Source organism: Rahnella sp. AN3-3W3, from assembly GCF_003263545.1.
GTDB lineage: Bacteria > Pseudomonadota > Gammaproteobacteria > Enterobacterales > Enterobacteriaceae > Rahnella > Rahnella variigena.
In genome coordinates this window covers 57,672-115,342 of record NZ_JYDG01000054.1, presented here as the reverse complement: position 1 = coordinate 115,342, position 57,671 = coordinate 57,672, and the positions used below count along the sequence as shown (strand labels likewise).

The window sequence follows — 57,671 nt, the reverse complement described above, 5'->3', positions numbered from 1 at the left end:
TTTTTTCGTCGCCAGTCTGCTGATAATACTGATAGATACCGTAAAGCCCGATGCCGTGCGTCCATTCCCAGCCCGCCCAGCCTTTGGTATCAATTACGCGGCCATCGTCGAGGCGTAACAAGAATTCACCGGTTTTATCTTCGATATTCACCAGATTGTCAGTCACGTTGTGGATCAGCGATTTCAGTTCGTTGCGTGAAATGAAATGTTCCGGCTGTCGCAGCAAAGCACTGTGTTTAACTTCAAAAACTTTCATGGGGTTCTCCTGTGAATTCAAAATTTATAAACGTCCCTGGACCGGCATTTCAGCAGTATTTTCGCGGGTCAGCTTTTCGGGTGGCGGATTATTGCGATGCAGATAACCGATGTTGTTATTGCCCCACAGAGATTCGTATTTCATCCCTGTCAGCATTTCGACCGTTGCGCGGTCTTCCGGTGTAATTTGTTCCGGCACGATGCGGTTGGCATCACGCATTTTTTGCGTTTCGCGGGTCAGCACGCCGTGCGTTTTCTGATTCAGGCGGAAGAATAAAGAGATCATGAAACCCATGCTGAGCATCAGCAATGACCCGATCACCAGTACACCAAGAATCGTATGACCGACCGCCGGTACCTGCTGGCTTTGCCCGGAAACAAATCCGGCGAGTTGCAGGATGATCCCCACCAGCATGACCGCGCCCGCCTGAGACGCTTTGCGGGTCAGCGTCATCACCCCGGCAAAAATCCCTTCGCGGCGCTGACCGGTAATGGTTTCATCGACATCAGCAATATAGGTATAGATATTCCACGGCACGTAGTTGATCCCGCCGCGTCCCAGACCGGCCAGCGCGGAAATCAGCAACAGTAATGACATCGAATCATTCATGCCGGTGAAATACAGCACACCGTAGGAAATGGTCGCCAGCCCGAACAGCGTAACGGCCAGACGATAAGACGGCGCAGGGCCGAAGCGGATACACAACGGGATCATGCCGATCACCGCCACGAATTGCAGAATCGCCATCATGCCCATCAGATTGGAAGCAATCGCTGCGCTCTGCATCAGCACGAACACCACGTAATAGGTGAACACGGCGTTAAACACATCCTGCGCGATATACCCGCCAAGGTACAAACCCAGATGCTGGCGGAAAATTTTGATACGTAACGTGGAAGATAATTCGACTTTCAGGCGTTTCAGGCTTTGTGCCAGCGTCAGTTGCTGACGCTCGCGTTCAATTTTCTTCGTGGCTTCCGATTTGAGTTCTTCCGGACGTTCCCAGGTAAAGAAATAGACCAACGTCAGGACGAAGGCGCAAATCACCGCAAAGACCAGACTCGAGTAGAAGAAGGAAATGGCGTTATCTTTGCCGAAATGCTGCAACAAAATGCCCGGCAGGAACGCCGCCAGAATCGCAGAAAGCTGCGCCAGCGCGATACGTGCGCCAGAGAATTTGGTCTTCTGTTTAAAGTCATCAGTCATTTCCGGTACCAGTGTTTCATATGGCACAAGAATCATGGTGTAGACGATATCGAACAGCAGATAAGTCAGCAGGTAGTAGACGTATCCCATGTCGCCCACCCACATAAAGCTGTAGCTGAACACACAGGGGATACCGAGCAAAATAAAGAACTTACGCCGGCCAAACCGTTTGCCTAGCCAGGTGTTACCGAAGTTATCAGTGAGATACCCCATCAGCGGGCTCAGTACCGCATCGGCGACGCGCGCAGTAGCAAAAATAAAGGTCGCTTCGATGGGCGAAAGGCCGCAAAAGGTGGTGTAGAAATAAAGCAGCCATGCTGCCGTCAGGGCGGTGGTGCCTGCCCCCAGAAAATCGCCAGAACCGTAGGCGATGTAATTAAAGAATCCAATTTTACGTGTTTTCATTGCCGTGTTGCCTCTGTTAAATCACCTATAGGCGTAGGCTGAATGCGAACGAAAATGTATCGTCCGGCCATGATTCAAATTAACGAGGAGCAGGAATGAAAACCTTTTGGTTTTTGCCACTCAAAGCCACTTTATGGCAATGAAATGAAGAAGTGGGCGATCAATCTCTAAATATTGAACATGGGTTTGATATTAATGAAATGACAGTTCATTAAATGAATGAGGGGGATGAATAAATAAAAAAGGCAATCCACAGATTGCCCTTTATACATGGCGGGGAAAAGTCTTACTGTAACGTGGATTTTCGCTTTTTCAGCTTCAGGCCTATCCAGAACACCAGCGCGACACTGATCAGCGACGGCAGGAAATTAGAACCCAGTTCAGGGTATTCCGCCCGGACAATGGTGCTGTACAGCACCAAGCCCAGCAGGAAACAGGCTGCCGCCAGAACCGGTAATCCTTTCGGCATTTCGCCACGGTGGTAGCGAACGTGCAGGCAGTACACCGCTAACACCAGAGAAATAATCGGGAAGATCGAAAACGTTACGACAGAACTGAATAACGCATCGAAAGTGCCATTAATCGACAGCCCGGCAATCAGAGCCAAAACCAGAGTGCCATTATCCTGGTTCGGTTGTTCGGTCATCTTCTTTACCTCGGGTCTTATTATTGATGGGAGTCACAGCCGTACGTTCCTGTTGACGGCGATACCAGTAATACGCGCCTTTGGAAATCATCCGCAACTGCAACACCAGCCGTTCTTCCAGCTGACGGCGTTGAGCGATATCCACATCCAGCGCTTCCGCACCGGCGTTGAAAACGATGATCACCATGGCTTCAGCCTGCGCTTCGGTAAAACTGCGCGGCATATGGTTTTCGAGTTGCAGATAGTCGGCAAGTTCCGCAATAAAATGCTGAATTTCACGGGCGACGGCGGCACGGAATGCCGAAGACGTGCCGGAACGTTCACGCAGCAGCAAACGGAATGCGTTGGGATTATTACCAATGAATTCCATAAAGGTGGAGACAGACGTGCGGATCACGCTGCCGCCTTTGGCAATACGCTGACGTGCCTGGCGCATCAGCTGGCGCAGCATCAGGCCGCTTTCATCCACCATGGTCAGGCCCAGCTCATCCACATCGCGAAAATGCCGGTAAAAGGATGTGGGTGCAATACCTGCCTCGCGGGAAACTTCACGCAAACTCAGACTGGCAAAGCTGCGCTCGGCGCTGAGCTGGCTAAAAGCCGCCTCAATCAGCGTGCGACGCGTGCGCTCTTTTTGTTGTGCTCTTACGCCCATAACCTTCATCCGGATAGTATTCTTCTTTTTGATTATTCGCCCGTTACCGATTCACTATACCAAAATTTTTGGCGGGCGGAGTCAAAGATACCACAGCATAAAGTGGGTCAGAATGTTGCTGCTTTACCATTAAATGACAACCGCTTGTGGGGTAAACAGGTGTAATATGTTACTTTCTCGTTGTGATTTTGTATAAAAATAGGTTTCGAACTATGCCACAGCACTCACATTTTGATGCCATTATCATTGGCTCAGGCCCTGGCGGAGAAGGCGCCGCGATGGGACTGGTTAAACAAGGCGCCCGGGTTGCTGTCATCGAACGCTATAACAACGTCGGTGGCGGATGTACTCACTGGGGCACCATCCCTTCCAAAGCACTGCGCCACGCCGTCAGCAGAATCATCGAATTTAACCAGAACCCGCTCTACAGCGATAACTCACGCACCATGAGTTCAAGCTTCCCGGACATTCTGCGTCACGCCGATTCGGTTATTAATCAGCAGACCCGTATGCGTCAGGGTTTCTATGAAAGAAACCAGTGCCAGTTGTTCTCCGGCGATGCCAGCTTTGTCGATGCCAATACCGTAAGCATCCGTTATGCCGACAACACACACGAACAAATCACCGCTGACAATATCGTGATTGCCTGCGGTTCGCGTCCTTACCGCCCTGCTAATGTCGATTTTGGTCACCCGCGCATTTATGACAGCGACCTGATCCTCGAACTGAGCCATGAACCGCGCCATGTGATTATTTACGGTGCGGGTGTGATCGGCTGCGAATATGCGTCGATTTTCCGTGGTCTTAACGTCAAAGTGGACTTAATTAACACCCGTGACCGCCTGCTGTCTTTCCTCGATCAGGAAATGTCAGACGCCCTTTCTTATCACTTCTGGAACAACGGTGTGGTTATCCGCCACAACGAAGAATTCGAGATGATCGAAGGCGTGGAAGACGGTGTGATCATGCACCTCAAATCCGGTAAAAAAGTGAAAGCCGACGCGCTGTTGTACGCCAACGGACGCACCGGTAACACCGATCAGCTGGGTCTGGAGAATATTGGTCTTGAAGCGGACAGCCGCGGTCTGCTGAAAGTGAACAGCATGTACCAGACGGCGCTGTCGCATATTTATGCGGTCGGCGATGTGATTGGTTACCCAAGTCTGGCATCCGCCGCTTATGATCAGGGCCGTATTGCCGCGCAGGCAATGATTCAGGGAGAAGCCAAAGTCCACCTGATCGAAAACATTCCGACCGGTATCTACACCATCCCTGAAATCAGTTCCGTCGGTAAAACCGAGCAGGAACTGACAGCGATGAAAGTGCCATACGAAGTGGGTCGCGCGCAGTTCAAACATCTGGCACGCGCACAAATTGCCGGAATGAACGTGGGCAGTCTGAAGCTCCTGTTCCACCGTGATACCAAAGAAATTCTGGGGATCCACTGCTTTGGTGAACGCGCTGCCGAGATTATTCACATCGGCCAGGCCATCATGGAACAGAAAGGTGAAGGGAATACTATCGAGTATTTCGTTAATACCACCTTCAACTATCCGACCATGGCAGAGGCCTATCGCGTTGCGGCACTGAACGGATTAAACCGCCTGTTTTAAGACTGCGGTTCGGTCCATATAAGGCTGCATGTGCTCTTTGATGGCTTCGGCCAGTTGTTCGTAACGCCCGCGCAGTGGCGAACCGGGACGATATACCAGCGCGATGGTGCGTCGCGGTTCCGGTTTGTCACAGGTCAGGTACGTCACTCCGTCACGGCTGCGCTCATTAGGCACGGCAAGCGATGGAAGCAAGGTGATCCCGCTCCCCGCCGCCACCATATTACGCAGTGTTTCCAGACTGGTTGCGCGGAAATGGGTATCTTCATCTGCGCCCGCCTGGAAACAGAAACCGAGTGCCTGATCGCGCAGACAGTGCCCGTCTTCCAGCATCAGCAGTTTCTCACCGGCCAGATCGGCCATCGCCACGCGATCGCGTGATGCCCACGGATGATCGTCATAGATCGCCAGTTTCATCGGCTCATCAAACAGCGGCACTTCAATAAACGCTTCGCTTTCTTTCACCAGCGCCAGAATCGCGCAATCGAGCTTTCCGCTGTCGAGCTGCGCCAGCAACTGATGGGTTTGCGCTTCATGCAGATACATTTCCAGTTTAGGAAACGTCTTGTGCAGTGAAGGAATAATTTGCGGCAACAGATAAGGTCCGACGGTTGGGATGAGTCCGATGTGCATCGGCCCGGACATCGCTTCACCCTGCTGACTCGCCATCTCTTTAAGTACTTTCACTTCACGCAGCACTGTGCGCGCCTGATCGACCAGCAGTAAACCCGCTTGGGTAAACAGCACCTTACGGCTGGTTCTTTCCAGCAACATCACACCCAGCTCGTCTTCCAGTTTGCGGATCTGTCCGCTTAACGTTGGCTGGCTGACATGGCATGAGTCTGCGGCGCGACGAAAATGGCGGAACTCTGCCAGTGCCACCAGATACTCTAAATCACGGATGTTCATTTTTTCCTCCAGTCCCTAAAAGGCAATGCGATAGCCGGTAACGATAGATAAGATAGCAATCAACGATTATATCTATCAACCTTTATCGTTAATAATGCCTTCCAACGAAACGGCAATGCCGAAAATACTTTCTATTTGATTGATTAATTAAGAGGTTATTCATGTTTGCAAGCCAGGAAGGGAAACACGTACCGCAAGTTACTTTTCACACCCGTCAGGGCGACCAGTGGGTAGATCTCAGCAGCGATGAGCTGTTTAAAAATAAAACAGTGATTGTTTTTTCACTGCCGGGCGCATTTACCCCGACCTGTTCTTCGAGCCATCTGCCACGTTACAACGAACTGGCACCGGTGTTTAAAAGCCACGGCGTTGACAGCATTCTGTGCGTTTCCGTGAATGACACCTTCGTGATGAACGCGTGGAAAGCTGAACAGAACGCGTCCAACATCACTTTCATCCCGGACGGCAACGGTGAATTCACCAAAGGGATGGACATGCTGGTCGAAAAAGCCGATTTAGGTTTCGGCCCGCGCTCATGGCGTTATTCCATGCTGGTGCGTAACGGCGTGGTCGAGAAAATGTTCGTCGAGCCAAACAAACCGGGCGACCCGTTTGAAGTGTCTGATGCCGACACCATGCTGAAATACCTGGCACCTGAATTTAAAGTGCAGGAATCCGTGTCTGTGTTCACCAAACCGGGCTGTCCTTTCTGTGCGAAAGCCAAACAAATGTTGCAGGAGCGCGGCATTCAGTACGAAGAAATTGTATTAGGTAAAGATGCAACGACTGTCAGTTTGCGTGCCGTGACGGGCCGGGCGACAGTGCCGCAAGTCTTTATCGGTGGACGCCACATCGGGGGAAGTGACGACCTGGAGGTTTACCTCCATTCAGAAACAGAAGACCTGTGTGAAGTCGCACAATAATCTTCGATAAGAAACAGCTGTAAGAAGTAAGACAAGAAATCCCTGCATTACCAACAAAAAGAAGCAAAGTAAGACTACGTGAACGTTGGCGGATCTCTGATCCGCCTTTTTTTATTTTACGCTAAACGTGCTTTCGCATCGGCAATCGCCTGGGCGACCTGCTGCGGAGAAACACCCCCTTTGGCGGCACGTTTGTCGAGACAGGATTGCAGCTCGAGAATGGCGTAAACGTCATCGCCAATCACAGAGCTAAATTTCTGCAAATCCGCCACCGGCAATTCTTCCAGCGCTTTGCCTTGATTAATGGCTTCGACAACCGCTTCACCGACAATATGGTGCGCTTCACGGAACGGCACGCCTTTGGCAACCAGATAATCGGCCAGCTCGGTAGAGTTGGCGTAACCTTGCTGCGCGGCCTCTTTCGCACGCGGGCGTTTCACCTGAATACCATCCAGCACCAGGGACGCCATGTTCAGGCAATCCATCCAGGTGTCGAGCGCGTCGAACAACCCTTCTTTGTCTTCCTGCATGTCTTTGTTATACGCCAGCGGCAGGCCTTTCATGGTCATCATCATGCCGGTCAGTGCGCCCTGCACACGACCACATTTGCCACGGATCAGCTCCAGCGCGTCCGGGTTTTTCTTCTGCGGCATCAGGGAAGAACCGGAAGTCACGCGGTCGGACAAATCGATAAACGCCGCTTCACCGGTGTTGAAGAAGATCAGGTCTTCGGCAAAACGGGAAAGGTGAACCATGCTGATAGCCGCGTTAGACAGCAGTTCAAGCACGTGGTCGCGGTCAGACACGCTGTCGAGGCTGTTACGGGTCGCTGAAGCAAAACCTAACCAGCCTGCCAGCTGTTCGCGGTCCATCGGATAGGCAGTACCAGCCAGTGCGCCACAACCCAGCGGGCTGACGTCCAGACGAGTCAGGGTATCTTTCAGGCGGCTTTCATCACGCGCCAGCATTTCGACATACGCCATGCACCAGTGCGCAAAAGTAACCGGCTGAGCACGTTGCAGGTGGGTATAACCCGGCATCACGGCGTCCTGATTGGCTTCAGCCGTCGCGACCAGCGCCTGCTGCAAGTGATGTAATGCCTCGCCCAGTTCAACCACCTGCGCTTTACACCACAGTTTGATGTCGGTCGCGACCTGATCGTTACGGCTGCGGCCGGTATGCAGTTTTTTACCGAGGTTGCCCACTTTGTCGATAAGCTTGCCTTCGACCCAGCTGTGAATGTCTTCAGCGTCGCTGGCTAAAATAGCGCGGGGATTGGCACGGACTTCTTCCAGCAATACGGTCAGGGCTTCTTCCAGCTGGATTTGCTCATCGGCTGTTAATACGTTCACAGTCACCAGCGCTTTGGACCAGGCCACGGAACCTACGATGTCCTGCTCTGCCAGCCGGTAATCGAAACGCAGTGAGTCATTGAGTTCTTTAAACCGCTGATCCGCTGCCTGAGTAAAACGTCCGCCCCAAAGTGCCATTTTCCTGCTCCTGAATTTATTATGCAAAAGGGCGCACTATGCTGCGCCCTTGAAAAGGGTATACCGAATGCGCCGCCGGTGCGTTACGCCAGTATGCGTGTGCCGATGGCGACACCGTTAAAGAGTGCCGGTAATTGTTCGGCGTGACGCCAGCTGGCGATATCCACCGGACGTCCGAGAGAACGCGCAGCGTCCAGCGCGGCGTTAACTTTGACGATCATACCGTCAGTGATGATGCCCTGATCGATAAGCTGTTCAGCTTTCTCTGCACTCATTTCCGGAATGCGCTGGCCTTTGCCATCGAGAATACCGCTGACATCCGACAACAGGATCAGATCTGCGCCCAGCGTGGCCGCCAGCGCCGTCGCGGCCTGATCCGCGTTAACATTCATCAGCTCGCCAGCAGCAGTGATGCCGATAGAGCTGACAATCGGCAGATAACCTGCGCCGGTCAGCGTGTTGATCAGCGCCGGATTACCCGCTTCGGCTTTGCCGACAAAGCCCAGTGATTCATCCAGCTGTGTCACGCTGACCGTGCCGCCATCTGCCAGAGACAGGCCTACCGCATTGATGTGGTTTTTGACCGCCCACGCCAGCAGGGTTTTATTAGCACTGCCCGCCAGCGCGCCGGTGATGATATCAATCTGATCAGCCGGAGTAACACGCAGACCGGCCTTTTTCACCACAGGCAGATTCAGCTTTTTCATCAGCTCATCAACCAGGCAGCCGCCACCGTGAACAATGACCAGCGGGCGGTGATATTCCTGACGATAAGCCACTACCGCCATGAACAGGCGCTCAAGCGCTTCTTCATTGTCCAGCAACACACCACCTAATTTGATGACTAACGGATTCATAGCTGTTCGCGCCCCGACCGGTTGAGAATGTTAATTAATAACAATAGGTTTCATTTAATCTAGCATCCCTGCGCGTCTGAATAAACGCTCAGGGACGGTTGTTTTTGTCTGCTGAAAATCAGAGAGATCGTTAAAGCAGCGATTGCGTTTCAGGGAAGCCGAAACGGATATTCATGCACTGAACCGCCTGTGCAGACGCGCCTTTCAGCACATTATCTTCCGTCGCTACCACAATCAGATGTTCGCCTTTCACCGCAAAACCAATGTCGCAGAACGGCAGCCCGACCACGTCTTTCAGTGCCGGAACACCTTTGGTGTACAAACGCACCAGCGGTTTATCGTGATAAGCGTTATGGAAAGCTTCCGCCACATCCTGCTCCGTCACACCCGCATTCAGACGGCAGGTGATGGTCGCCAGAATACCGCGCGGGAAGTTGCCCAGATGCGGAGTAAAAATCACCGGCACGCCAAGGTGTTCAGCGATTTCCGGCTGATGACGGTGACTGAAGAGTTTGTACGGCTGAAGGCTGACTTCGCAGAAGCTGTTGCCGAGCGTGGCTTTACGCCCTGCGCCGCTGACGCCGCTGGTGGCGTTAATGACCGGCCACTGGCTGTCATTGAGCAGACCATTTTCGATAAGCGGTTTCAGCGCCAGCTGTGAAGCGGTCGGGTAGCAACCCGGCACGGCAATCAGCTGCGCGTCTTTTAATTTGTCAGCCTGCCATTCCGCCAGGCCGTACACAGCTTTGTCGAGCAAATCGAGATGCTGATGCTCGAAGCCGTAGAATTCGGTGTAAAACTCAGGTTTGCTGACGCGGAAGGCACCGGAGAGATCAAACACCACACAGCCCGCCGCCAGAAACTGCGGCGCGAGGTCATGGCTGACTTCGTGCGCGGTCGCCAGAAATACCACATCGACACCTTTCGCTGCTTCCGCCACGTCAGTGAGTGGCAAAACAGGCAAATCGACGATGCCTTTTAATTGAGGATGCAAATCAGAAAGCAATTTTCCTGCATCTGCACTTTGCGCTGAAACCGTTAAACCGGTTATGTTCATATGTGGGTGGCGATTCAGGTAAGCAGCGAGTTCGGCTCCGGCATAACCTGTAGCACCAACAATCAGCGTATTCAACATAGGGCTTATTCACCTTCTCAATTTTTGGGTAGGGGCCGGATGAATTTTTTTCCGGTTTCCTTACGCGCTGGCTTATTGTATTTTTATTCACAATTATTGCATGAATATGAATACTACCCTAACTAAAGGCTGTCAACAGTGAAGATGAAATTACCTCCTTTTATTGAGCTCTACCGGGCGTTAATCGCAACCCCTTCCATCAGCGCAACCGATGCGGCATTGGACCAGAGCAATGAGACGTTAATCAATTTACTGGCAGGCTGGTTCGGTGATTTAGGCTTCAAAGTCGAAGTGCAACCCGTTCCAGGAACGCGCCATAAATTCAATATGTTAGCCAGTACCGGCGAAGGCGCAGGCGGCTTACTGCTGGCCGGTCACACTGACACCGTTCCGTTTGATGACGGCCGCTGGACACGCGATCCTTTCACCCTCACCGAGCATGAAAATAAGCTCTATGGTTTGGGCACTGCCGACATGAAAGGTTTCTTCGCCTTTATCCTCGATTCCCTGCGTGATGTTGACCTGACCAAACTGACTAAACCGCTGTATATTTTGGCGACCGCCGATGAAGAAACCACCATGGCCGGTGCCAGCTATTTCTCCAAAAATGCCAAAATTCGCCCTGACTGCGCGATCATCGGCGAACCGACGTCCCTGAAGCCTGTTCGTGCGCATAAAGGTCATTTGTCGAATGCTATCCGTATCACCGGCCAGTCCGGTCATTCCAGTGACCCTTCGCGTGGCGTCAACGCCATTGAACTGATGCACGAATCGATTACCCATTTAATGACGCTGCGCAATACGCTGAAAAGCCGTTACAACCACAGTGGTTTCGTCATTCCGTACCCGACCATGAACTTTGGCTACATTAACGGCGGCGATGCGCCAAACCGTATTTGTGCCTGCTGCGAAATGCATATGGATATCCGCCCGTTGCCGGGTCTGACGCTGACCGACATTGATGGTCTGCTGAACGAGGCTCTGGCACCGGTGAGCGAACGCTGGCCGGGACGTATCATGATTGAAGAACTGCATCCGCCGATCCCGGGCTATGAGTGTCCGCCGGATCATCCGCTGGTGCAGGTGGTCGAGAAACTGCTGGGTGTGGAAACGGAAATCGTTAACTACTGCACCGAAGCGCCGTTTATTCAGGAACTGTGCCCGACGCTGGTTCTCGGACCGGGTTCTATCGATCAGGCGCACCAGCCAGATGAATATATTGATACTGCGTTCATTAAACCGACTCGCGAGCTGATTTCTCAGGTTGTTCATCATTTCTGTTATCACTGATACTGAATGACGGATTGATGAAGAAACAATCAGGGCGCTCACGGGCGCCCTTTGATACTGTACAAAACGTTGATTAGCCAAACTGATATCGTCGCTGTTGTAATTAAATTTCAGCGACATCGCCAAAAAGACCATTTTTCACGTGAGTGATCGGGGGTTTTTGGGTTAAAACAGGGGTGGCTTTTAAAAAGTGTGGCCAGGTTGGCAGGGTGAACGGGGCAAGAATGCCTGACGGGTGAAAGTTATTTACAGAATATAAAAATTAAACGAGAGAACGGGTCAGAGGTAATATGAACGAACAATATTCCGCAATGCGAAGTAATGTCAGTACCTTAGGTAAATTGCTAGGCGACACGATCAAAGATACGTTGGGAGAGCATATCCTGGATCGTGTTGAGAAAATCCGTAAGCTGTCGAAATCCTCCCGTGCCGGAAACGACGCGGATCGACAGGAATTACTGTCAACGCTGCAAAATCTCTCCAATGATGAGTTGCTGCCTGTTGCCCGTGCCTTTAGCCAGTTCCTGAATTTAGCCAACGTGGCGGAACAATATCACAGCATTTCGCCGCACGGCGAAGCGGCCAGCAATCCTGAAGCGCTGGCGCAATTGTTCGATCGTCTGAAATCCAAAAATCTCTCTGAACAGCAATTGCGTGATGCCGTTGACCAGCTTTCTATCGAACTGGTACTGACCGCGCACCCGACAGAAATTGCCCGCCGTACGCTGATCCACAAACTGGTGGAAGTGAATAACTGCCTCAAACAACTCGACCACAACGATCTGGCCGATTACGAGCGCAAACAAATCATGCGACGTCTGCGTCAGCTGATCGCGCAGTCATGGCATACCGATGAAATCCGCAAAAACCGCCCTTCTCCGGTGGATGAAGCCAAATGGGGCTTTGCCGTTGTTGAGAACAGCCTGTGGGAAGGCGTGCCTGCTTTCCTGCGTGAACTGAACGAACAGCTGGAAACCTCACTGGATTATAAAATGCCAGTGGAAGCCGTGCCGGTGCGCTTCACCTCCTGGATGGGTGGCGACCGCGATGGTAACCCGAACGTGACCGCCGATATCACCCGTCACGTACTGTTGCTGAGCCGCTGGAAAGCCACTGACCTGTTCCTGCGCGATATCGCAGTGCTGGTGTCAGAATTGTCGATGACCGAATGTACACCGGAGCTGCGCGAGCTGGCCGGCGGTGCGGACATCCTCGAACCTTACCGCGAAATCATGAAACAGCTGCGTTCGCAGCTGACCAATACCCAGGTGTATCTGGAAGCCCGTCTGAAAGGCGAACGCGTTGCGCGTCCTCACGATTTGCTGGTAAAAAATGACCAGCTGTGGGCACCGCTTTACGCCTGTTACCAGTCGCTGCAAGCCTGCAATATGGGCATTATCGCCAACGGTCAGTTGCTGGATACGCTGCGTCGTGTGCGCTGCTTCGGCGTGCCGCTGGTGCGTATCGATGTCCGTCAGGAAAGCACCCGCCACACCGATGCGATCGCCGAAATCACCCGCTATCTGGGGTTAGGCGATTACGAAAGCTGGTCAGAATCCGACAAACAGGCCTTCCTGATCCGCGAACTGAATTCACAGCGTCCGCTGGTGCCGCGTCACTGGGAACCGAGCGCTGACACCAAAGAAGTGCTCGACACCTGTCAGGTTATCGCCGAAGCGCCGGAAGGCTCAATTGCGGCATACGTGATTTCAATGGCGCGTACGCCGTCTGACGTGCTGGCCGTGCATCTGCTGCTGAAAGAAGCCGGTTGCCCGTTCCCGATGCCTGTCGCGCCGCTGTTCGAAACGCTGGACGACCTGAACAATGCCGACGATGTCATGAAGCAATTGCTGAGCATCGACTGGTATCGCGGTTTTATTCAGGGCAAACAGATGGTGATGATTGGCTATTCCGACTCCGCGAAAGACGCGGGCGTGATGGCGGCATCGTGGGCGCAATATCGCGCACAGGACGCACTGATCAAAACCTGCGAGAAAGCGGGTATTGCCCTGACACTGTTCCACGGACGCGGCGGTTCTATCGGCCGCGGCGGCGCACCGGCTCAGGCAGCGTTGTTATCTCAGCCTCCGGGCAGCCTGAAAGGTGGTCTGCGCGTTACCGAACAGGGCGAGATGATCCGCTTCAAATTCGGTCTGCCGGAAGTCACCATCAGCAGCCTGGCGCTTTACACCTCTGCAATTCTGGAGGCCAACCTGTTGCCACCGCCTGAGCCGAAACAAGCCTGGGTGGATATCATGGAACAGCTGTCTGATGTGTCCTGCAAGATGTACCGCGGGTACGTGCGTGAGAACAAAGACTTCGTGCCTTACTTCCGCGCCGCAACGCCTGAACAGGAACTGGCGAAACTGCCACTGGGTTCACGCCCGGCGAAACGTAAAGCCAGCGGCGGCGTTGAAAGCCTGCGTGCTATTCCGTGGATTTTCGCCTGGACGCAAAACCGTCTGATGCTGCCAGCCTGGCTGGGCGCAGGTGCCGGTTTGCAGTCTGTGGTGGATGGCGGTAAACGCGACGAGCTGGAAACCATGTGCCGTGACTGGCCATTCTTCTCGACCCGTATCGGCATGCTGGAAATGGTGTTTGCGAAAGCGGACCTGTGGCTGGCGGAATACTACGATCACCGTCTGGTGGATGAAGAGCTGTGGCCGCTCGGCCAGCAGCTGCGCGACCAGCTGGCGAGCGACATCAAAGTGATTCTGGCGATTTCTAACGACGATCACCTGATGGAAGATTTGCCGTGGATTGCAGAATCCATCGCACTGCGTAATGTCTATACCGACCCGCTTAACGTGTTGCAGGCTGAATTGCTGCACCGTTCCCGCGAGCTGGAAAAAGACGGTAAGCAGGATGCCAACGTAGAGCAGGCGCTGATGGTGACGATCGCCGGCGTGGCAGCAGGTATGCGTAATACCGGCTAGTTTTCGCAGAAAAGCAGCCAAAGAAAAACCCGCGAGTTCGCGGGTTTTTTGTTTTCAGGATTTAAGCAGGAAAGATTACGCGCGAACCGGCACGGCAATTTCCGGACGCACACCCAGCGTGTGGCAAATCGCGTAACTCATTTCTGCACGATTCAGGGTGTAGAAGTGGAAGTCCTTCACGCCTTCGCGGCTGAGGATTTTCACCATGTCCATCGCGATATTGGCACCGACCATTTTGCGGGTTTCCGCATCATCATCCAGTCCTTCAAACTGGCTGTTCATCCATTTCGGCACACGCACGTTGGTCATGGTGGCAAAACGCGTCAGCTGTTTGAAGTTGGAGACCGGCAGAATGCCCGGCACGATTTCCACATCAATCCCCTGACCGGCGCAGCGGTCACGAAAACGCAGGTAGCTTTCCACATCGAAGAAGAACTGCGTGATGGCGCGGTTAGCGCCGGCATCAATTTTACGCTTCAGGTTAATCAGATCAGACTGCGCGCTTTTGGCTTCAGGATGCACTTCCGGATAAGCCGCGACCGAAATATCGAAGTCGCCCACTTCTTTCAGCAACTGCACCAGATCGGTGGCATACATTTCCGGTTTGCCACCGCCTGCCGGTAAATCACCGCGCAGAGCCACGATATGGCGAATGCCGCTGTTCCAGTAATCCTCTGCAATCTGGCGTAGCTCATCCCGGCTGGCATCGATACAGGTCAGATGCGGAGCCGCTTCCAGACCGGTACGTTCTTTAATGCCTTTGATGATACTGTGCGTACGGTCGCGCTCGCCTGAGTTCGCACCGTAAGTCACAGAGACAAACTTAGGCTTCAGGCTGCTGAGACGGTCAATAGAGCTCCACAACGTGCCTTCCATTTCGCTGGTACGCGGCGGGAAAAATTCGAAAGAAACGTTAATCTGACCTTGTAACTCGGCCAGATTCTGGTTCAGCGCTTCGCGCTGGTTTGCGTGGAAAAAGCTCATAAACACTACCTCATGGATCACTGCGTTTTATTATGATTCGTTATGATGGACGTTTGGACGTCTAAACGTATAGATAGAAAATGACGGAAAGCGGACAAAGTGTCAACGTTAAAATGAGGGCAAAGGATGATTAATCTTCACGCAATCTGAAAGAATTTCACTTTGGGAAGGTTTTGCTGCGGGGAAGGTGCGGAAAAGTGAAGAACAGCCCTTACGGTAAGTACCGGAAGGGCTGCGATAAATTACAGAAGTTGCGTCAGGCGGTTAAGGTCAGACTGCAATGCACCGGCGGTGACATCACGTCCTGCCCCCGGCCCGCGGATCACCAGCGGGTTATCGCGATACCAGCGACTTTCGATGGCAAACACGTTATCGCATGGCAACAGGGAAGCCAGAGGATGATCCTCACGCACCGCTTCAACCCCAACGCGTGCTTTGCCGTTCGCATCGAAACGCGCCACATAGCGCAGCACCAGGCCCATTTCGCGGGCAGCTTCCAGACGCTGTAGCATTTGCTGGTTCAGCGCCTCGCCGTCTTCAAAGAACTGATCGACAGAACCGTTCGCACAGCTTTCCGGCACCAGTGATTCCACACGAACTTGCGTCGGCTCGATGTCATAACCGGCTTCACGCGCCAGGATCACCAGCTTACGCATCACATCCTGACCGGATAAATCATCACGCGGATCCGGCTCGGTCAGCCCCTGCTGCCACGCCAAATCGACCAGTTCGGTGAAAGGCAGCGTGCCGTCAAATTGCAGGAACAGCCATGATAAGGTACCCGAGAAAATCCCGCTGATGGCCAGAATACTGTCGCCGCTTTCGCGTAAATCACGCACCGTATGGTTAACCGGTAAACCGGCGCCGACCGTAGCGTTATATAGCCAGTGGCTGTCGGTTTTGGAAAACGCGTCGCGGATCTGACGGTATTTATGGGTATCCGACGCGCCCGCCTGTTTGTTGGCGCTGATCACATGGAAACCGTAGCTGGCGAAATCCAGATACTGATCGGCCAGTTCGGCGCTGGCGGTGACGTCCAGCACCACTAAATCGTCATAGGGATGCGCACGCATCCACAGGAACAGCGATTCTTCGTCGTGCGCCTGCGATTCATCATCAAAGAAGGCCAGAGCACGGCTGGCATCCAGTCCCTCGTAATTGAGCAAACTGCGCTTGCTGTCGACCACACCGGCCAGCACAAACTCAAAACCGCTGCGGGCAGAAATGTTCTTTTGCTCGCGGGCAAACAGTTCCAGCCAGCGTGAACCGATATTGCCTTTACCAAACAGCATCAGACCGATTTGCTTTTCAGCACGGAACAGCGTTTTGTGCAGCCCCTGAATCAGGTGCGCTGTCGGGCCGATACGCAGCACGGCGACCAGACTGATACCGTCTTCCGCCTGCCAGATAAACTCTACCGGCTGATCTTTCATTTCCTGATAGAAACGGTGGCTGTGAAGCGGATTCTTGCACACGCCCGCACCGACCAGCGCTACCAGCGCCAGCCCTTCACGCAGCGTCAGACGCGCCGGAAGTGCCGCTTCTTCAATAACCTGCAAGGCGCTTCCCGCCACTTCAGAGGTGTAGCACAGTTGCAGCAAATTACGGTCCGGGTGAATGCCGGTACACAGCGGTTTGATCTGCGCACGTTTGAGCAGCAGCTCGACATCTTTTTGCGCCAGACCAAAATCATGGCCGGACGGAATGACCATTTCGATCAGACAAATATCATCGTGACTGGTAACAATTTTTGCGCCGGTACCGGAAGCCAGCACGCGTTCAATACGCGTTGAGCCCTGCTCCGGCTGATAGCTGCAACGCAGTTGTAAATCGATATCGCTGCCGGAAACCGGCTGAAGCGTGCGGGTGTGCAGCACCGGGGCCGCCAGACGCGCCAGTTCACTGGCTTCATCGAGACGCAGCAACGGCAGCAGGCAGGCATCTTTCACTTTACGCGGGTCAGCGCTGTAAACACCTGCCACATCACTCCAGATGGTCACGCGGCTGACGTCGGCCAGTGCGCCAATCTGGGTGGCGGAATAGTCACTGCCGTTACGGCCAAGCAGCACGGTTTCACCCGCATCGCTGCGGGCGATAAAGCCGGTGACGACCAGATATTGCTGAGGATGTTGCGCCAGCAGTTGTTGCAGCAGCGGATACGAACGGCCTTCATCGACCTGAGGTTGAGCGGCACGTTCGGCACGCAGGAATTCACGCGCATCCAGCCAGGCGGCCGGTAATTCCAGTTTGCACAGCACCGCAGACATCAGGCGCGCAGACCAGACTTCGCCATGCCCGACGACTTCGGCGTAAATCGCATCGGTCATTTTGCCATCAAGCAAAACAGCCAGACGTTCGAGATCATGAATAAACGAAGCAATAAGCGGTTCGGCCATTTCCAGCGGCAACAGACCGGTTATCAAATCACTCTGATAACGGCGCAAAGACTGCTGAACCTGATGCGCGGCAATTCTGTCTGTCTGGCTGAGCTTCAGCCAGCTGATCAGCTGGTTGGTTGTACTGCCCGCCGCCGACACCACCATCATGTCGCCCGGTTTGGCATACTCGGCCATAATTCCGGCGACGCGCAGATAACATTTCACGTCGGCCAGACTGCTACCACCAAATTTGTGCAACTGACGGCTTCCCGCCGGCGCTGCAACCGCTATTGCATTCATACTTACCTCGTTGCCACTGACTGGAATGCATGTTCCAGATCAGCAATCAAATCTTCGCTGTCTTCAAGACCTACAGAAATACGGAGCAAGCTGTCAGAAATCCCGGCGGCTTTACGCGCTTCCGGCGCCATGCCAGCGTGCGTCATGGTCGCGGTATGAGAAATCAGGCTTTCGACGCCCCCCAGTGATTCTGCGAGGGTAAATAACTTCAATTCTTTCAGGAAATGACGCAGCTGAGCTTCATCTCCGTTAAATTCAAAACTGATCATGGCACCGAAGCCACGTTGCTGACGGCGGGCAATGTCGTGCCCCTGGTTTTCCGGCAGCGACGGATGATACAGCTTTTTGACCTGCGATTGTTTCTGTAAATAAGCAACAATTGCCAGTGCATTTTCTTGCTGCTGTTTCACGCGAACCGTCAGCGTGCGCAGACCACGCAATAACAGATAGCTGTCAAAAGCTGCAGCGGTCACACCAATGTTGTTCGCCCACCACGCCAGTTCTGTCGCGTGTTCTGCGGTCTTAGATATTACCGTACCGGCGACCACATCAGAATGCCCGTTAAGATATTTCGTACACGAATGAACGACTAAATCCGCGCCAAGTTGTAGCGGATTTTGCAACGCCGGGCTGAGGAAGGTGTTATCCACCACGGTCAGCGCACCGGCGGCGCGGGATGCGTCACAAATCGCCTGAATATCCACCACGCGCAGCAACGGGTTGCTCGGGGTTTCAATCAGCACCAGCTTCGGTTGTTCTTTCAGTGCTTCGGCCAGCGCCTGCGGGTCGCCCTGATCGACAAACAGCACGCGATACGCGCCGCGTTTGCTCAGGCTGTCGAACAGACGATAGCTGCCGCCGTAACAATCGTGCGGCGCCAGCAGTAAATCGCCAGGTTTCAGAAAGACCGTACACACCAGATGAATAGCAGACATACCGCTGCTGGTCAGTACCGCGCCAGCACCGCCTTCCAGATCAGCCAGCGCACGCTGGACAACATCACGTGACGGATTACCGCGACGCGAATAGTCATGGGCTCTTGGCTGATTGAAATCTTCAAAGTTGTAGGTACTGGAAAGGTAGATTGGCGGAACTACACAACCATATTGCTGATCATTGTTCAGGCCACTGCCTACGGCAATGGTGGCTTGCTTGTGCGTCATAATCATTTCTTCCTGACGAATTGCGGAGGATGAGGGTGTCAAGAGTAACGCCCGGAGTTATAGACGTCAATACATCTGGACATCTAAACTTCTTTGCGTATAGATTGAGCAACAGAGCAATACCCGCTAAAATTATGGCGTTAATGAAGATGTCAGGCAGATCTGTCGCGCTGAGGTTATTGAGCGCATGGTGACAAAACGAATAATGCCGCGGGAGAAATCGTGAGATATCCCTGTCAAATTCCGACATTTATTTAGTGAGAACAGTGAAAATCGGGCATAATCACGCGGTTTTCAGAATTTTATTTTTTGATAAATTTAAGGTGTCCCATGGCTGAGTGGAACGGCGAATATGTCAGCCCTTACGCTGAACACGGTAAGAAAAGCGAACAAGTTAAGAAAATTACGGTATCCATTCCGCTGAAAGTCCTCAAAATTCTGACTGATGAACGCACCCGTCGCCAGGTGAACAACCTGCGTCATGCGACCAACAGTGAATTATTGTGCGAAGCTTTCCTTCATGCCTTCACCGGTCAGCCTTTGCCGAATGACGAAGACCTGCGTAAAGAACGCAGTGACGAAATCCCGGAAGCGGCGAAGATCCTGATGCGTGAACTGGGTGTGGATCCTGATACCTGGGAATACTGATCGCAGCTGCACAGAGATATGCTGAAAGACCGTGCGACCCGTCGCGCGTTTTTTCAGTGTCTTTGTGAGAAAAGAAGGTTTGTCTGGCGGGAAGTGAAACGACAGGCAACAAAAAAGGCGCCTAAGGCGCCTTTTTTTGCTCTCAAGCGTAGCTTATTTGCTGCTTGGAACGCTGAAACGCTTGTTGAAGCGGTCAACGCGGCCACCGGTAGCCACTTCACGTTGCTTACCAGTGTAGAACGGGTGACATTCGCCACAAACGTCCAGGTTCAGATCGTGACCCACAGTTGAGTGAGTTTTGATAACGTTACCGCATGAGCAGTTTGCAGTAACTTCTACGTATTTAGGGTGAATACCTTTTTTCATGGAAAACCTCTTCTTAAGGCCGCGTCGCTATCCAACCCTGTTCTGTCAGACACCACGCGTAGTGGATGATAGGCTTTGAGTACGAAATGCACCAAAGGCGGCGAATCATACAGAATCTCTGAGAACCGCGCAATGATGTTCATGCATTTCGAAGGACACAGTGTACACTATCTCGTCATTTTTTTATAGTCTGGATCCACAATGCCTGTTGCCCACGTTGCTTTACCTGTCCCGCTTGCCCGTACTTTCGACTATCTGTTGCCACCTGACATGGCGGTTTCAAAGGGTTGCCGGGTCAGTGTGCCTTTCGGTAAACGCGACGCTATCGGCATTGTCGTCAACGTCAGTGAATCCAGTGATTTTGGCCTGGATAAGCTGAAACCGGTACGCGAAGTGCTCGACAGTTCCAGTCTGTTTACCCCTGATTTGTGGCGCATTCTGTTCTGGGCGGCCGACTATTATCATTATCCGATTGGTGAAGTGCTGTTTCATGCGCTGCCGGTATTACTGCGCCAGGGGAAACCCGCCGAACTGACGCCGCTATGGCAATGGTTCGCCACTGAACAGGGGCGCGCTACGTCGCTCGACAGCCTCAAACGTGCGCCAAAACAGCAGCAGGCCATGGCTGCGCTGATGCAAAAGCCGCTGTATCGCCATCAGGTCGCCGATCTTGATCTCACAGATACGGCGTTGCAGGCGTTACGCGCCAAAGGTCTGACGGATTTACGCAGCATCGCGCCCGCCACGCTCGACTGGCGCAAAGATTTCTCGGTGGTCGGCGAGCGTTTACGGCTCAATACTGAACAGGCCACCGCCGTTGGCGCGATCCGCAGTGAAGATCAGCAGTTTTCCGCCTGGCTGCTGGCCGGTGTGACCGGTTCAGGTAAAACCGAAGTGTATCTGAGCGTACTGGAAAACATTCTGGCGCAGGGTCGTCAGGCGCTGGTGATGGTGCCGGAAATTGGCCTGACGCCGCAAACCATCGCGCGTTTTCGCGAACGTTTCAGCGCGCCGGTGGATGTGCTGCATTCCGGCCTGAACGACAGTGAGCGTCTCGCCGTCTGGCTGCGGGCGCGTAATGGCGAAGCAGGCATTGTGATCGGTACGCGCTCTTCGCTCTTTACGCCATTCGCGCGTCTGGGCGTCATTATTATCGATGAAGAACACGACAGTTCTTATAAGCAGCAGGAAGGCTGGCGTTATCACGCGCGTGACCTGGCGGTATACCGCGCTCATGCGGAAAATATCCCGATTATTATGGGCTCTGCAACACCGGCGCTGGAAACCCTGCACAACGTGGAACTGGGGAAATATCGCCAGCTCAAACTGACCAAGCGCGCCGGGAATGCCAAACTTGCCCGGCAGAATTTGCTGGATTTAAAAGGGTTGCAGCTGAAAGTCGGGCTGTCTCAGCCGCTGATCCAAAAAATGCAGGAACATCTGAAAGCCGATAATCAGGTGATGTTGTTCCTGAATCGCCGGGGTTATGCACCTGCCCTGCTTTGCCACGAATGCGGCTGGATTGCCGAATGTCAGCGCTGTGACCACTATTACACCCTGCATCAGAATCAGCGCCAGCTGCGCTGCCACCATTGCGACAGCCAGCGCGCTGTGCCGCATCAGTGTCCGCATTGCGGATCGACACAACTGGTTTCCGTCGGTGTTGGTACCGAACAGCTGGAAAACGAACTCGCGCCGTTGTTCCCGGATACGCCCATCACGCGTATTGACCGCGATACCACCAGCCGTAAAGGCTCGCTGGAACAACATCTGAATGAAGTCCATCGCGGCGGCGCACGCATTCTTATCGGCACGCAGATGCTGGCGAAAGGGCATCACTTCCCGGACGTCACACTGGTGTCATTATTAGACGTCGACGGCGCGCTGTTCTCGGCGGACTTCCGTTCTGCCGAGCGCTTTGCCCAGCTTTATACTCAGGTTTCCGGTCGTGCCGGACGCGCAGGGAAACAGGGTGAAGTCGTGTTGCAGACGCACCATCCGGAACATCCGTTATTGCAGGTTCTGTTACAGCAAGGCTATGACGAGTTCGCCAGACAAACGCTGGCGGAGCGCAAAAGCGTGTTTCTTCCTCCTTTTACCAGCCATATTCTGATCCGCTCTGAAGATCACGATAATCAGCAGTCCGCGCTGTTTCTCCAGCAGTTACGCAATTTGCTCGAATCCAGCCCGCTGAAAGATGATTCGCTGTGGATTTTAGGGCCGGTTCCCGCCTTGCAGCCCAAACGCAGCGGTCGCTTCCGCTGGCAGTTGCTGTTACAGCATCCTTCACGGCGCGTTTTACAGCATCTGATCAAAAGTTCTCAGCCATTGATTGCGAGCCTGCCGCAGGCTAAAAAAGTAAAATGGACGCTGGATGTGGACCCGATTGACAGCTGATCCGTGAAGGAAATCCGCATAATTAGTCATGATTTCTGCGTGATGGATCGAAAAAAGCATCTGCATCACACTTTTAATGCAAATTAGGTAACAAATCCTACTCACATTCTGTTTAGAATGTGATGTGCTACACATCATCGGTAGCCAGGTGAGGAATGTTGATGTTGTTGTCTCAGTTTGATGCTGTTGCAAGGAGAGAGACGTTGGAGCACAAGAAAGAATTACCCGCCGCGACAATGAAAGATGTGGCTGAACAGGCAGGCGTTTCAACAGCAACGGTATCCCGCGCGTTAATGAATCCGGAGAAAGTCTCCGCCTCTACCCGTCAGAAGGTTGATCAGGCCGTCATGGCGGTGGGTTATTCTCCTCACGCCCTGTCCCGCAACCTGAAACGTAACGAATCGCGTACGATTTTGGTGATCGTCCCGGACATCTGCGATCCGTTTTTTTCCGACCTGATCCAGGGGATCGAACGCACGGCGGCTGAAAGCGGTTATCTGGTGCTCATCGGCGATTGCGCCCAACAGAATCAGCAAGAAAAAACCTTTATCAATCTGATCATTACCAAGCAAATTGACGGCATGTTGCTGCTCGGCTCCGATTTACCCTTCGACGCCAGCAAGGAAGAACAGCGCAATTTGCCACCTATGGTGATGGCTAACGAATTTGCGCCGGAACTGGAACTGCCAACGGTACACATCGACAACCTGACCGCCGCGTTTGAAGCCGTACATTATCTTCTCAAACTGGGACATCAGCGCATTGCCTGCATCGCCGGGCCGAAACATATGCCGCTGTGCCAGTACCGTTCACAAGGCTATGTACAGGCACTGCGCCGTAACGGGCTAAGCGTCGAAAAGCAGCTGACGGTAGACGGTGATTTTAGTTATGAATCCGGCGCACAGGCCGTTACCGAACTGATGTCGCTGCCGGAGCCGCCAACGGCGATTTTCTGTCATAACGATATTATGGCGATTGGCGCGATGTTCCAGGCGAAAAAAATGGGTCTGCGCGTCCCGGAGGATCTCTCGGTTGTCGGCTTCGATGACATCAAGGCCAGCCAGTATACCGATCCTCCGCTGACCACCGTCGCGCAGCCAAGATTCCAGCTTGGTCGTCAGGCCATGTTATTATTACTTGAGCAGTTACAGGGAAATCAGGTACAAAGCGGTTCATTGCTGCTCGACAGCGAACTTGTTGTGCGTGAAAGCACCGCCGCTCCCAAAGCGTGAGTCAGTTTTGATGGCTGTTCAGTGATTTTAATTTCAGTAAATGTTCAGGGTTGAGTAACATGACGCACTTCTTCATTCATCACGACACAGCGAAACGATAGTGGCACAAAGAGACTATGTAAGCCGTGGGCGCTCAGGAGCGCGGCGGAAAAGTACCAGCCGGAGTAAAAAACGCAGTTCCCCAACGATCTCCAAAACCATGGTGGTGTTAGCCGTTGCGGTGCTGGTGGTGTTTGTCGGTGGCCTCTATTTTATTGCGCACAATAAACATGAAGAAGCGGTGGTATTGCCGACGCATCCTGTCCGTCCGGGTAATGGATTGCCACCTAAGCCAGAAGAACGCTGGCGCTACATCAAAGAGCTGGAAAACCGCCAGATGGGCGTGACCACGCCAACCGAGCCGACGGCCGGTGGCCAGGTGGAATCCAAGACGCAGCTGACACCAGAACAACGTCAGTTGCTCGAGCAGATGCAGGCCGATATGCGCCAGACGCCGACACAATTGTCGGAAGTGCCGTATAACGACCCGAATCAGGCGACACAAACGCGTACAGCGCCAGCACAGCGCCAGGTTCAGCAACCACAGCCGACGTACGCGCAGCAGCAACCGGTACAAACTCAGCCGCGTCAGGTGCAGCCAACGTATACGCCGCAAACGCAGCCGGTACGTGCGCCGCAGGCTCAGGTGCAAACACAGGCCGTTCAGCCAAAACCGAAACCACAGGTCAAAGAACCGGTGAAAGAGGTGCCGAAAGAAGTGGCGAAACCGCAACAACCGGCGGCAATCACGCAGGTCGCACCAGAAAAACCGAAAGCGCAGGAAAAAACCCAGCACTTTGTGGTTCAGTGCGGTTCGTTCAAAGGGTCTGAGCAGGCGGAATCCCAGCGCGCCAAGCTGGCATTCGAAGGTTTTGAAGGCCGGATCACCACCGGCGGTGGCTGGAGTCGCGTCGTCATCGGCCCGTACAACAGCCGTTCTGGTGCTGACAGCACACTATCGCGCCTCAAAGGCGCTGGCATCTCCGGTTGCATTCCCGTCGCAACCGGGGGTTGAAAACCCGTAATCCTTCCCCAATCTATACTTTCAATATGCCCCGTAAGTTTGTGAGACACGCTCAGTGTCCCGCAAACCTGCGGGGATCTTTTCCGTCTGCAACGAGGAACCGCTCGTGACAACAATTGTAAGTGTACGCCGCAACGGCAAGGTCGTTATTGGTGGTGATGGCCAGGCCACATTGGGAAATACCGTCATGAAGGGCAACGTCAAAAAAGTACGTCGCCTGTATAACGACAAAGTGATCGCCGGATTTGCTGGCGGAACTGCTGATGCCTTCACGCTGTTTGAGCTGTTCGAACGCAAACTGGAAATGCACCAGGGTCATCTGGTGAAAGCCGCCGTTGAACTGGCAAAAGACTGGCGTACTGACCGCATGTTACGTCGTCTGGAAGCTCTTCTGGCCGTGGCCGATGAAAACGCATCCCTTATCATCAGCGGTAACGGTGACGTTATACAGCCTGAAAACGATCTGATCGCGATTGGTTCCGGTGGCCCGTACGCGCAAGCGGCAGCCCGTGCATTGCTGGAAAACTCAGAGCTTGAAGCACGCGACATCGTAGAAAAATCGCTGAGCATCGCCGGTGACATCTGCATCTACACCAACCAATTCCACACTATCGAAGAATTGTCTTCTAAAGCGTAAGGATCGAAAATTATGTCTGAGATGACCCCGCGCGAGATTGTCAGCGAGTTAGACAGCTACATCATTGGCCAGGATAAAGCGAAACGCGCCGTGGCCATTGCTTTGCGTAACCGCTGGCGCCGTATGCAGCTTGATGAAGCGCTGCGCCACGAAGTCACCCCGAAAAATATTCTGATGATCGGCCCGACCGGTGTCGGTAAAACCGAAATCGCGCGTCGCCTGGCCAAACTGGCTAATGCGCCGTTCATCAAAGTTGAAGCGACCAAATTCACCGAAGTGGGTTATGTCGGTAAAGAAGTAGACTCTATTATCCGCGATCTGACCGATTCCGCCGTGAAAATGGTGCGCCTGCAATCGATTGAGAAAAACCGTTACCGTGCCGAAGAAATGGCTGAAGAGCGCATTCTCGACGTGCTGATCCCGCCAGCGAAAAACAACTGGGGACAGGCCGACGAAGCGCAGGAACCTTCTGCTGCACGCCAGAACTTCCGCAAGAAACTGCGTGAAGGCCAGCTCGACGATAAAGAAATCGAAATCAGTCTGGCATCCGGTCCGATGGGCGTTGAAATCATGTCCCCTCCGGGCATGGAAGAAATGACTAATCAGCTCCAGTCGATGTTCCAGAGCATGGGTGCTCAGAAACAGAAACCGCGCAAACTGAAAATCAAAGAAGCGTATAAGCTGCTGATTGAAGAAGAAGCAGCAAAACTGGTGAACCCGGAAGAGCTGAAAGAACAGGCAATCGAAGCCGTTGAACAGCACGGTATCGTGTTCATCGATGAGATCGATAAAATCTGTAAACGCGGCGGCCAAAGCTCCGGTCCTGACGTTTCGCGTGAAGGTGTTCAGCGCGACCTGCTGCCACTGGTCGAAGGCTGCACGGTTTCGACCAAGCACGGCATGGTGAAAACGGATCACATCCTGTTTATCGCCTCCGGTGCTTTCCAGACTGCCAGCCCGTCAGACCTGATCCCTGAATTGCAGGGCCGTCTGCCAATCCGTGTGGAACTGCAGGCGCTGTCGACTGAAGACTTCGAGCGCATCCTGACCGAGCCGAGTGCTTCGCTGACTCATCAGTACAAAGCATTGATGGCGACCGAAGGCGTGACCATTGACTTCACGGCTGACGGTATCCGTCGTATTGCCGAAGCAGCATGGCAGGTGAACGAAACAACCGAGAACATTGGTGCACGTCGTCTGCATACCGTTCTGGAGCGTTTGATGGAGGATATCTCCTATGACGCGAGTGAAAGTAACGGAATCTCTATAAACATTGATGCAGATTATGTTAGAAGCCACCTTGACCAGCTGGTAGCTGATGAAGATCTGAGCCGTTTTATCTTATAATTTGCTCATACGTTCCGAAAGTGATCTTCAGGGAGGCGTTTGCCTCCCTGATTTTTTTTTAGATTTCGGACTGATTCTTCACCTGAGCGAAATCACCTATGAGCACAATGACTCCCTGCACCCCGACAACGCCTGCCCGCGCGTGGCTGGAAAGCCTGCGTCCAAAAACGTTGCCCCTGGCTTTTGCCTCTATCGTCATGGGGTCTGCCATTGCCAGCCTGCAAGGCGTTTTCCATCCGCTTATCGCGCTTCTGGCACTTTTGACTGCCGGATGTCTGCAAATTCTGTCGAATCTGGCAAATGACTATGGCGACGCCGAAAAAGGCAGCGATACACCCGATCGCGTCGGGCCATTGCGCGGTATGCAAAAAGGCCTGATTACGGCCGCGCAAATGAAGCGCGCCATCATGCTGACTATTGCGCTGACCATCGTTTGCGGGATTGCACTGATTGCCGTTGCCTGCCACAAACCGAGCGACGTGGTAGGTTTTCTGATCCTCGGTCTGCTCTCGATTGGCGCCGCCATCACCTATACCGTCGGCACGCGCCCTTACGGTTACATGGGACTGGGTGATATTTCCGTGCTGATTTTCTTCGGCTGGATAAGCGTCGCGGGCACATTCTATTTGCAGGCGGGTTATTTCGACTGGATCGTGATGTTACCGGCGACGGCGACCGGTTTGCTCTCGACCGCGGTGCTCAATATCAATAATTTGCGCGATATCGAAACCGACAGTGCGAATGGCAAGAACACGCTGGCTGTACGTCTCGGCCCGGTCAATGCCCGCCGCTATCATGCAACCATTTTGACGGCCGCTGTCGTGTGTCTGGCGATATTCTCCGCCGTGCATCTGCATCACTGGACTGGCTGGTTGTTTATTCTGGCGATTCCGATGCTGGCAAAACACGTCATGCGTGTGATGCGCGCTAAAACATCCACCGAAGTACGTCCCCTTCTGGAACATATGGTAAAAGCGGCGTTACTGACTAACGTCTTGTTTGCAATAGGTCTGTTGCTGAACTGAGTAAAGTTGGCCTGATGTGCGTTTATCGGGCTGCTTTTCACATTTAACAATTGATGATTTTGCCAACATCTGCCGGAAAGGGATATACTGAACACTCATGCAGCAACCAGATGAAATCCTATGAAATACGATACTTCCGAACTTTGCGACATCTACCATGAAGAAGTGAATGTCGTCGAACCCCTGTTCTCCAACTTTGGCGGCCGTACTTCATTTGGCGGGCAAATCACGACAGTGAAATGCTTTGAAGATAATGGCTTGCTTTATGACCTGCTGGAAGAAAATGGCCGTGGCCGCGTGTTAGTGGTCGATGGCGGCGGCTCTGTTCGTCGCGCATTGCTGGATGCCGGACTGGCACGCCAGGCATTGCAAAACGAATGGGAAGGCATTGTGATTTACGGTGCTGTCCGTCAGGTAGACGATCTGGAAGAGCTCGACATCGGCATTCAGGCGATGGCAGCCATTCCTGCGGGCGCAGGCAGTGAAGGGATCGGCGAAAGCGACATTCGTGTCAATTTTGGCGGCGTCACCTTCTTCTCCGGCGATCATCTGTATGCCGACAATACCGGCATCGTGTTGTCAGAAGATCCGCTCGATATCGAGTAAACCGCTGTTTTCAGCCACAAAAAAGGACGCCGAGGCGTCCTTTTTCATTGAATGGCGGAAGTACTCAGACTTCTTCCATTTTTCCCAACAGTGCACGCAGACGATCCTGCCAGACGTGTTGTTCTTCTTTCAGCTGCGCGTTTTCACGCACCAGAGACTCGTGATTGCCGCTGGCCTGCTGAACTTCCTGAGACAAGGTGTTGTTCTGCTCTTTCAGTTCTTCGATTTCCATCTGCAACAGAGTGATGGTATCAATCGCTTGCTGAACTTTAGCTTCTAATTTCTCAAATACTTCAAATGACATTTTTCGGTCCCCTTATGTTCGCAAGGCGCACATCTTATGTTCTGCCGCATCGTCCGGACACGGCTCAAAAATTCCTGCACTCCGTCGATTTTCATAACGAATTCAATTCAAAATTTCGTATAAACGTCGGGTGTCTTAACGGGTGATTGTATGTAGCCAGCTTTGCCCTGTCTACCCAGAACCCCTTTATCCACGCAGTCTGTTGCAATTTAACAGTGCGGGGTATCAGGAAATGCTTAAAAAGCGGTACCTCTTACCAGAAATCGTCCTTAATACCGAATAACCTTAGCCGCCGTAGTGCCATGCAGCGGGGTGTTCGTTTGGCTCAAACGCCCGTATAAAATGTTAAACCCTGTGCTTTTTGCTCTACATCAAGTTAAGCCAATACGCGAAATCGCTCATTTTTATGACACGACACACAAAATTTGATTTCGCTATTTCTCGTTTATGCTCGTTAACGATAAATTCACATTACGTTCTCATTTAATGATGAACGTCAAAATCCGATTACGTTCACGTACGCACGACAGAAAAACTATAACTAACCATTAACATCATCCTTAACAGGATCAAACTATGAGCCAAACCATGAGTTCCACATTAAAAGGTCAGTGCATCGCTGAGTTTCTGGGTACCGGGCTTATCATTTTCTTCGGTGCGGGCTGTGTTGCTGCGCTGAAACTTGCCGGAGCATCCTTTGGCCAGTGGGAAATCAGTATCGTCTGGGGATTTGGTGTGGCAATGGCCATCTACCTGACTGCCGCAATTTCAGGCGCACACCTGAACCCGGCTGTAACCGTCGCCTTATGTTTGTTCGCGAACTTTGAAGGACGCAAAGTTCTGCCTTACATCATCGCACAGGTTGCAGGCGCCTTCTGTGCCGCCGCACTGGTCTACGGCCTTTATTACAATCTGTTCTTCGATTTCGAGCAAAGCCACAACATGGTGCGCGGCAGTGTCGAAAGTCTGGATCTGGCCGGTATCTTCTCGACCTATCCAAACCCGCACATCAGCGTATTACAGGCATTCTTCGTTGAAACCGTGATTACTGCAGTTCTGATGGCGCTGATCCTCGGCCTGACTGACGACGGTAACGGCCTGCCGCGTGGCCCGCTGGCACCGCTGCTGATCGGTATTCTGATTGCAGTTATCGGCGCATCAATGGGGCCACTGACCGGATTCGCCCTGAACCCTGCGCGTGACTTCGGTCCTAAGCTTTTCGCCTACTTCGCTGGCTGGGGCAAAGTCGCCTTCACCGGTGCACGCGATATCCCTTATTTCCTGGTGCCTATTTTCGGTCCGCTGGTGGGTGCTGCCCTGGGTGCCGCAGGTTATAAAGCGTTGATTAGTCGTCATTTACCACATCAGATTAATGTGCCGGTTGAAGATAAAGCACCGCAGCCAACCAAACAGCGTAAGGCCTGATCGGCTAAACTGTTCCACAGCTTACTTATTCGCAGGATGAACATTATGTCAGCAGATACGACTCACGAAAAAAAATACATTGTCGCACTCGACCAGGGTACGACCAGTTCACGCGCCGTGGTTCTGGATCACGATGCCAACATCGTCAGCGTTTCACAGCGCGAATTCACCCAGATATACCCTAAATCTGGCTGGGTTGAGCATGACCCGATGGAAATCTGGTCATCCCAAAGCTCGGTGCTGGTGGAAGTGCTGGCGAAAGCCGACATCAACTCTGATCAGATCGCCGGTATCGGTATCACCAACCAGCGTGAAACCACCATCGTGTGGGAAAAAGAAACCGGCAAGCCAATCTATAACGCGATTGTGTGGCAATGCCGCCGTACTGCTGACATCTGTGAAAAGCTGAAAAAAGATGGCATGGAAGAGTACATCCGTCATAACACCGGCCTGGTGGTTGACCCGTATTTCTCCGGCACCAAACTGAAATGGATCCTCGATCACGTTGAAGGCTCCCGCGAGCGTGCTAAACGTGGCGAACTGCTGTTCGGCACTGTAGACACCTGGTTAGTCTGGAAAATGACTCAGGGACGCGTTCACGTAACGGATTACACTAACGCCTCACGTACCATGCTGTTCAACATCCACGACCTGAAGTGGGATGACCGTATGCTGGAAGCGCTGGACATTCCGCGTGAAATGCTGCCGGAAGTGCGTCCTTCTTCTGAGATTTACGGCCAGACCAACATCGGTGGTAAAGGCGGTACGCGTATTCCAATCGCCGGTATCGCAGGTGACCAGCAGGCGGCGCTTTATGGCCAGCTTTGCGTACAACCGGGTATGGCTAAAAATACTTACGGCACCGGCTGCTTTCTGCTGATGAACACCGGTACTGAAGCGGTCGCTTCTAAAAACGGTCTGCTGACCACCATCGCCTGCGGTCCGCGCGGCGAAGTGAACTACGCACTGGAAGGCGCGGTGTTTGTTGGCGGGGCTTCGATTCAGTGGCTGCGCGACGAACTGAAACTGATCAGCGACGCAACAGACTCCGAATACTTCGCCTCTAAAGTGAAAGACACCAACGGCGTTTACGTGGTACCGGCTTTCACCGGACTCGGTGCGCCTTACTGGGACCCGTATGCCCGTGGCGCCATTTTCGGTCTGAGCCGTGGCGCCAACAGCAACCACATCATCCGTGCAACACTGGAATCTATCGCTTACCAGACCCGCGACGTGCTGGATGCGATGCAGGCTGACTCAGGCACACGTCTGCAGGCGTTGCGTGTGGACGGCGGCGCGGTTGCCAACAACTTCCTGATGCAATTCCAGTCAGACATTTTGGGCACCCGCGTTGAGCGTCCGGAAGTGCTGGAAGTCACCGCGCTGGGTTCTGCTTTCCTCGCAGGTCTTGCCGTCGGCTTCTGGAACGATCTGGAAGAAGTGCGCAGCAAAGCCACTATCGAACGTGAATTCCGCCCAAGCATTGAAACGACGGAACGTAATGTCCGCTATAAAGGCTGGCAAAAAGCGGTAGCACGCGTTCGCTCGTGGGAAGATCACGACGAGTAATCGCCGGATATTATCGCCAACACCTTTCTGAAACTCCCTGCACGGGGAGTTTTTTTATGCCGATTCCCCGTTGTGCTAAAATCGCTCCACAGATGAGCCCTGCCTCACCGACCTCTTTTTTCTTTCTACAGGCCTTCCAATGAAACGTGAATTAGCAATCGAGTTCTCCCGCGTGACCGAAGCTGCCGCGCTCGCCGGTTATAAATGGCTGGGCCGGGGTGATAAAAACCTCGCCGACAACGCTGCCGTTCAGTCCATGCGCATCATGCTCAACAAAGTCGATATCGACGGCACTATCGTCATTGGCGAAGGGGAAATCGATGAAGCGCCGATGCTGTATATCGGTGAAAAGGTCGGTACCGGGAATGGCGATGCGGTGGATATCGCGGTCGATCCAATTGAAGGTACACGCATGACTGCAATGGGACAATCCAACGCACTGGCCGTTCTGGCCGTCGGCGACAAAGGGTCTTTCCTTAATGCGCCGGACATGTACATGGAAAAAATCGCCGTCGGGCCGGGTGCAAAAGGCGCTATCGATCTGAAACTGACGCTGGCTGAGAATCTGGCAAATGTCGCCAGAGCGCTGGATAAACCGCTGACCGAACTGACCGTGGCTGTTTTGGCGAAACCACGCCATGACGACGCTATCCGTGAAATGCTGGCCTCCGGCGTGCGAGTGTTCGCATTCCCGGACGGCGACGTGGCGGCAACTATTCTGACCTGTATGCCGGAAAGCGAAGTGGACGTGTTGTACGGCATCGGCGGCGCACCTGAAGGGGTGATTTCCGCTGCGGTGATCCGCGCGCTGGATGGTGATATGCAAGGCCGTTTACTGGCACGTCATCACGTGAAAGGCGATACGCTGGAAAACCGCCGCATGGGCGAAGATGAGCTGGCGCGTTGTCAGGCGATGGGGATTGAGGCGGGTAAAGTGCTGCTGCTCGATGATATGGCGCGTAACGATAACGTGATTTTCTCCGCAACCGGCATTACCAAAGGCGATCTGCTGGAAGGTATCAGCCGTAAAGGAAATATGGCGACCACCGAAACGCTGCTGATCCGCGGTAAATCCCGCACCATCCGTCGTATCCGCTCGACGCATTATCTCGACCGTAAAGACGCCGCGTTGCACGAATTTATTATCTGACCGGATGCCTTAAAGACAAAAAGCAGAGCTCAGCTCTGCTTTTTTTATGCGCCGGAAGCAGTATCAGACCGTGTGGCCCTGCTCCTGCTGACGGTTCGACATTGGCCACCAGCACAGCAAGATCAGTACCGCCATCGCAAACATCAGCAAACCCAGACTGAACTGACCGGTTTGCGGCAACATCGCAGACATCCACGCCACCAGCCCCGAGCCCATATTTTGCAGGCCACCCACCAGTGCACCCGCCGCACCCGCCAGATACGGAAAAGGCTCCATTGCACCGGTAGTTGCCAATGGGAACAACATGCCAGCGCCGAAGAAGAACAGAGAAGCGGGAACAATCAGCGTCCAGATATTCATGATGCCCAGCCAGCCCGGGATCCACATCGCCAGCCCGGCCAGCAGACAACTGATGACCGAATGCCACATCAGCTGCTGGAAACTTTTTTCGGTACGCCCGGCATACCAGGCACCAAAGAATGCCGCGGGGATCGGCAGGATAAACAGGATGCTGACCATCACGCCGCTCAGTCCGAGAACACCGCCCATCAGCACGCCACAACTGGCTTCGAAGACCGCCACACCGGCCAGCGCACCCACCAGCATCACCAGATAGCGGCTGAAGTTGGCATCTGCCAGCAATAAACGCAGGCTGGCGAACATTTTACGCGGCGGATTATCAGCCGTGAATTCCGGACGGGTTTCCGGCAGCCAGCGGTACATAGAAAACGCCACGCCCGCGCACAGGATCAGCAGAAAACCAAAGCTTGCACGCCAGCCCAGCCACGCAGACAAAGCGCCGCCGATGACCGGTGCCAGCAGCGGACTCACCAGAATTCCCATGTTCAGCAGGCTGTTGGCATGACGCAATGCACCACCGCTGTACAAATCACGCGGCATGGTGCGCGCCATCACGCCCGCCACGCCGGTACCCAGCCCCTGTACCGCACTGGCCAGGATCAGCATATTCAGACTGGTCGACATCATTGCGCCCGCCGCGCCAATCAGGAAAATCATCAGCCCGGCCAGGATCACCGGTCTGCGCCCGATGTTATCGGAGAGCGGTCCGTAAATCAGCTGCGAGCCGCCGTACGTCAGCAGATAGGCCGCCATCACACGCTGCACGGCACCGGGTTTCACCGCCAGACTGGTCGCCATATCCGCGATATTCGGCACATAAATGGTTTGCGCCATCTGGCCAACAGCGACCAGCAAAATCAACATTACAAGCAGGTGAATGTTTTCCAGTTTTTTCATTTTTCAGTTCATTATCAGACAGTGATGGAAAAGTGCAGAACAAATAACCAGTAAACCGGCCGCACGGGCGGCGGCGCATAAGTTAACAAATTAAGATGAATAAGCGAGTATCGCAGTGAACTATCCCGTCCGCCGACTGGCAGCAGGATAAGCCAGCGGTGTAACGCTGGGTGTACAAAAATCGATACTGGCTAACCAGAGCTGATCAGGCTGATAACATTTAACCGATAAGGGATCCGAAAAATTTGAAATAAAATCAGGCCTCAGTTTCGGTATTCATGAATAAATCAGGAACAACGGGAGTTTTTATGGCTGATTGGGTGACGGGAAAAGTCAAAAAAGTTGAGCACTGGACAGACAATTTGTTCAGCATCACGGTCAATGCACCGGTCGATCCTTTTACCGCAGGCCAGTTCGCCAAACTCTCTCTGGATATCGATGGCGAGCGCGTTCAGCGTGCCTATTCGTATGTGAATCCGCCCTCCAGCAACGAACTGGAGTTCTATCTGGTCAATGTGCCGGAAGGAAAGCTCAGCCCGCGCTTGCACGTGATGCAGCCGGGTGACGAAATTAATATCACCAAAGAAGCCGCAGGTTTTTTCGTCATCGAAGAAGTGCCGGAATGCGATACGTTGTGGATGCTGGCAACCGGCACGGCAATCGGGCCGTATCTGTCGATTTTGCAGGAAGGGCTCGGGCTGGAGCGGTTCAAAAATATTGTTCTGGTTCACGCGGCACGCTTCGCGGCTGACCTGAGTTACCTGCCACTCATGCAACAGCTTCAGCGTCGCTATGAGGGCAAATTACATATTCAGACAGTGGTCAGCCGCGAAGAGATTGCCGGTTCGCTGAGCGGTCGTGTACCGGCGCTGATTGAAAACGGCACGCTGGAAACGGCTGTCGGCCTGAAGATGCTGGCAGAAGACAGCCATGTGATGCTGTGCGGAAACCCGCAGATGGTGCGCGATACCCAGCAAGTCCTGAAAGACACGCGGGGTATGCGCAAGCATCTCAAACGCAAGCCGGGCCATATGACCAGCGAGCATTACTGGTAAATCTATGTCCGCAAAACTAGCGGAATCTAACGTCGTCCGGTTCCGGGCCAAAACGATTTGTGCCCGGCGTACCGACAAACGCGCCGCAGTCGATAATCAGCATGATGAAAATCACGGATGGCGCCATACGGCCTAACACCCAGCTCCAGGTTTGCGGCATCGCCGCTGACCAGTTTCCGGCCACCAGCATCCACGCCAGCACAAACAGCAATGCCCACCAGGCGGATTTATTGCGATCATGCAATCTTTTCACCAGCACCGCCGCGGTCGGCCACAGTAATACGACCAGCGCAAAACCGGCGGTCTGATAGGTAATCCATTCCTGTGCGGCAAAAAAGAAATCAGCCACCATCAGAATCAGCCAGCTGACCATCCAGATCCAGAAATCGCGGCGGCCCAGGCGGCCGTTAAAAGAAAACAGTGCATGCTGTAACGTCATTGACAGTCCGTTCCGTAAAGTCCAATGGGAGTAAATTGTTAAATCAGGCGGAGTGTAACCCACAGGCAGCGGCGGCGAGAATCTTTACGCTCTCCTTTTGACATTACCCCCCGTTCCCCGCTTTAATCGGTCTGTTGAAACAAAATAAGAAATGCCCTATGACTGTTGCTCAATCTTTATTACGCCTGGCGCTGCCCGCGCTGTTGATACTGGCCTGCCAGAATGTCGCGCTTGCCGATCCACCGACCGATCATTCAGGCGCAGAAGAGATGCCAAAGGCACCTTATCTGCTGGCTGGCGCACCGACGTTTGAAACGACGCTGATCAATTTCCGCGCAAAATATAATGAAGCCAATCCGACTCAGCAGATTGGCGAGTTCCGTTCCATCAGCGACAAATCGGCGAACAGTTCCCTGACCCGCGCCGCCAGCAAGATTAACGAAAATCTGTACGCTTCGACGGCGCTGGAAAAAGGCACCGGCAAAATCAAAACGCTGCAAATTACCTATTTGCCGATTCAGGGTGCCGAAGAGAAAGCCGCGCGCACGCTGGCGATCAGCTACATGGCGAACCTGATGCGTCAGTTTGACGCCACACTTTCTGCGCCACAAAGCGTGGCGAAAGTGACGTCCATGATTGAGAAAGGTAAAGGCCAGCAGTTTTATAAGCAGGAAGTGGGCGCGGTGCGTTTTGTGATTTCAGACAATGGCGAAAAAGGTCTGACATTCGCCGTGGAGCCGGTCAAGCTTGCGCTGGCTGAGCCGTGAGATGACGGCTTTTAATGACAAAAAGCAAAGCCTTTACGTCCAATGATCTCTATACTGTTGCACAGGTAATCTGCTTATTTGGCAGAAATTTTAATCGACACTCGCGTCCCCTTTTGGAGGAAAAAACATGCGACATCCATTAGTGATGGGTAACTGGAAGCTTAACGGCAGCACCCACATGGTTAACGAACTGATTGCTGCTCTGCGTACTGAACTGAGCACAGTAGTAGGTTGTGGCGTTGCGATTGCTCCACCAGAAGTTTACCTGTCACAGGCTAAACATGCTCTGGCTGGCAGCCGTATCGCGCTGGGTGCTCAGAACGTTGATGCTAACCTGTCCGGCGCATTCACCGGCGAAATCTCTGCCGACATGCTGAAAGACATCGGTGCGCAATACATCATCATCGGTCACTCAGAACGCCGCACTTACCACAAAGAAAGCGACGAGTTCATCGCGAAGAAATTCGGCGTGCTGAAAGAAGCGGGTCTGATCCCTGTTCTGTGCATCGGTGAAACCGAAGCAGAAAACGAAGCTGGCAAAACTGAAGCCGTTTGCGCTAAGCAACTGGATGCGGTTCTGAACACTCTGGGCGCGAAAGCATTCGAAGGCGCAGTTATCGCTTACGAACCAGTTTGGGCGATCGGTACCGGTAAATCTGCAACTCCTGCGCAAGCTCAGGCAGTTCACAAATTCATCCGTGACCACATCGCGAAACAAGATGCTGCGGTTGCTGAACAAGTGATCATCCAGTACGGCGGTTCCGTTAACGCGGCTAACGCTGCTGAGCTGTTCACCCAGCCAGACATCGATGGCGCACTGGTTGGCGGCGCATCACTGAAAGCGGATGCTTTCGCAGTGATCGTGAAAGCGGCTGCAGAAGCTAAACAAGCGTAAGCCTGTTTCTTTTCTTATGCGTAAAAAAACCCCGGCATGCCGGGGTTTTCTTTTTTGGTGGCAAAGAGAGTTATTTGCGAAAGACCTGTCTGTAAAACGTCATTAACGCTTAGAGATCTGATCAAAAATACCGTCTGTCGCGAAATGGTCTTTCTGCGCCTGTGCCCAGGTACCTGCAACCTGATCAATGGTGAACAGTTTCAGTTTCGGGAATTCAGAAGCGAATTTCTTTTCGACTTGCGGATCACGAGGGCGGTAATAGTTTTCTGCCGCGATAGTCTGGCCTTCCGGTGAATACAGATACTTCAGATAGGCATCCGCCACAGTGCGGGTATCACGTTTATCCACCACTTTATCGACCACAGAAACCGTTGGCTCAGCCAGAATCGATTCGCTTGGCGTCACGATTTCAAACTTATCTTTGCCGACTTCTTTGGTCGCCAGCAACGCTTCGTTTTCCCACGCAATCAGCACATCACCGATACCGCGCTCAACGAAAGTATTGGTTGCGCCACGCGCGCCGGAATCCAGCACTTCGACGTTTTTATACAATGCTTTCACGAAATCCTGAGCCTTCGCTTTATCATTGGTGTTGTGATGCAGGGCATAACCCCATGCTGCGAGATAGTTCCAGCGGGCACCGCCTGACGTTTTAGGGTTCGGCGTGATAACCGACACGCCCGGCTTGATCAAATCATTCCAGTCGTGAATTTGTTTCGGATTGCCTTTGCGCACCAGGAAAACAATGGTGGACGTATAAGGTGCAGAGTTGTCCGGCAGACGGGTGATCCAGTTTTTATCGATACGACCGCGCTCGGCAATAGCATCAACGTCATACGCCAGCGCCAGTGTTACCACATCCGCTTCAATGCCGTTAATAACAGACGTGGCCTGTTTTCCTGAACCGCCATGCGACTGACGCACGGTCACGGTATCGCCAGTTTTTGCCTGCCAGTATTTGCTGAACGCTTTGTTGTATTGTTCATAGAACTCACGCGTTGGATCGTATGACACGTTCAGAATCTGAATATCTTTGGCAATTGCTCCGGTTGCCACCAACAGTAATCCCAAACCTACTGCCCATTTACGCATCGCACTCTCCCGAGATAGTTTCTATGGATTTCATTTATTTGTTCGTTAAGGAGAGCGTGCCAGATAAAAATGAAACGCATAAAGAATAAAAGGTTTTTTTCTATTACTTTCTGGAATAAAAAAAGGACGGGCGAAAAAAAACCTCCCGTAAAGGAGGTTCTTTCGATTGCGTAATTAACTGTATCAGAACAGTTTTTTCGCAGTGTCGTACCAGTCTTCTTTGAATTTGCTTTTCTTGTTCTCTGGTGCGATACAAACCGAGATCAGCTCGTGAACCATTTTCTCGTTTTCTACGCCGACACAGAAACCGCCCTGAGAATAGTCGCGGCCTTCTTCCAGCAGCAGGTCAACAGCATAAGCGCCCATGCGGGAAGCTAAGATGCGGTCGTAAGCGACTGGCGCACCACCACGCTGAATGTGACCTAATACCGTGCCACGCGTTTCGCGGCAGGTTTCTTTCTCAATGTATTTGGCCAGCTCTTCGATGTTATCTAACTTCTCCGTGATGGCGACGATAGCGTGTTTTTTACCTTTCGCGATGCCTGCTTTGATTTCAGCAACCAGATCATCACGTTTGAATTCAACTTCCGGGATAGCGATAAATTCGCAACCACCGGCAATCGCAGCCGCCAGAGTCAGGTCACCGCAATAACGGCCCATCACTTCAACGATGGAGATACGCTGGTGTGAAGAGGAGGTATCACGCAGACGGTCAATCGCTTCTACCACAGTGCCCAGCGCCGTGAAGAAACCGATGGTGTAGTCAGTACCGGCAACATCGTTATCGATAGTGCCTGGCAGGCCGATACAACGGATGCCGCCTTCTTTGGTCAGCAAGTCTGCACCTGCATAAGAACCGTCACCACCGATAACCACCAGGCCATCAATACCGCGGTCTTTCATATTCTGCAGCGCCACTTTACGCATTTCCGGGTCACGGAATTCCGGGAAACGAGCTGAACCCAGGAAAGTACCGCCGCGGTTAATCATGTCTGAAACGCTGTAGCGATCCAGTTTGCGCATGCGGTTTTCGTACATGCCGAGGTAGCCATCTTCAATACCGTAGACTTCTAAATCTGCAGATAAAGCGGAGCGGACAACGCCACGGATCGCAGCATTCATGCCTGGGGCATCGCCACCACTTGTCAGTACACCAATTTTTTTGATCATGACTACCTCTGAACTTGTAGATGCAATTTCTTAAGAATCTTGAGCCAGCCTGTTGGGCGAATTTTTCTTGTGCAGCCAAAAGGGCTTACTAGCGTTTGAGCCTATAGTATAACAAAACACCGGTGCTGAATTGATTCAAGTCAGCAAGAATACGCATACACTGCTCTGTACTTCGCAATTTACTGATTCATACGGCTTTTACAAGATATTTCCAGTTCGTTACGCGCAGATTTCCACCTTGTTAATTTACGCTTTTGTGAACCCATGCGGAATTGCAGGCAAAAAAAACCCCACCTTTCGGCGGGGGAAGACAGGGATGGTGTCTATGGCAAGGAAAAACAGGGATCTTACTCGGTCGTGCTGGTACTACTCGTCTTCTGGGCAGAAGAGGGCTGTAATCCAGATAACTGCTTACGCATCTGTTGCATGCGCTGCTCGTGTTTCTGGTTCAATACGTCTTTTTGCTCAGGCGTCAGCAGATTAAACATCTGGTTGCGGATGCGGGCCATTTCGACCTGGCGATCCACCTGTTCCTGAGCCATTAATTCGGCTTGTGACCGGACTGCGGCCTGATCAAACTTTTCGGCGGTAACCAATCTGTGCATCGTTTCTATCTGTTCTACATTTACATGAGGCAGATCTTTACGAGCCTGGTGCATCAGGTCACGCATTTGCTGGCGCTGCTGCTCAGTGAGATTTACACCATCAAACATGGTGTTGCGTTCCTGAGGCTTATCCAACATCGTGCTATCATGTTCTGCTGGCATCGCCGACACTGGTTTTGCGCCATCTGCTAAAACGACACCTGAACTCAGCGTCAGAAGCGTGGCCAAACCGAATGAAGCTGCCTTAAACATCACATACTCCTAAAGTCTTTATCGCTTCATCGCGAATCATTGAAAGCAGTCTAAACCTGCTGCTGCAAACAAGCGTCAGTGCTTGTAAAAGTACGTAAAGTCATGGAATAGCGGCAATTGATGACGTATTTTGCGTCTAGAGGTAAATACAATGAATAAAATTTTGTTAGTTGATGACGACCGTGAACTGACTTCACTTTTGAAAGAATTGCTCGAAATGGAAGGCTTTAATGTTGTGGTGGCTTACGACGGTGAGCAGGCATTAGAGAAAATCGATAATACCATCGATCTTCTGTTACTTGACGTGATGATGCCGAAGAAAAACGGCATTGAAACCCTTAAAGAATTACGCCAGCGCCACCAGACGCCAGTGATTATGTTAACCGCTCGCGGCAGTGAATTAGACCGTGTTCTTGGCCTCGAACTGGGTGCCGATGACTATCTGCCAAAACCGTTTAATGACCGCGAACTGGTTGCCCGTATCAGGGCGATGTTGCGCCGCTCCAACTGGAGCGAGCAGCAGCAAACTAATGAGAACAACGGTTCACCGACGCTGGAAGTCGATGGCTTACAGCTGAATCCAGGCCGTCAGGAAGCCAGCTTTAATGGCGAAGCGCTGGATCTAACCGGTACCGAATTTACCCTGTTGTATTTACTGGCAAAACATCTCGGACAGGTCGTTTCCCGCGAACATCTGAGCCAGGAAGTATTGGGTAAACGTCTGACACCGTTTGACCGTGCGATTGATATGCACATCTCTAATTTACGCCGTAAATTGCCCGATCGTCAGGACGGACATCCGTGGTTTAAAACCCTGCGCGGACGCGGTTATCTGATGGTTTCTGCTTCATGATAAACAGCCTTACGGCACGTATTTTTGCCATTTTCTGGTTTACGTTAGCCCTGGTGCTAATGCTGGTATTGATGGTGCCGAAACTCGATTCACGCCAGATTACGCCGTTGCTCGATAACGAACAACGGCAGGGCCTGATGATTGAACAGCACGTCGAAGCTGAGCTGGCGACCGACCCTGCCAATGATCTGATGTGGTGGCGCAGGCTGTTCCGCGCTATCGACAAATGGGCACCGCCGGGTCAGCGTTTGTTGCTGGTCACCAGCGAAGGGCGCGTGATTGGCGCTCAGCGTAATGAAATGCAGATTGTGCGTAACTTTATCGGCCAGTCTGATAACTCAGATCGTCCGAAAAAGAAAAAATATGGCCGTGTGGAAATGGTCGGGCCCTTCTCGGTTCGTGATGGTGAAGACAATTACCAGCTTTACCTGATGCGCCCAGCCAGCAGTTCTCAGTCTGATTTTATCAACCTGATGTTCGACCGTCCTCTGCTTCTGCTTATCGTCACGATGCTCATCAGCGCCCCGCTGTTGCTGTGGCTGGCGTGGAGCCTGGCGAAACCTGCGCGTAAGTTGAAAAACGCCGCAGATGACGTTGCACGCGGCAATCTCAAGCAGCATCCGGAACTCGAAGCCGGCCCGCAGGAATTCCTTGCTACCGGTGCCAGTTTCAACCAGATGGTCAGCGCTCTCGAACGAATGGTGACGGCGCAACAACGGCTGATATCTGATATCTCACATGAACTTCGTACCCCGCTGACGCGTCTGCAACTGGCTACTGCGCTGATGCGTCGTCGTCATGGCGAAGGTAAAGAGCTGCAACGCATTGAAAATGAAGCGCAACGTCTTGATGGTATGATCAATGACTTACTGGTGTTATCCCGCAGCCAGCACAAAAATGAGCTGTCGCGCGAAACCCTGAAAGCCAATGAACTGTGGGAAGGTGTGATTGACGATGCGCAGTTTGAAGCCGAACAGATGGGCAAAACCCTTGAGGTCACGTCGCCGCCTGGTCCGTGGAAACTGATCGGGAATGCCGCGGCACTCGACAGCGCACTGGAAAATATTGTGCGTAATGCCCTGCGTTATTCACATCATCACATTGCGCTGAACTTCGCCCACGACAGTGAAGGGATCACCATCACCGTTGATGACGACGGTCCGGGCGTGAGTGAAGAAGATCGTGAGCAGATTTTCCGTCCGTTCTACCGGACTGATGAAGCGCGTGACCGTGAATCCGGCGGTACCGGCCTTGGGCTGGCTATCGTGGATACTGCGGTTCAGCAGCACAGAGGCAAAGTCAGAGCCGAGGACAGCCCGCTGGGCGGCCTTCGTTTGATTATCTGGCTGCCGCTGCACCAGCGCTAAGTTTCTGCTATTCTGCGTCCCTCTATCAGGGGGACGCATGCTTAACATCGTTTTATTTGAACCAGAAATCCCGCCAAATACCGGCAATATTATCCGCCTGTGTGCCAACACCGGATGCCAGCTTCACCTCATCGAACCTTTAGGTTTCGGCTGGGATGATAAACGTCTGCGCCGCGCCGGGCTCGATTACCATGAATTCGCCCATATTAAGCATCACGCCAATTATGACGCGTTCCTCAGCAGCGAAAATCCACAACGTCTTTTTGCACTGACGACCAAAGGTACGCCCGCGCACAGTGCCGTCAGCTATCAGGATAATGATTTCCTGCTGTTCGGCCCTGAAACACGTGGGCTGCCAGCATCCATTCTGGATAATCTGCCCGCACAGCACAAAATCCGTATTCCGATGCTCGCAGAAAGCCGCAGCATGAACTTGTCGAATGCTGTTTCAGTGGTGGTGTACGAAGCCTGGCGCCAGCTGGGATATCCGGGCGCACTGCTGAAAGAATAGCGTTGTGGAAATGAAGACGATGGCATGCAGAATGATGCCATCGGAAATGCCTGTCAGATACCGTCGCCGAATTCAAAACCCTGCGCAATACCGTTGAAATGCTGATCCATATCCATGGAAGGACGCTCGCTTTCCGGACGCCCGACAATACGCGCCGGCACGCCCGCAGCGGTGGTATGCGGAGGAACGGATTGCAACACGACCGAGCCCGCCCCGATTTTCGCACCCGCACCCACTTCAATATTACCGAGTATTTTCGCACCAGCACCAATCATGACGCCTTCACGAATTTTAGGGTGACGGTCGCCGCAGGTTTTACCGGTACCGCCGAGGGTAACGGATTGCAAAATCGACACGTCGTTCTCAACAACAGCCGTTTCACCGATGACAATTCCGGTCGCATGGTCAAACATGATGCCGCAACCAATGCGCGCTGCCGGATGAATATCGACGCCAAAAGACACTGAAATCTGATTCTGGAAATAAATCGCCAGCGCTTTACGATCCTGCTTCCACAGCCAGTTACCGATACGGTATGCCTGAAGTGCGTGGAAACCTTTCAGATAGAGCAGCGGAGTCGAATATTTATCGACCGCCGCATCGCGCTGATGCACAGCCAGAATGTCGCGGGCAGCGGACAAGATCATTTGTTCGTCGTTGCGATAGGCTTCTTCAACCACTTCACGGATAGCCATCGCGGGCATAATCGGATTGCCCAGCTTATTGGCCAGAATGTAGCTCAGCGCGCCGCCCAGCGTTTCATGTTTAAGTAACGTCGCATGGAAAAAACTCGCCAGCATCGGTTCACACTCAGCCAGTGCTCTCGCTTCTGATTTAATGTTATTCCAGACCAGCTCTAATTCTTCTAGCGACATCACTTTTCCTTACGACTTTGCAAGTTCGGGTAATAAAAAGCCGCCCTGTCGGGAACACCAACAAGGTGGCTATACTTTATACGCCTTTCAGTGGCTGTGTTTTTCGTCCTTGCTCGCACGGGCAAGTAAACTGATCGCTGCTTCACGCGCATCTTTACCGCAGTACAACACCTGGTAAATCTGTTCTGTGATTGGCATTTCAACGTTGTTACGCTGCGCCAGAGCCCGTACTTCTTTCGTATTGCGATAGCCTTCTACAACCTGTCCGATGGTGTCCTGAGCGGTCTGAACATCCTTGCCTTGTCCCAGCATAATGCCGAAACGGCGGTTGCGGGACTGGTTGTCTGTGCAGGTTAACACCAAATCACCCAGCCCTGCCATGCCCATAAATGTCGCAGGGTCAGCGCCCAAAGCGGCACCCAGACGCGTCATTTCAGCCAGTCCGCGGGTAATCAGCGCGGTTCGGGCATTAGCGCCAAAGCCAATACCATCTGACATTCCGGCACCAATGGCGATAACGTTTTTAATCGCACCACCCAGCTGAACGCCGATAAAATCCGGGTTGCTGTAGACACGGAAACTTTTGCCACAGTGCAGTAACTGCTGCAAATCGTCGGCAAACGTCGCATCGGTTGCGGCCAGAGAGATTGCCGTCGGCATGCCTGCCGCGAGTTCTTTGGCGAATGTCGGCCCGGAAACCACAGCTAACGGAATGGCATCGCCGAGTTCTTCGCGCGCGACATCCTGCAACAGACGGCCGGTTTCCGCCTCAAGCCCCTTCGTCGCCCACACCACACGCGCATCAGGACGCAAGTGGGGTTTAAGCTGGCGCAATACGTCACCAAATACATGGCTGGGTACCACAACCAGCACATTACGGCTGGCGGCTAACGCGACAGACAGATTGGTTTCGAGCAACAGATTATCGGGGAACGGAACATCAGGAAGGAATTCCTGATTACAACGGGCACGTTGTAAGGCGTTGATGTGGACAGGATTATGTCCCCACAGCACAACGGGATGGCCATTTCTGGCGAGAGTAATCGCTAAAGCGGTGCCGTACGAGCCGGCACCGATCACTGTCATTGACGCATTGACGGTTTTCATCAGGCATCCTGATGCGGTTCTGCACCTTCGCCTTCAGCTTGCTGTTGCAGATAGTTCATGAACAGAGCGTCAAAGTTAACAGGTGCCAGATTCAGTTGCGGGAAAGTACCGCGGGAGACCAGGCTGGTGATGCACTCACGAGCATACGGGAACAGAATGTTTGGGCAATATGCACCCAGGCAATGCGCCATCTGGTTGCCATCGATACCGGAGATAGTGAAGATACCACCTTGCTGAACTTCACACAGGAACGCAGTTTCGTCGCCAAGAGAAGACGTTACGGTCACACGCAAGACAACTTCGTATACGCCTTCGGCCAGCTGGCTGGAAGCGGTATCAAGATCCAGTTTAACTTCTGGCTGCCAGTCTTGCTGGAAAACCTGAGGCGCATTTGGCGCTTCAAAAGAGATGTCTTTTGTATAAATACGTTGGATCTGGAAAGCCATCTCGGTGTTATTTTGTTCTGACATGTGAGTAGTACCCCTAAGTTAATAGTCCTTTTAAACACGTAATGCGAAACCACCGCCGCCCTGATTAACCCAGCATTGGGTCAAGGCCACCGCGTGCATCAAGTGCATGTAAATCATCACAACCGCCAACGTGCTGTCCGTCGATAAAGATCTGAGGAACCGTTGAACGACCGCTGCGGGCGATCATTTTTTCACGCTTATCTGCGTCACCATCGATAGCGATTTCATCGAATGAAGCGCCTTTGCTGTTGAGCAGGGCTTTCGCACGATGGCAGTAAGGGCAGGTTGCCTTGGTATAGATTTCAATTTTAGCCATGGGTTCCACCTCAGAGTCGTAGAATTTAATGCCGTAGCGGTTATCTGAACGTCTTATTTACCGCGAATCATTTACCGCGAACTAAAGGCAGGTTTTCACCGCTCCAGCCACTGATACCTTCTTTGAGTGTGAACACACGCTCAAAACCAGCAGCAATCAGGCCTTCAGCCGCAGTACGGGAAGTTTGTCCGGTGGCACATACCACGATTACTGGCTGTGCTTTGTGTTTGGTCAGTTCACCCAGATTGTTGTTTTTGATGTCAGCAGACAACACATTCTGTGATTCAGCGATGTGGCCTTTGCGGAATTCTTCACGCGCGCGAACATCGACAACGATGGCATCTTCTTTATTAATCAGGCGTGTTGCTTCGCCACGGGTGATCTCTTTCACTTTAGAGAAACGTGTTTTAAAGGTGGTCACAATTACTGCAATCAGTAACGCAACCCACGCCAGGCTGAGAACCGGATGCGCACTGATGAACGGCATAATATCTTGCATGGGGTGTAACAACTCCCGTCAGTTGGGGGAAAATTCAAGGCTTCAGAGTATACCTGCGCGCCGGAGCAAATACAGCCAGTAAGCGCGGGCGAATGCCACAATCTGCGGCACGTCTCGGAAAATTAACACGCCTTTATGCTGAAAGTTAACCCTCACCTCACCTCATCTTTGATCTCCTCCGGCTATTCACTTCCTGCACTGGGGTAAAATCAGCCGGCTTAAATGCCTTTAGTCGCGCCTGTTTATCCCGTTTCAGCGGGCGAGCCTATTGAGCATTTCATCTTTTAAACTGAGGTCAATTGACATGTCGAGCAACAAAAAACCGATGGTTCTGGTGATTCTGGACGGCTATGGACATCGCGAAGAGCAACAAGATAACGCGATCCTGAACGCCAAAACGCCGGTGATGGATAATCTGTGGGCCACTCATCCTCACACACTTATCGCTGCCTCCGGACTGGACGTCGGTCTGCCCGACGGTCAGATGGGCAACTCCGAAGTCGGCCATGTCAATTTAGGTGCGGGCCGCATCGTGTATCAGGATCTCACCCGTCTGGACAAAGAAATCAAAGAAGGCGACTTCTTTAATAATAGCGTACTGACCGGTGCGGTTGATCGTGCCATTGCCGCAGGCAAAGCGGTTCACATTATGGGTCTGTTGTCTGCGGGCGGCGTTCACAGTCACGAAGACCACATTATGGCGATGGTGGAACTGGCGCACCGTCGTGGCGCGAAAGCCATTTATCTGCACGCCTTCCTGGATGGCCGTGATACACCGCCGCGCAGCGCTGAAGCTGCACTGAAACGCTTCTCTGAGAAATTCGCACAAATCGGTACTGGCCGTATCGCCTCTATCGTAGGCCGCTATTATGCGATGGATCGTGATAACCGCTGGGATCGCGTACAACTGGCTTACGATTTGATGTCGCAGGCAAAAGGCGCGTTCACTGCCGATAATGCACTGGCTGGCCTGCAGGCCGCTTATGCCCGTGATGAAAATGATGAATTCGTGAAGCCAACTGTATTGCAGGCAGCAGGCGAAGAATCCGCGGCCATCAATGACGGCGATGCACTGATCTTCATGAACTTCCGCGCAGACCGGGCCCGCGAAATCACCCGCGCCTTTATCAGTCCGGACTTCGATGGTTTTGCCCGCGAAAAAGTCATCAACTTCGGCGATTTCATCATGCTGACCGAATATGCCGCGGACATCAACGCTGCCTGCGCCTATCCGCCAGCATCACTAAAAAATACCCTCGGCGAGTGGCTGATGGCACATGGCAAAACTCAACTGCGTATTTCCGAAACTGAGAAATATGCACACGTTACCTTCTTCTTTAACGGCGGTATGGAAGACTCATTTGAAGGCGAAGACCGCATTCTGGTGAAATCTCCGAACGTGGCGACTTATGACCTGCAACCGGAAATGAGTTCGGCTGAACTGACGGAAAAACTGCTCGGCGCAATTGCCAGCGGTAAATATGACACCATCATTTGTAACTATCCGAATGGCGATATGGTCGGTCATACCGGCGTTTACGACGCTGCGGTGAGCGCCGTTGAAGCACTGGATAATTGTGTTGCTCAGGTTGTGGATGCCGTGAAAGCAGCCGGTGGCCAGTTGCTGATCACCGCCGACCACGGTAACGCAGAACAAATGCGCGACCCGGCTACCGGTCAGGCACACACCGCGCACACCAGTCTGCCGGTGCCGTTAATCTACATTGGGGGAAATGCACAAGCGGTTGAAGGCGGTAAATTGTCTGATATCGCACCAACAATGCTTTCACTGATGGGCATGGAAATTCCGGCAGAAATGAGCGGCAAACCGCTGTTTATCGCACGCTAATTTCTCTTAAAGCTCTGTTACAAAGGCGTACTGACACCCGTTGGTACGCCTTTTTTGTTTGTGCATCAGCCGGTTGATTAGTGTTACGATACGAGAAGGGACAGCCATATTGTCTATCATCCACGGTCGACAAGCGGAAAAAAGTTTGAGCAAATTCATTCATTTCAGCCTGATGAGAACCCGCCTTTCCGCTCAGGACAAGGCCGTATCTGTTTTCCCATCTTCAGCCTTATTACTTTGTGCTTCTTTACTCTCTCTTTCCGTGAGTGTGCATGCTGACGACAATAAAGATCAGCTAAAAACCATTCAGCAAAACATCGCGGAAAAAGAAAAAAGCGTTAAGCAGCAGAAACAACAGCGCGGCACTTTATTACAGCAATTGCAGGCGCAGGAAAAAACCATTGCCTCCGCCAGCAGCCAGCTGCGTGTAACTCAGTCAACCCTCGCCACACTCAGCAAAGACATTGCCGGACTTAACGCCTCTATCGATAAGTTGCAAAAACAGCAAAAGACGCAGGAAGAGATCCTGGCAAAACAGCTCGATGCAGCATTCCGTATCGGCCAGCATAAAGGCTTGCAACTGCTGCTCAGCGGTGAAGAGAGCGAACGTAATGAGCGGATCCTGGCGTATTTCGGCTATCTGAATACCGAACGACAGAAAACCATCGAAGAGCTGAAACAGACCCGCACCACGCTGGCTGAACAACGTGTTTCTTTGCAATCAAAGCAAACACAACAAAAAAGCCTGCTGAGTGAACAACAATCACAGCAACAAAAACTCGAACAGGCGCGTGCCGCCCGTAAGAAAACGCTCACGGCGCTGGAATCCTCATTGCAAAAAGATGAGCAGAGCCTGACGGAGCTGCGCGCCAACGAATCCAGCCTGCAAAACAAAATTGCCGCCGCTGAACGTGCCGCCAAAGCCCGTGCGGAAAAAGAAGCGCGGGAAGCCGCCGCCGTGCGAGCGAAAGAACAGCAAGCGAAGAAAAAAGGTTCAACCTATAAACCAACCCAAAGCGAACAGTCACTGATGGCCCGAACCGGCGGTCTGGGACGTCCTTCGGGTCAAAATATGTGGCCGGTTAACGGTTCGTTGATACATCGCTTCGGCGAACAGCTACAGGGTGAACTACGCTGGAAAGGCATCGTCATTTCAGCACGCGAAGGCAGTGATGTTCGGGCTATTGCCGACGGACGCGTCATTCTGTCGGACTGGTTACAGGGCTACGGGCTGGTTGTGGTTATCGACCATGGTAAAGGCGATATGAGTCTATATGGTTACAACCAGGATGCACTGGTCAGCGTTGGCGATCAGGTCAGAACCGGTCAGGCCATTGCTAAAGTTGGGAACAGCGGCGGACAGGGCCAGCCATCGCTGTATTTTGAAATTCGTCGTCAGGGCCAGGCAGTAAATCCACAGCCGTGGTTGGGAAGATAGCATTGCGATATAAAAAGTCCGTTTTAGCTGCCCTTTGTGGTACTGCGTTTTTCGTTTGTCAGGTTCAGGCAGCGAAATTATCCATCCTGATTGATGACTTTGGTTATCGCCAGCATGAGGAAAACCAGGTACTTCAGATGCCAAAAGCGGTATCCGTTGCGATTTTCCCTAATGCGCCAGATTCGCAGATAATGATGAACAAGGCACATCAGCAGGGCCGTGAAATATTGATCCACCTGCCGATGGCGCCGCTCAGCAAACAACCGCTGGAAAAAGATACGCTGACACCTTCGATGAGTGCCGCAGAAGTGAGGCGTATTGTCGATCAGGCCATCAGCAATATCCCGTATGCGATTGGTATCAACAATCATATGGGCAGCGCCATGACCTCCAGCCTGACCGGCATGGAAAACGTCATGCAGGCCATGAATGCTCACAACTTATTCTTCCTCGACAGTATGACCATCGGCAATACCAAATCGGTTCAGGCCGCTCAGGGAACCCGGGTGAAAGTGATTAAGCGCAACGTCTTTTTAGATGATGTGCAGAACGAAGCGGAAATCCGCCATCAGTTTGAACGGGCTATTCAGCTCGCCCGCAAGAACGGTTATGCCATCGCCATCGGCCATCCCCATCCGACCACGGTGAAAGTGCTGCAACAAATGCTGCCGAATTTGCCTTCCGATATCGTTCTGGTGCGGCCAAGCGATCTGCTCAACGAACCCCAGCGCAACGCCCCGGCGGGGAAAGCGACCGGTATCACGGCGTCCCAACCATCACGCAAAGGCATCAGCATCTGCCGTGTGAAACAACCGGTTCCGCAAGTGTATGCCGACAGCATGTTTAGAGTGCTGGGCGAAAGCCTGTCTGCATTGCCGGCAATACAGTTTGTTGAACGCCAATATCTAGCATGGACCGCATTTCCTAAAAAATAGGATTCACGGACATTGACGGGTGCCAGGTTCCCATTTTCGAAAAAATGGATTTGAAATATTCATACAACATATTGATATTAATGATTTTAGTATCAGAATCAAATAAGTAGAGCTTATAGAATTTGCCTCTTATAATGGGTAGCATATTTTTTTAACCGGGCTGAGCAAGGGCGCTAACCGATGGGACTAGATCGATCTAAAATTCTGCTGCTCGACAGCGGCAAAGAATGGGGAGGTGGCACCAACAGCATGTTGGAGTTGCTGAAAAGAATCGATCGTGAAAAGTTTGAAATCAGTTGCTGCTTTTACAATGACTACGCCCGGGATAACGGGGAAACAATCAGCCAGATATTGAACTCGCTCAATGTGCCGGTATTTTTCATTCCTCAGGTCAGACAACCCACCTGGGCAAAAATCAGCAAAGAAGTCCTGCGAACGCTGTTTTTCTTTAGCGGCAATTTACGTCAGAAAGCGATTTATTCTGTCGATAAAATCTGGCGTATAAACCCCAATATCCGCAAAATCCATTCCCTGCTTGAGCTCGGTCAGTTTGATATTTTATATATGAATAATCAGCCAAGTTCTAACGTGGAAGGCTATTATTCGACCGCAGGCTTACCGACAGAAATCGTGCAGCATTGCCGCATCGAACCGGTTCTGAACAAAGACGTCGTGGGCATTGTTAACCGTTTTTGCCACAGCATCATTTCTGTTTCTCAGGGTGTTCAGGAACAGTTGCTCAAACGCGGCGTGCGCAAAGAGCTGTGTTTTACCGTCTTCAACGGCATTGATATTAACCAGCCGTTACCTGATGGCATCAGGATCCGCGCAGAACTCGGCGCAACAGAAGATACTTTCATCTTTGGCAGTATCGGTTCTCTGATTAATCGTAAAGCCCACCACTTCACCCTGCTGGCACTCGATAAATTTAACCGTGCTTTCCCGGAAGCAAAATGGAAAATGGTCTTTGTCGGTGAAGGCCCGAATTTACGCCGCCTGATCCAGCAGGCTGCCGCACTGAATATGATGGATAAAGTCATCTTCACCGGTTTTCAAAGCAATCCTCTGGAATATCTGGCGGCTTTTGATGCCTTTATATTAGGCTCAAAAAGTGAAGGTTTACCGCGGGTGGTTCTGGAATCCATGTTACTGAAAACGCCGGTGATTGGATCCAATGTCACGGGAACTGCCGAACTGATTAAAAATGCAGAAACCGGAATGCTTTTCGAGTATGGCGATATTGAGATGCTCTTCAACCATATGAAAACGCTGTATCTCAACGCCCATTTGCGCAGTGAAATCGCTACGCAGGCAAACCTCACTGTCCGCGAAAAATTTGCGATTGAAAAATATGTCTCTGGCGTGGAAACCGTTTTGAGCAGCGTTAAAAAGAAACAAGGCTGAACATGTTCAAATTTCTAAATTCTAAATATCGTCATATTCTTTCACGCCACAATCTGCCTTATGCCGATACCGTCAAGGCAGGCGCGCCAAAGAATAATATCACCTCTGTCGTCATTCCTTCCGCGGGTGCTGACTACATTGAAGAAGCCTGTTTATGCGCGGAATTTGCCAACAAATTCGCGACACAATTGCAGGAAATTGTCATTGTGACCGATCAGGATGCCAGCCTGTTCCGGCCTCTGCCTGAAAAAGTTCGCATCGTGACACTGAATCCCGAAACTAAATCCGGCGATTATCGCTATAAACAAATTTATCTTAGCCGTCTGATCAAACTGCTGGCGCCTTTGCAGGCTAAAACTGATGGCATTTTGATGATCGACTCTGATCTGAATCTGCTGAAAATGCCTGAAATTCAGCTGCATGAAAATCATATTTATTCGAGTTTCCGTCAGGGCAAAATGATTGCCAAACTCGGGGATTGTGACCCTGAAATTATTCCAGCGTATTACAAAGACAGCGTACGGCCTTATATCGTTGACCACGTCAACGGCGCATTTTTAGCGGCGACGCGTAAAACCTGGGAACGTTTGTGCCCGTTGTGGATTATGTTTTTCAGAGATACCTGGAATATCCTGCCAGATAATCAGCCACCGACCGATCAGCTGCCCCTGGCGGCGATGCTCGACACTCTGGACATTAAAAGCGTGAACCTCGGCGACTGGATGAACTGGCCGGTATCGAAAAAAATCGGCGGCACGCCTTCGGTGATTCCGAAAGAGGTCATTGGCGCGCACGGCGGTTTCCCGCTGACCGAATGGCAAAAGTATCTGGCCTCGCCAGATAATGAACTGCTGTTTAAAGGCCAGGATTACACCCGCAAAGTGCGATATCTGACGGATGCAGAGAAACAAAAGGCAGAACCGGAAGCCTGAACACTCCCGTTAGCCAGAAAAAAGCCCGCTGTTGTGGACTGACCCCATAAAGTTGGACAGTTCATGTTAAGCGGGCTTTTTCATCTCTGCGAAAAATCAGATCACCAGTTAAGGATGACCTTTCCGGAATGACCGGAGCGCATCGCATCAAACCCTTTCTGGAATTCATCAATCGGGAAATGGTGAGTGATTAACGGAGTGAGATCCAGCCCGGACTGAATGAGCGCCGCCATTTTGTACCAGGTTTCAAACATTTCCCGGCCATAGATCCCTTTGATAAACAACCCTTTGAAAATCACCTGATTCCAGTCGATGGCCATTTCTGCAGAAGGAATGCCGAGCATGGCAATTCGCCCGCCGTGATTCATCGCACTGAGCATGCTGCGAAATGCTGCCGGTGCGCCGGACATTTCCAGCCCGACATCAAACCCTTCCGTCATCCCCAACTCTTCCATGACATCCGGCAGGCTTTGCTGACTGACATTGACCGCCCGCGTTACACCCATTTTGCGCGCAAGTTCGAGCCGGTATTCGTTCATGTCAGTGATCACAACATGACGCGCGCCAACGTGTTTGCAGATAGCAGCAGCCATGATACCAATCGGACCAGCGCCGCTTATCAGGACATCTTCTCCGACTAAATCAAAAGACAGCGCGGTATGAACTGCGTTGCCCAGCGGGTCGAAAATGGCCGCCAGATCATCAGAAATATTGTCCGGGATTTTGAACGCATTGAACGCCGGTAAAACAAGATATTCCGCAAAGGCACCGGGACGGTTTACCCCGACGCCCTGCGCATTGCGGCATAAGTGCGTACGCCCGCCGCGGCAGTTGCGGCAATGCCCGCAGGTGATATGACCTTCGCCGGAAACACGGTCGCCAATGCTGAAGCCTTTAACTTCCTGCCCGATCCCGACAACTTCGCCGACGTATTCATGGCCGACCACCATCGGCACCGGAATGGTTTTTTGCGACCATGCATCCCAGTTATAAATATGCACATCGGTACCACAGATGGCTGTTTTACGGATTTTGATCAGCAAATCGTTATGGCCCATTTCAGGCACCGGCGCATCCGTCATCCAGATGCCTTCCTCACGTTTGAGTTTTGCTAAGGCTTTCATGGAAACTCCTCAGGCGATCACGCCAAGTTTTTTACCGATACGGGCAAAGGCTTCAACCGCCTTTTCGATTTGTTCGGTGCTATGTGCCGCAGACATCTGGGTACGGATACGCGCCTGGCCTTGCGGCACTACCGGATAAAAGAAACCGGTGACATAAATGCCTTCCTGCTGCAAAAGCGCGGCAAATTCTTGCGCTAAACGGGCTTCGCCCAGCATGACAGGAATGATGGCGTGATCGGCCCCTGCCAGCGTGAAACCGGCTGCGGTCATTTTTTCACGGAACATTTTTGAATTGCTGAGCAAGCGCTCGCGCAGCTCGCTGCCTCCTTCCAGCATGGAGAGCACTTTCAGCGAAGCGGAGACAATCGACGGTGCCAGTGAATTGGAGAAAAGATAAGGACGTGAACGCTGGCGTAACCAGTCGATGACTTCCTGACGAGCTGCGGTATAACCACCGGAAGCTCCGCCCAGCGCTTTACCGAGCGTTCCGGTGATGATGTCTACCCGCCCCATCACGTCACAATATTCGTGAGTACCGCGCCCTTCGGCACCGACAAAACCGACAGCATGGGAATCATCGACCATCACCAGCGCGTCAAATCGTTCTGCCAAATCGCAGACACCTTTCAGGTTAGCAATCACACCATCCATGGAAAACACGCCGTCGGTGGCGACCAGAATATGCCGGGCACCGTCGTCTTTCGCCTGCTGCAAACGGGCTTCGAGTTCGTCCATATTATTGTTGGCATAGCGGTAGCGTTTCGCTTTGCACAACCGGACGCCGTCGATAATTGATGCGTGATTCAGCGCATCCGAAATGATGGCGTCTTCTTCGCCCAGCAGCGTTTCGAATAATCCGCCGTTGGCATCAAAACAGGAGGAATAAAGGATCGCGTCGTCCATACCGAGAAAATCGGCCAGGCGGTGTTCGAGTTCTTTATGGGCATCTTGTGTACCGCAGATAAAACGCACCGACGCCATGCCAAAACCGTGGCTGTCGAGCCCTTCTTTAGCGGCCCTGATGAGCGCCGGATGGTTAGCTAATCCGAGATAGTTGTTGGCGCAGAAATTGATGACCGGCTTGCCACCCGCGACAGAGACTTCAGCCTGCTGAGGCGTGGTGAGTATACGTTCTTCTTTAAACAGTCCTTCAACCCGCGCCTGATCGAGCTGGTCTTCCAACTGCCGATAAAACGAAACAGACATACAGTATTCTCCTGAAATGACTCATTCACGGAATACATTACTAATCTGAATACGAAATAACGATGGAACCGCTCACAATATCTTTGTTTTGCAGCATAGTTCACGCCTTACGGTCTGAAACACAAGAATGCGTGTTATCGGACACCTTCCCAATGTGAGCTTCATAATGAAGTGTTATGATATTACCCAATTACAGGCTGCGCATGGTGCGCGGTTCTTAAAATGATTAAAGGTGGATCCCATGATAATCGTCACTGGCGGCGCTGGTTTTATCGGCAGCAATATTATTAAATCGCTCAATGATATGGGATACCGCGATATTCTGGTGGTCGATAACCTGAAAGACGGCACCAAATTCGTCAATCTGGTTGATCTGGATATTGCGGATTATTGTGATAAAGAAGATTTCATCGCCAGTATCGTTGCAGGCGATGATTTAGGTGATATTGACGCCATTTTCCACGAAGGCGCCTGTTCGTCCACCACCGAGTGGGACGGAAAGTACATGATGGACAACAACTATCAGTACTCTAAAGATATCCTGCATTATTGTCTGGATCGCAGTATTCCTTTCCTTTACGCCTCTTCCGCGGCAACTTACGGCAGCCAGAGCACCAGCTTTGTTGAAGATCGTAAATATGAGCAGCCACTGAACGTCTATGGCTATTCTAAATTCCTTTTTGACCAGTATGTTCGCGAAATTCTGCCACACGCAGAATCGCAGATTTGTGGTTTCCGTTACTTCAACGTTTACGGACCACGCGAAGGCCATAAAGGCAGCATGGCCAGCGTCGCGTTCCACCTGAACAACCAGATCAACGCCGGCGAGAACCCGAAATTGTTCTCCGGCAGCGAAGGCTTCAAACGCGATTTCATCTACGTGGGCGATGTGGCTGCGGTGAACCTGTGGTTCTGGCAGAACGGCGTTTCCGGTATTTTCAACTGCGGTACCGGTCGTTCAGAATCCTTCCAGGCGGTGGCGGACGCGGTCGTGGCGTACCACAAATCTGGCGATATCGAATACATTCCTTTCCCGGAAAAACTGAAAGGCCGTTATCAGTCCTTCACTCAGGCCGATATGACCGCGCTGCGTAATGCCGGTTATGACAAACCTTTCAAAACGGTTGCTGAAGGCGTGACGGAATACATGAGCTGGCTTAACCGCACAGTTTAAGCCCTGCACATTGAGGAATGGATTAACGGTATGAAAATACTGGTAATTGGGCCGTCATGGGTCGGTGACATGATGATGTCTCAAAGTCTTTACCGCACCCTGAAAGCTGCGCACCCGCAAGCACAAATTGACGTGATGGCACCTGCATGGTGCCGTCCCTTGCTCGACCGGATGCCGGAAGTGAATCAGGCGCTGGCGATGCCATTGGGTCATGGCGCACTGGAACTTGGCGAGCGTCGTCGTCTGGGCGTTTCATTGCGCGATACGCATTATGACCGCGCTTATGTCTTGCCTAACTCTTTTAAATCAGCGCTGGTTCCGTTCTTTGCGCGCATTCCTCAGCGCACTGGCTGGCGTGGCGAAATGCGCTATGGCTTGCTCAATGATTTACGGGTCCTCGATAAAGCCGCATTTCCGCTGATGGTTCAGCGCTACGCGGCGCTCGGCTACGAAGCCGGAAAAATCAAAACTGCGGCCGACCTTCCACAACCCATTCTGTGGCCAAAACTGCAGGTCACTGAAGCCGAAATCGCGGCCGTCAAAATCGCCTTTGCTGTCGATAATTCACGCCCGTTGATTGGCTTTTGTCCGGGTGCTGAATTCGGCCCGGCCAAACGCTGGCCGCATTATCACTACGCCGTACTGGCTGAAAAACTGATCAGCGAAGGCTATCAGGTCGTGCTGTTTGGCTCGGCAAAAGACAATGCCGCCGGAGAGCAAATCCGTCTGGCACTGACTGAAAGTGCTCAAGCTTTCTGCCTGAATCTTGCGGGTAAAACTTCTCTGGATCAGGCTGTGGTGATGATCGCGGCCTGTCAGGCTGTGGTCAGCAATGATTCTGGTCTGATGCATGTCGCTGCTGCGCTGGATAAACCGCTGGTGGCACTCTACGGGCCGAGCAGCCCGGACTTCACTCCGCCACTCAGCCATCAGGCGAAAGTTATCCGCCTGATCACCGGCTACCATAAAGTCCGCAAAGGCGATGCCGAAGAAGGCTATCACCAGAGTCTGATTGATATTCAACCAGAGCAGGTTTATCAGGAATTAAACCAGTTACTGAGCGCAAGGAAGGAGATTTAATGCGGGTTCTCATTGTCAAAACCTCGTCCATGGGCGACGTTCTGCATACGCTTCCTGCATTAACGGATGCCATGCAGGCTATTCCCG

Annotated in this window: 53 protein-coding genes and 1 pseudogene (2 of these 54 cut by a window edge); 29 read left to right on the top strand and 25 right to left on the bottom strand. The window is 52.4% G+C overall.

Going from position 1 to position 57,671, the window contains the following annotated elements; all coding sequences use genetic code 11:
• The 4 genes and pseudogenes from UC15_RS16050 to fabR all read right to left on the bottom strand — a co-directional run.
• A pseudogene (locus tag UC15_RS16050) lies at window positions 1-256 on the bottom strand (glycoside hydrolase family 105 protein) (it extends 883 nt beyond the left edge of the window).
• Window positions 257-280: 24 nt separating this feature from the next.
• Window positions 281-1,867, bottom strand: a complete 1,587-nt coding sequence (locus UC15_RS16045; protein ID WP_112289363.1) for an MFS transporter — start codon at window positions 1,865-1,867, stop codon at window positions 281-283.
• Between the two features lie 286 nt (window positions 1,868-2,153).
• Window positions 2,154-2,513, bottom strand: a complete 360-nt coding sequence (locus tag UC15_RS16040) for a YijD family membrane protein (protein ID WP_112289362.1) — start codon at window positions 2,511-2,513, stop codon at window positions 2,154-2,156.
• A complete protein-coding gene (gene fabR, locus UC15_RS16035; protein WP_112289361.1) occupies window positions 2,488-3,168 on the bottom strand; it encodes an HTH-type transcriptional repressor FabR in 681 nt (226 codons plus the stop codon). The genes UC15_RS16040 and fabR overlap by 26 nt, the downstream gene beginning before the upstream one ends.
• Before the next feature lie 212 nt (window positions 3,169-3,380).
• Between fabR and sthA the strand changes: the two genes are divergently transcribed.
• A complete protein-coding gene (gene sthA, locus UC15_RS16030; RefSeq protein ID WP_112289360.1) occupies window positions 3,381-4,781 on the top strand; it encodes a Si-specific NAD(P)(+) transhydrogenase in 1,401 nt (466 codons plus the stop codon).
• Here the strand turns inward: sthA and oxyR are convergent.
• Window positions 4,764-5,687, bottom strand: a complete 924-nt coding sequence (oxyR, locus tag UC15_RS16025) for a DNA-binding transcriptional regulator OxyR (RefSeq protein ID WP_112289359.1) — start codon at window positions 5,685-5,687, stop codon at window positions 4,764-4,766. The genes sthA and oxyR overlap by 18 nt on opposite strands.
• 161 nt (window positions 5,688-5,848) lie before the next feature.
• Between oxyR and UC15_RS16020 the strand changes: the two genes are divergently transcribed.
• A complete protein-coding gene (locus UC15_RS16020; protein ID WP_112289358.1) occupies window positions 5,849-6,610 on the top strand; it encodes a glutathione peroxidase in 762 nt (253 codons plus the stop codon).
• Window positions 6,611-6,726: 116 nt separating this feature from the next.
• On the opposite strand, the gene argH is transcribed toward UC15_RS16020, so the two are convergent.
• The 3 genes from argH to argC form a co-directional block, all read right to left on the bottom strand.
• Complete coding sequence (gene argH / locus UC15_RS16015) at window positions 6,727-8,100, bottom strand: argininosuccinate lyase (protein ID WP_112289357.1); 1,374 nt, start codon at window positions 8,098-8,100, stop codon at window positions 6,727-6,729.
• Window positions 8,101-8,183: 83 nt separating this feature from the next.
• Entirely contained in the window at window positions 8,184-8,957 is a 774-nt protein-coding gene (gene argB / locus UC15_RS16010; RefSeq protein WP_112289356.1) for an acetylglutamate kinase, read from the bottom strand.
• Window positions 8,958-9,087: 130 nt separating this feature from the next.
• Window positions 9,088-10,092, bottom strand: coding sequence for an N-acetyl-gamma-glutamyl-phosphate reductase (gene argC / locus UC15_RS16005; RefSeq protein ID WP_047608610.1), 1,005 nt, complete (start codon window positions 10,090-10,092; stop codon window positions 9,088-9,090).
• A 138-nt stretch (window positions 10,093-10,230) separates the two neighbouring features.
• Here argC and argE point away from each other — a divergent pair, with 138 nt between their 5' ends.
• Both argE and ppc read left to right on the top strand, forming a co-directional pair.
• Window positions 10,231-11,382, top strand: coding sequence for an acetylornithine deacetylase (gene argE / locus UC15_RS16000; RefSeq protein WP_112289355.1), 1,152 nt, complete (start codon window positions 10,231-10,233; stop codon window positions 11,380-11,382).
• Window positions 11,383-11,672: 290 nt separating this feature from the next.
• Window positions 11,673-14,318: a phosphoenolpyruvate carboxylase gene (ppc, locus tag UC15_RS15995; protein WP_112289354.1), complete on the top strand. Its 2,646-nt coding sequence runs from the start codon at window positions 11,673-11,675 to the stop codon at window positions 14,316-14,318.
• A gap of 75 nt (window positions 14,319-14,393) precedes the next feature.
• Here the strand turns inward: ppc and metF are convergent, their stop codons facing one another.
• From metF to metB, 3 genes are all read right to left on the bottom strand, one after another.
• A complete protein-coding gene (gene metF, locus UC15_RS15990) occupies window positions 14,394-15,302 on the bottom strand; it encodes a methylenetetrahydrofolate reductase (protein WP_112289353.1) in 909 nt (302 codons plus the stop codon).
• A 242-nt stretch (window positions 15,303-15,544) separates the two neighbouring features.
• On the bottom strand, window positions 15,545-17,980 hold the full coding sequence (locus UC15_RS15985; protein ID WP_112289352.1) for a bifunctional aspartate kinase/homoserine dehydrogenase II: 2,436 nt from the start codon (window positions 17,978-17,980) through the stop codon (window positions 15,545-15,547).
• Window positions 17,981-17,982: 2 nt separating this feature from the next.
• On the bottom strand, window positions 17,983-19,143 hold the full coding sequence (metB, locus tag UC15_RS15980) for a cystathionine gamma-synthase (protein ID WP_112289351.1): 1,161 nt from the start codon (window positions 19,141-19,143) through the stop codon (window positions 17,983-17,985).
• A gap of 330 nt (window positions 19,144-19,473) precedes the next feature.
• Between metB and metJ the strand changes: the two genes are divergently transcribed.
• Window positions 19,474-19,791, top strand: coding sequence for a met regulon transcriptional regulator MetJ (metJ, locus tag UC15_RS15970; RefSeq protein WP_004392248.1), 318 nt, complete (start codon window positions 19,474-19,476; stop codon window positions 19,789-19,791).
• A gap of 153 nt (window positions 19,792-19,944) precedes the next feature.
• Here metJ and rpmE read toward each other — a convergent pair whose 3' ends face one another.
• Window positions 19,945-20,157: a 50S ribosomal protein L31 gene (rpmE, locus tag UC15_RS15965; RefSeq protein WP_112289349.1), complete on the bottom strand. Its 213-nt coding sequence runs from the start codon at window positions 20,155-20,157 to the stop codon at window positions 19,945-19,947.
• 201 nt (window positions 20,158-20,358) lie between these two features.
• Between rpmE and priA the strand changes: the two genes are divergently transcribed.
• The 7 genes from priA (at window position 20,359) to rraA (ending at window position 28,464) form a co-directional block, all read left to right on the top strand.
• A complete protein-coding gene (gene priA, locus UC15_RS15960; protein WP_112289348.1) occupies window positions 20,359-22,554 on the top strand; it encodes a primosomal protein N' in 2,196 nt (731 codons plus the stop codon).
• Between the two features lie 203 nt (window positions 22,555-22,757).
• Complete coding sequence (gene cytR, locus UC15_RS15955) at window positions 22,758-23,786, top strand: DNA-binding transcriptional regulator CytR (protein WP_112289347.1); 1,029 nt, start codon at window positions 22,758-22,760, stop codon at window positions 23,784-23,786.
• Window positions 23,787-23,886: 100 nt separating this feature from the next.
• The gene (gene ftsN, locus UC15_RS15950; RefSeq protein WP_112289346.1) at window positions 23,887-24,840 is read left to right on the top strand and encodes a cell division protein FtsN; all 954 of its coding nucleotides are present in this window, start codon (window positions 23,887-23,889) and stop codon (window positions 24,838-24,840) included.
• 115 nt (window positions 24,841-24,955) lie between these two features.
• Window positions 24,956-25,486 (top strand): ATP-dependent protease subunit HslV, encoded by a 531-nt coding sequence (gene hslV, locus UC15_RS15945; protein ID WP_015690599.1) that lies wholly within the window; start codon window positions 24,956-24,958, stop codon window positions 25,484-25,486.
• Between the two features lie 12 nt (window positions 25,487-25,498).
• Entirely contained in the window at window positions 25,499-26,833 is a 1,335-nt protein-coding gene (hslU, locus tag UC15_RS15940) for an HslU--HslV peptidase ATPase subunit (RefSeq protein ID WP_112289345.1), read from the top strand.
• A 98-nt stretch (window positions 26,834-26,931) separates the two neighbouring features.
• Entirely contained in the window at window positions 26,932-27,858 is a 927-nt protein-coding gene (locus UC15_RS15935; RefSeq protein ID WP_112289344.1) for a 1,4-dihydroxy-2-naphthoate polyprenyltransferase, read from the top strand.
• 120 nt (window positions 27,859-27,978) lie between these two features.
• A complete protein-coding gene (gene rraA, locus UC15_RS15930; protein WP_104923992.1) occupies window positions 27,979-28,464 on the top strand; it encodes a ribonuclease E activity regulator RraA in 486 nt (161 codons plus the stop codon).
• Between the two features lie 64 nt (window positions 28,465-28,528).
• Here the strand turns inward: rraA and zapB are convergent, their stop codons facing one another.
• Window positions 28,529-28,768 carry a septal ring assembly protein ZapB gene (gene zapB / locus UC15_RS15925; RefSeq protein ID WP_013577585.1) on the bottom strand — a complete coding sequence of 80 codons (240 nt, stop codon included), beginning with the start codon at window positions 28,766-28,768 and terminating at the stop codon, window positions 28,529-28,531.
• 576 nt (window positions 28,769-29,344) lie between these two features.
• On the opposite strand from zapB, the gene UC15_RS15920 reads away from it, so the two are divergent.
• The 3 genes from UC15_RS15920 (at window position 29,345) to glpX (ending at window position 32,912) form a co-directional block, all read left to right on the top strand.
• Window positions 29,345-30,193: an MIP/aquaporin family protein gene (locus UC15_RS15920; protein WP_112289343.1), complete on the top strand. Its 849-nt coding sequence runs from the start codon at window positions 29,345-29,347 to the stop codon at window positions 30,191-30,193.
• Between the two features lie 45 nt (window positions 30,194-30,238).
• The gene (gene glpK, locus UC15_RS15915) at window positions 30,239-31,762 is read left to right on the top strand and encodes a glycerol kinase GlpK (RefSeq protein ID WP_112289342.1); all 1,524 of its coding nucleotides are present in this window, start codon (window positions 30,239-30,241) and stop codon (window positions 31,760-31,762) included.
• Window positions 31,763-31,901: 139 nt separating this feature from the next.
• Window positions 31,902-32,912: a class II fructose-bisphosphatase gene (glpX, locus tag UC15_RS15910; RefSeq protein WP_112289341.1), complete on the top strand. Its 1,011-nt coding sequence runs from the start codon at window positions 31,902-31,904 to the stop codon at window positions 32,910-32,912.
• A 63-nt stretch (window positions 32,913-32,975) separates the two neighbouring features.
• Here the strand turns inward: glpX and emrD are convergent, their stop codons facing one another.
• The gene (gene emrD / locus UC15_RS15905; RefSeq protein WP_112289340.1) at window positions 32,976-34,169 is read right to left on the bottom strand and encodes a multidrug efflux MFS transporter EmrD; all 1,194 of its coding nucleotides are present in this window, start codon (window positions 34,167-34,169) and stop codon (window positions 32,976-32,978) included.
• A 308-nt stretch (window positions 34,170-34,477) separates the two neighbouring features.
• Between emrD and fpr the strand changes: the two genes are divergently transcribed.
• Window positions 34,478-35,224, top strand: coding sequence for a ferredoxin--NADP(+) reductase (fpr, locus tag UC15_RS15900; RefSeq protein ID WP_112289339.1), 747 nt, complete (start codon window positions 34,478-34,480; stop codon window positions 35,222-35,224).
• 16 nt (window positions 35,225-35,240) lie between these two features.
• Here fpr and UC15_RS15895 read toward each other — a convergent pair whose 3' ends face one another.
• A complete protein-coding gene (locus tag UC15_RS15895) occupies window positions 35,241-35,663 on the bottom strand; it encodes a DUF805 domain-containing protein (protein WP_112289338.1) in 423 nt (140 codons plus the stop codon).
• A gap of 158 nt (window positions 35,664-35,821) precedes the next feature.
• On the opposite strand from UC15_RS15895, the gene UC15_RS15890 reads away from it, so the two are divergent.
• Both UC15_RS15890 and tpiA read left to right on the top strand, forming a co-directional pair.
• Window positions 35,822-36,430 carry a DUF1454 family protein gene (locus UC15_RS15890; RefSeq protein ID WP_112289337.1) on the top strand — a complete coding sequence of 203 codons (609 nt, stop codon included), beginning with the start codon at window positions 35,822-35,824 and terminating at the stop codon, window positions 36,428-36,430.
• Between the two features lie 127 nt (window positions 36,431-36,557).
• Window positions 36,558-37,325 (top strand): triose-phosphate isomerase, encoded by a 768-nt coding sequence (gene tpiA, locus UC15_RS15885; protein WP_112289336.1) that lies wholly within the window; start codon window positions 36,558-36,560, stop codon window positions 37,323-37,325.
• 102 nt (window positions 37,326-37,427) lie between these two features.
• On the opposite strand, the gene UC15_RS15880 is transcribed toward tpiA, so the two are convergent.
• The 3 genes from UC15_RS15880 to cpxP form a co-directional block, all read right to left on the bottom strand.
• Window positions 37,428-38,417, bottom strand: a complete 990-nt coding sequence (locus tag UC15_RS15880) for a sulfate ABC transporter substrate-binding protein (RefSeq protein ID WP_112289335.1) — start codon at window positions 38,415-38,417, stop codon at window positions 37,428-37,430.
• Between the two features lie 183 nt (window positions 38,418-38,600).
• Entirely contained in the window at window positions 38,601-39,587 is a 987-nt protein-coding gene (gene pfkA, locus UC15_RS15875) for a 6-phosphofructokinase (RefSeq protein ID WP_112289334.1), read from the bottom strand.
• A 347-nt stretch (window positions 39,588-39,934) separates the two neighbouring features.
• The gene (gene cpxP / locus UC15_RS15870; RefSeq protein WP_112289333.1) at window positions 39,935-40,444 is read right to left on the bottom strand and encodes a cell-envelope stress modulator CpxP; all 510 of its coding nucleotides are present in this window, start codon (window positions 40,442-40,444) and stop codon (window positions 39,935-39,937) included.
• A 151-nt stretch (window positions 40,445-40,595) separates the two neighbouring features.
• Between cpxP and cpxR the strand changes: the two genes are divergently transcribed.
• The 3 genes from cpxR to trmL are packed head-to-tail and all read left to right on the top strand — an operon-like array spanning window position 40,596 to window position 43,175.
• On the top strand, window positions 40,596-41,297 hold the full coding sequence (gene cpxR, locus UC15_RS15865; protein WP_013577597.1) for an envelope stress response regulator transcription factor CpxR: 702 nt from the start codon (window positions 40,596-40,598) through the stop codon (window positions 41,295-41,297).
• Window positions 41,294-42,664, top strand: a complete 1,371-nt coding sequence (cpxA, locus tag UC15_RS15860; RefSeq protein WP_112289332.1) for an envelope stress sensor histidine kinase CpxA — start codon at window positions 41,294-41,296, stop codon at window positions 42,662-42,664. The genes cpxR and cpxA overlap by 4 nt, the downstream gene beginning before the upstream one ends.
• A gap of 37 nt (window positions 42,665-42,701) precedes the next feature.
• A complete protein-coding gene (trmL, locus tag UC15_RS15855) occupies window positions 42,702-43,175 on the top strand; it encodes a tRNA (uridine(34)/cytosine(34)/5-carboxymethylaminomethyluridine(34)-2'-O)-methyltransferase TrmL (protein ID WP_112289331.1) in 474 nt (157 codons plus the stop codon).
• Window positions 43,176-43,228: 53 nt separating this feature from the next.
• Here trmL and cysE read toward each other — a convergent pair whose 3' ends face one another.
• The 5 genes from cysE to UC15_RS15830 all read right to left on the bottom strand — a co-directional run bounded on the left by cysE (window position 43,229) and on the right by UC15_RS15830 (window position 46,442).
• Window positions 43,229-44,050: a serine O-acetyltransferase gene (gene cysE, locus UC15_RS15850; protein ID WP_013577600.1), complete on the bottom strand. Its 822-nt coding sequence runs from the start codon at window positions 44,048-44,050 to the stop codon at window positions 43,229-43,231.
• An 87-nt stretch (window positions 44,051-44,137) separates the two neighbouring features.
• Window positions 44,138-45,157 carry an NAD(P)H-dependent glycerol-3-phosphate dehydrogenase gene (gene gpsA, locus UC15_RS15845; RefSeq protein ID WP_112289330.1) on the bottom strand — a complete coding sequence of 340 codons (1,020 nt, stop codon included), beginning with the start codon at window positions 45,155-45,157 and terminating at the stop codon, window positions 44,138-44,140.
• On the bottom strand, window positions 45,157-45,627 hold the full coding sequence (gene secB / locus UC15_RS15840) for a protein-export chaperone SecB (protein WP_013577602.1): 471 nt from the start codon (window positions 45,625-45,627) through the stop codon (window positions 45,157-45,159). Before secB ends, gpsA begins: the two co-directional genes overlap by 1 nt.
• 64 nt (window positions 45,628-45,691) lie before the next feature.
• Window positions 45,692-45,943: a glutaredoxin 3 gene (gene grxC / locus UC15_RS15835; RefSeq protein WP_013577603.1), complete on the bottom strand. Its 252-nt coding sequence runs from the start codon at window positions 45,941-45,943 to the stop codon at window positions 45,692-45,694.
• A 67-nt stretch (window positions 45,944-46,010) separates the two neighbouring features.
• On the bottom strand, window positions 46,011-46,442 hold the full coding sequence (locus UC15_RS15830; protein ID WP_015699203.1) for a rhodanese-like domain-containing protein: 432 nt from the start codon (window positions 46,440-46,442) through the stop codon (window positions 46,011-46,013).
• 304 nt (window positions 46,443-46,746) lie between these two features.
• On the opposite strand from UC15_RS15830, the gene gpmM reads away from it, so the two are divergent.
• The 5 genes from gpmM to UC15_RS15805 all read left to right on the top strand — a co-directional run bounded on the left by gpmM (window position 46,747) and on the right by UC15_RS15805 (window position 53,000).
• Window positions 46,747-48,291, top strand: coding sequence for a 2,3-bisphosphoglycerate-independent phosphoglycerate mutase (gene gpmM, locus UC15_RS15825; protein WP_112289329.1), 1,545 nt, complete (start codon window positions 46,747-46,749; stop codon window positions 48,289-48,291).
• A gap of 172 nt (window positions 48,292-48,463) precedes the next feature.
• The gene (gene envC, locus UC15_RS15820; RefSeq protein ID WP_198659717.1) at window positions 48,464-49,729 is read left to right on the top strand and encodes a murein hydrolase activator EnvC; all 1,266 of its coding nucleotides are present in this window, start codon (window positions 48,464-48,466) and stop codon (window positions 49,727-49,729) included.
• Window positions 49,730-49,731: 2 nt separating this feature from the next.
• Window positions 49,732-50,664 (top strand): divergent polysaccharide deacetylase family protein, encoded by a 933-nt coding sequence (locus UC15_RS15815; protein WP_112289328.1) that lies wholly within the window; start codon window positions 49,732-49,734, stop codon window positions 50,662-50,664.
• A 180-nt stretch (window positions 50,665-50,844) separates the two neighbouring features.
• The gene (locus tag UC15_RS15810) at window positions 50,845-52,068 is read left to right on the top strand and encodes a glycosyltransferase (RefSeq protein ID WP_112289327.1); all 1,224 of its coding nucleotides are present in this window, start codon (window positions 50,845-50,847) and stop codon (window positions 52,066-52,068) included.
• Window positions 52,069-52,070: 2 nt separating this feature from the next.
• Complete coding sequence (locus UC15_RS15805; RefSeq protein WP_112289326.1) at window positions 52,071-53,000, top strand: hypothetical protein; 930 nt, start codon at window positions 52,071-52,073, stop codon at window positions 52,998-53,000.
• Between the two features lie 101 nt (window positions 53,001-53,101).
• Here the strand turns inward: UC15_RS15805 and tdh are convergent, their stop codons facing one another.
• Window positions 53,102-54,124, bottom strand: coding sequence for an L-threonine 3-dehydrogenase (gene tdh, locus UC15_RS15800; protein WP_112289325.1), 1,023 nt, complete (start codon window positions 54,122-54,124; stop codon window positions 53,102-53,104).
• A 9-nt stretch (window positions 54,125-54,133) separates the two neighbouring features.
• On the bottom strand, window positions 54,134-55,330 hold the full coding sequence (gene kbl / locus UC15_RS15795; RefSeq protein WP_112289324.1) for a glycine C-acetyltransferase: 1,197 nt from the start codon (window positions 55,328-55,330) through the stop codon (window positions 54,134-54,136).
• A gap of 241 nt (window positions 55,331-55,571) precedes the next feature.
• Between kbl and rfaD the strand changes: the two genes are divergently transcribed.
• The 3 genes in view from rfaD to rfaC are tightly spaced (at most 30 nt apart) and all read left to right on the top strand, a layout consistent with a single transcriptional unit that may run on beyond the window.
• Entirely contained in the window at window positions 55,572-56,504 is a 933-nt protein-coding gene (gene rfaD, locus UC15_RS15790) for an ADP-glyceromanno-heptose 6-epimerase (RefSeq protein WP_112289323.1), read from the top strand.
• Window positions 56,505-56,534: 30 nt separating this feature from the next.
• On the top strand, window positions 56,535-57,584 hold the full coding sequence (gene rfaF / locus UC15_RS15785) for an ADP-heptose--LPS heptosyltransferase RfaF (RefSeq protein WP_112289322.1): 1,050 nt from the start codon (window positions 56,535-56,537) through the stop codon (window positions 57,582-57,584).
• On the top strand, window positions 57,584-57,671 hold the 5' portion of the coding sequence (rfaC, locus tag UC15_RS15780; RefSeq protein WP_112289321.1) for a lipopolysaccharide heptosyltransferase RfaC. Its footprint extends 896 nt past the window's final position; 88 of the gene's 984 nt are visible here — the first part of the coding sequence; it begins with the start codon at window positions 57,584-57,586; the stop codon falls past the right edge of the window. Before rfaF ends, rfaC begins: the two co-directional genes overlap by 1 nt.

Coding starts and splice junctions, on each gene's coding strand:
- gpmM (WP_112289329.1), top strand. CDS start 46,747: ATGTCGAGCAACAAAAAACCGATGGTTCTGGTGATTCTGGACGGCTAT.
- secB (WP_013577602.1), bottom strand. CDS start 45,627: ATGTCAGAACAAAATAACACCGAGATGGCTTTCCAGATCCAACGTATT.
- UC15_RS15810 (WP_112289327.1), top strand. CDS start 50,845: ATGGGACTAGATCGATCTAAAATTCTGCTGCTCGACAGCGGCAAAGAA.
- grxC (WP_013577603.1), bottom strand. CDS start 45,943: ATGGCTAAAATTGAAATCTATACCAAGGCAACCTGCCCTTACTGCCAT.
- cpxA (WP_112289332.1), top strand. CDS start 41,294: ATGATAAACAGCCTTACGGCACGTATTTTTGCCATTTTCTGGTTTACG.
- gpsA (WP_112289330.1), bottom strand. CDS start 45,157: ATGAAAACCGTCAATGCGTCAATGACAGTGATCGGTGCCGGCTCGTAC.
- envC (WP_198659717.1), top strand. CDS start 48,464: ATGAGAACCCGCCTTTCCGCTCAGGACAAGGCCGTATCTGTTTTCCCA.
- UC15_RS15880 (WP_112289335.1), bottom strand. CDS start 38,417: ATGCGTAAATGGGCAGTAGGTTTGGGATTACTGTTGGTGGCAACCGGA.
- UC15_RS15985 (WP_112289352.1), bottom strand. CDS start 17,980: ATGAATGCAATAGCGGTTGCAGCGCCGGCGGGAAGCCGTCAGTTGCAC.
- fpr (WP_112289339.1), top strand. CDS start 34,478: ATGGCTGATTGGGTGACGGGAAAAGTCAAAAAAGTTGAGCACTGGACA.
- trmL (WP_112289331.1), top strand. CDS start 42,702: ATGCTTAACATCGTTTTATTTGAACCAGAAATCCCGCCAAATACCGGC.
- metJ (WP_004392248.1), top strand. CDS start 19,474: ATGGCTGAGTGGAACGGCGAATATGTCAGCCCTTACGCTGAACACGGT.
- argH (WP_112289357.1), bottom strand. CDS start 8,100: ATGGCACTTTGGGGCGGACGTTTTACTCAGGCAGCGGATCAGCGGTTT.
- tpiA (WP_112289336.1), top strand. CDS start 36,558: ATGCGACATCCATTAGTGATGGGTAACTGGAAGCTTAACGGCAGCACC.
- UC15_RS15890 (WP_112289337.1), top strand. CDS start 35,822: ATGACTGTTGCTCAATCTTTATTACGCCTGGCGCTGCCCGCGCTGTTG.
- pfkA (WP_112289334.1), bottom strand. CDS start 39,587: ATGATCAAAAAAATTGGTGTACTGACAAGTGGTGGCGATGCCCCAGGC.
- UC15_RS15830 (WP_015699203.1), bottom strand. CDS start 46,442: ATGCAAGATATTATGCCGTTCATCAGTGCGCATCCGGTTCTCAGCCTG.
- UC15_RS15805 (WP_112289326.1), top strand. CDS start 52,071: ATGTTCAAATTTCTAAATTCTAAATATCGTCATATTCTTTCACGCCAC.
- cpxR (WP_013577597.1), top strand. CDS start 40,596: ATGAATAAAATTTTGTTAGTTGATGACGACCGTGAACTGACTTCACTT.
- metF (WP_112289353.1), bottom strand. CDS start 15,302: ATGAGCTTTTTCCACGCAAACCAGCGCGAAGCGCTGAACCAGAATCTG.
- rraA (WP_104923992.1), top strand. CDS start 27,979: ATGAAATACGATACTTCCGAACTTTGCGACATCTACCATGAAGAAGTG.
- UC15_RS15895 (WP_112289338.1), bottom strand. CDS start 35,663: ATGACGTTACAGCATGCACTGTTTTCTTTTAACGGCCGCCTGGGCCGC.
- UC15_RS15935 (WP_112289344.1), top strand. CDS start 26,932: ATGAGCACAATGACTCCCTGCACCCCGACAACGCCTGCCCGCGCGTGG.
- zapB (WP_013577585.1), bottom strand. CDS start 28,768: ATGTCATTTGAAGTATTTGAGAAATTAGAAGCTAAAGTTCAGCAAGCG.
- cpxP (WP_112289333.1), bottom strand. CDS start 40,444: ATGTTTAAGGCAGCTTCATTCGGTTTGGCCACGCTTCTGACGCTGAGT.
- sthA (WP_112289360.1), top strand. CDS start 3,381: ATGCCACAGCACTCACATTTTGATGCCATTATCATTGGCTCAGGCCCT.
- metB (WP_112289351.1), bottom strand. CDS start 19,143: ATGACGCACAAGCAAGCCACCATTGCCGTAGGCAGTGGCCTGAACAAT.
- oxyR (WP_112289359.1), bottom strand. CDS start 5,687: ATGAACATCCGTGATTTAGAGTATCTGGTGGCACTGGCAGAGTTCCGC.
- glpK (WP_112289342.1), top strand. CDS start 30,239: ATGTCAGCAGATACGACTCACGAAAAAAAATACATTGTCGCACTCGAC.
- argB (WP_112289356.1), bottom strand. CDS start 8,957: ATGAATCCGTTAGTCATCAAATTAGGTGGTGTGTTGCTGGACAATGAA.
- rfaD (WP_112289323.1), top strand. CDS start 55,572: ATGATAATCGTCACTGGCGGCGCTGGTTTTATCGGCAGCAATATTATT.
- priA (WP_112289348.1), top strand. CDS start 20,359: ATGCCTGTTGCCCACGTTGCTTTACCTGTCCCGCTTGCCCGTACTTTC.
- hslU (WP_112289345.1), top strand. CDS start 25,499: ATGTCTGAGATGACCCCGCGCGAGATTGTCAGCGAGTTAGACAGCTAC.
- rpmE (WP_112289349.1), bottom strand. CDS start 20,157: ATGAAAAAAGGTATTCACCCTAAATACGTAGAAGTTACTGCAAACTGC.
- emrD (WP_112289340.1), bottom strand. CDS start 34,169: ATGAAAAAACTGGAAAACATTCACCTGCTTGTAATGTTGATTTTGCTG.
- cysE (WP_013577600.1), bottom strand. CDS start 44,050: ATGTCGCTAGAAGAATTAGAGCTGGTCTGGAATAACATTAAATCAGAA.
- glpX (WP_112289341.1), top strand. CDS start 31,902: ATGAAACGTGAATTAGCAATCGAGTTCTCCCGCGTGACCGAAGCTGCC.
- UC15_RS15920 (WP_112289343.1), top strand. CDS start 29,345: ATGAGCCAAACCATGAGTTCCACATTAAAAGGTCAGTGCATCGCTGAG.
- UC15_RS16045 (WP_112289363.1), bottom strand. CDS start 1,867: ATGAAAACACGTAAAATTGGATTCTTTAATTACATCGCCTACGGTTCT.
- fabR (WP_112289361.1), bottom strand. CDS start 3,168: ATGGGCGTAAGAGCACAACAAAAAGAGCGCACGCGTCGCACGCTGATT.
- kbl (WP_112289324.1), bottom strand. CDS start 55,330: ATGTCTGTTTCGTTTTATCGGCAGTTGGAAGACCAGCTCGATCAGGCG.
- UC15_RS16040 (WP_112289362.1), bottom strand. CDS start 2,513: ATGACCGAACAACCGAACCAGGATAATGGCACTCTGGTTTTGGCTCTG.
- argC (WP_047608610.1), bottom strand. CDS start 10,092: ATGTTGAATACGCTGATTGTTGGTGCTACAGGTTATGCCGGAGCCGAA.
- ppc (WP_112289354.1), top strand. CDS start 11,673: ATGAACGAACAATATTCCGCAATGCGAAGTAATGTCAGTACCTTAGGT.
- tdh (WP_112289325.1), bottom strand. CDS start 54,124: ATGAAAGCCTTAGCAAAACTCAAACGTGAGGAAGGCATCTGGATGACG.
- rfaF (WP_112289322.1), top strand. CDS start 56,535: ATGAAAATACTGGTAATTGGGCCGTCATGGGTCGGTGACATGATGATG.
- UC15_RS16020 (WP_112289358.1), top strand. CDS start 5,849: ATGTTTGCAAGCCAGGAAGGGAAACACGTACCGCAAGTTACTTTTCAC.